Here is a 57,671-nt window from a genome sequence, read left to right on the forward strand (position 1 = left end):
CGTTGCTTTGGGAGGACCTGTGCAGTCGTTCGGCCGGTGCATGGGGGTGTTGTCAGGGACGTCGTCGATGATCAGTGCGTTGCCGGGCAGTCCCGCCGTGGAGCAGTTGGGAGGGTAGGAGATACCATCGGCCTGCTCACCGTATGTGTCATTGAACCGCAACAGCTCGTACGCGCAGTGACCTGCCGAGCAGATCTTCCACGACACCGGCTGGTTCCACCAGCAGTACAGGTCCGCACGTTGGCATGCGCCCAGTCCGGGCTGGTTCTGGTCGTTAGGGCTGATCTTGCTGGGGTCACATTCGTTGGCTGTGGTGCAGAACAGATCCACTGGCGGTTTGACCTTCGTCCGGTCCTCCGTTGTCGACCACCAGGCTGGCCGGAAGCCGGCGATCATCGTGCCGGGACTCTCCGCAGCGAACAGAGGACGGCCTGCCCATCCCAGCACCTTCTCCTGGTACGGCCAATCCTGTGGGTGCGCAGCGTGAGAGTAATCGTCTCCGCCGCTGACGCCCTCGAGGAAGGGAGTGCGGTTGGACTTCCATAAGGGGTTCGCCGGATTGTTGGTCCATCCCACTCCCCACTTGCCCTTGTTCTGACTGGCCTGCCCCTTGGGGTAATACCCGGAGTTGTAGGCCCACAGCGCGAAGAACCAGTTCTCCGCCCACTGAGGGTCACCATCGTTGACGGTGAGGCCTTCCGTGCGGGTCTGGTTCCACTTGTCGATCAGGATGTTGACACCGGCAGCGATGTTGGCCGTGTAGTCCAGCGCGATGGCATCCTTCTGCAACTGGGACATGGTGCCGACTTTCGTCATCCCATCGGTGACCTGAGTGACACCGTAACCGCAGTCGGACCTGGTGTAGTCGATGGCCCAGGGATCGGTCTGCTGGCCATCGGGCGTGTAGGCAACCCCGTAGTAGTTACCGATCAATGGATTCCCGGTGGCACCAGGCATGACAACTCGGGAGGCCTGCCACATGTTCGACTCTTGTGCGGTGATGCCGAGCATCACTTGGGAGGGTACACGGCCACCACCGCTGAGCTGCTTGAGCGGGAAGAGCGTCTGCGGCTGGTAAGGGGCCATGCCCAGGCCCTTCCAGTTGTTCGGGCGGGAGATGTGCTTGTTCAGGTTGCCAGTGATCGCTTGGTTGACAGCCCACTCGACCTGCCGTGGCTTGGGCTGGTACGCGTGCTTGACCGTACTATTGCGCGGGACAGCGCAGGTGGCGTTCTGATCGATGGTCCCGTCAGCCGCAGCCGTCAGGAGAGGGGAGCTTTCTCCGCCCTCAACTCGCGGGCCGACAGTCCGCGTGCCCGGAGTGACCTCAAACTCCGTAGCTTGCCGAGTCTCTGGCACGCTCAATCTGATCTTCGCAGGCCGAGGTGCGTCAATCTCACCGCCCGAGCCACGAGAATCCTTTACATCTACCCAGGATGTCTCAGTGACGAGGGCCTCGCCTCTGGTCGTGGCGCGGGTGTCTTTGGGCGTGCCTTCCAGCCAGCGAACCGGCTTCGGAAGATTCTGCAACGGTGATGTGTCACCGGTGATGAACACCTGACCGTCAGAACTGCGGGTCAGATCTATTTCATGTAGTACGCCGTCGGCCAGGACAGGGAGTTCGGTCTTCACAGAGCCGGGTCGAGCAATCTCGGCAGCGCGGACCCGCTTGACCAAGCCTCGCGGCGGGGAACCGGTCCCGTCCAGTTTCCGTTCCATGAATACCACTCCACCCTCAGCATCTGGGCTGAGCAGGAACGGGGTCTGGCTCGTGGTGGCAATGGTCTCCCGCTCGCCCAAACTATTGATCTTTACAATACGAGCGGAGTCTGCAGCAATGAAGTAATCACCCACCGGGACCGCCGAGGTTACCTGCCCGGTGAGTTCAATGGGCTTGCGCAGTCGTCCACGGTCAGCATCAACAGCGATCAGCCGTGATGCGTTTTTGGCCTCGCTCGCGAACTGCGTGAATACTGCTGTCTCACCTGTGCCACACCCTGGGCTGAAGTAAGCGAGCGATGATCGAGTTTTAAGCTTGTCCACCTGTCCGGACTGGAGATCCACCACAGCGGTGAATGCTCCGCGCACCATGAGGTCCGGCTTATTGGTAAACGTTCGTGGGGCGTAGGCGACGACAACGCGCTTGCCTGAACCTGTCACACACGCGTTGCCGATCCACATGTCCGCGTCGAATCCCGGCTCGGAGAGGGTTGCCGCAGTTCGCCACATGTATCCCTGGTCCTTATCAGCAACCAGAATGTGAAAACCTGAAGCGTCACTGGATGTAGTCCATGCTCTATCTTTGGACTCCTTCCACCCTGAGCCGAGCACCTGTTGCCGTTGAGCCGATTCAACTTCGGCGGGAGCTGGTGACTTCTCTTGGCTGGGTGTCGGCTGCGGACCTTTACTCGATAAGCCTTCCGGCTGCGCGGGGGGCTCTATTTTGGCTTCTGCCGTTCCTTGCACAAGGCCGAGCGCAAAGATTAGGACACTGAGTGCGGAAATCGGCCTGCGCACCCCCGTCTGGAATTTCAACGAATTCTCCCTATTTAATTCGATTGCAGAATAACTTGAATTTCGAGATGCAAATCAGAAAAGCATACGCATCAGCGAAGTCGATAATTGATCACCACTCCAAGCAGATATATAATCCCCTCTGATCACCTAGTGGGGTCGATTGCATGAGTAAGTACTTATGATCTATTTTTAAATTAATCGGCGACAGAGTGATCATCTCTCCCGTTCCACTAGTTGACAAGAGGAAGGTCGAAAAGATTCGACCCTGTGGCCTCTGGTCAGAGAAATAAAAAGCTAACGTAACCTCCTCACCTGCCATGACTACAATTAGTCAAGCGATGATCACTGTCTAATGTGATGCATGTCACACATGATGTCCGACTGTAAACGGGAATCCAGGGCGCTGCTGAGGAAGAAGGCCGGAGATGCGCTAAGCTAGAGATCACGAGGCCGACCTTGGAGATGAACACTCGTCCAGCAGGTCGGGCCAGTACTGCAGGCGTTTGAGCTGACTCCCGACCAGAGCGGAGAGCTAGCCGGTGCTGTAGAAAGTGAAGTTGGGCAGCTTGTGCTCAGAGTGGACCAAGCTGCCATCGACCGAGTTGAGATCAGGCCTGTACGGCGGCTGACCAGCCCAATCAGCCACAGCGATCCTCTCTTCGCCGTAACACATTCCGACATGGTCGGAGTGATGTGACGATCGGTTGAATCCGGCCGAAAGTACCACCACCGTATTCCCACACGCTGCAGATCTGGATTACGCCGGACGATGGAAGCGGCCAGTTCATCGTCGGAAACGCGCTGCCCAAGTCGTTTTGCCAGTCTGAAGCAGGGAGTCCTGCTGGAAGGATCTGGACCAGGCGCATCTGAGGTCTCCGGCGGCCGATGTTCCACAACAGCCAACACGCCGTTCGAAGCTCGGCCGTCTCGGCCTGGCTGAGTACAAGCAGAGATCAACTACGCTGACAACGGTCGAATACCCGCTAATTTCCACATTCAGGGTGAACGCTGCACGGTGAGTGCAATGTGATCAGCATGGAGGATGTCGTGCTCCCGCTCGCGTACGTCGATCAGGCTTCTACCGCCGCGTGGCTGTCGCAGCCGACCCGGATGTGGAACCATGCGATCACGGTGGCGGCCGCGGCCGCGACGGCCTTCGCCGGGTGGCAGAACCGCTGGATCAGCGATGACGGCCTGATCGCGGTGCGGACCGTCCGGCAGCTACTCGCGGGCAACGGGCCGGTCTTCAACATCGGTGAGCGCGTCGAGGCCAACACCAGCACCGCTTGGACCTATCTGGTCGCGCTGGTCTCCTGGCTGGGCCGGGCGGACGCGGCCCAGGTCTCGGTGGTGCTCGGCCTGATGTGCACGGTCGGCGCCGTGGCGTCCGCCGTGGCCGGCGCCATGCTCCTGCACGGCCGCTCGCACTGGTTCCTGCCAGCTGGGGTGCTGATCGTCCTCGCGCTGCCGCCGTTCTGGGAGTTCGCCACCTCCGGCCTGGAGACCGGGCTGGCGTTCCTGTGGATCGGCGCGTCCTGGTGGCTGCTGGTCAGGGCGGCCCGGGGAGGCCCGGCGCTCCCCCTAGTGCTCGTCCTCGGTCTGGCGCCTCTCGTCCGGCCGGAGCTGGCTCTGGTCTACCCCGTCTTCCTGGGCGTGCTGCTCGTGCTGCGGCGTCCGGGATGGCGCACCGCCGCCCGCTGGTGCGCGGTCTCCATGGCCCTGCCGGTCGCCTATCAGGTCTTCCGGATGGGTTACTACGGGCTCGTCGTTCCCAACACGGCCCTGGCCAAGGAGGCCGGCGCGAGCCGGTGGGCGCGCGGTCTGCTCTACGCCGGGGACACCGTGCTGACCTACCAGCTCGCTGGCCCCCTGCTGGCGGTCGTCCCGCTGGCGCTGTGGGCCCTGCGCCGACGCCGCGACCTCGTCGTGGCGGCGGCCCCGCTCACGGCCGGGGCGCTGATGCTGCTGTACGTCCTGCGGGTCGGCGGCGACTTCATGCACGGCCGGATGATGCTGCCGGTCCTGCTGCTGATCCTGCTCCCCGCCATGGTCCTGCCGCTGCACGCCGTGACCGCCCTGGCCTGTGCGACCGTGGCGTCGTGGGCCGTGCTCTGCGCCATGGCGCTCCGCGTGCCGTACGGGCAGGCCGTCGGGCCGGACGGGATCGCCGACGAGCGCGGTTTCTACGTAGCCTGGACCCGGGACGCCCACCCGATCGGCGCCGAACCCTACGTCCGCGCCGCCGCCGACCCGCTGAGCACGCAGAACGCCGCCGGCCTGCACGTGCCGGACACGGGGTTCGGTCCCGTCCCGCTCCGCGCCGACCGTCCCGCGCGCCTGGCCGTGACGGGCGACGTGCTGGGCACGCTGGGGGCGTCGTTCCCGCTGGACGTCCTCGTCGTCGACCGGCTCGGCCTGGCCAACACCCTCGGCAGCCACATGACCGCGGCGTGCGGGCGGCGGGTCGGGCACGAGAAGCCGCTGCCCGCCGAGTACGTCTTCGCCGACTACGCCGACCCTGGGACCCGGCTGCCGGACGAGCGGTTCCAGGCCGAGGTGGACAGGATCAGGGGCGAATTGGCAGGCGGCCGGTTCCGGGACCTGCTGGACGCCACCCGGACCCCACTTACCCCGGACCGGTTCTGGGACAACCTGGTGGGTGCCCCCGCACGTACCTCCTTCCGGTTCCCCACCGCGGCCGCTTCCTGCCCTCCCTGACCGTCCACCCGGACTCGTGATCTCCGTACCCTGCCGGAGACCCGGCATGTGGCCGTGCGGGCAGGTAAAGCGAGCCTTTCGCGGATCGCCTACGGCACGGACAGCATGGCTTCTCCTGCGACGGACACGACCATCCCCTGTGGGGAGCGTTCAGCGACCACGTCCGCCGTCGGCCGCGACGTGGTCTCGTAGGCGACACGGCATTGGTGTACGACGGAGGGGCGGTGTCCGGTTCTTACCGATCGGTGGCAGAGAAATCGAGGATGGGCCTGAGCGGTATCGGTGATGAGGTGCCGGTCGGGGGATCCGTCAGCGGTTCGGATCGTGTCCCTCGATCAGCCGGTGCTCACGGGATCAGTGCGCAGGCAAGGGCGGTGCCTCGTAGCCGGGACGGGAGTACAGAGTGCTCAGCAGGTGCCCGCCCATCGGCATGGCGGGCTCGTCGAAGATCAGGACCGGCTCACCGAGTGATTCGGCGAGCTGGATGCCGACGTGGGTGTCGGCCACCCTCTGCAGGTAGGCGGTCAGCTGACGGGAGTACAGCCGAAACGCCCGGCCCGGCCCGCCGACGTCGGTGCTCAGCCGGGCGAGGGAGATCGTGCGGGCCGCGGGGTCGATGGCCTGGCTGTAGGCCAGGCAGGCGTAGGCGACCACCCGGGCAGGCATGACACCGGGGTTCAGGCGCAGCTGACCGTCCTCAGGGGCCGACAGCAGCATCAAAGAGGCGAACGGCCGGTCGATGATGTCCTCCAGGTGCGCCTGAAGGTTGTCGGCCCAGCTGCGATCCGGGCTGTACATGCGCACCAGGCAGGAGATGTCCTCATTGATGACCTTCGCGCTGGGGGTCTTCCATCCGGCTTGGTCGGCCAGCGCGCCGAGACGCCGGTGCAAGGTGTCGGTGGAGAAGACGGTGAGCATGTGGTTGAAGGCCACGTGCCAGGTGGGCACGCGGCACGGGCGCGAAGACAGCAGCCACCAGTGCAGCAGCCAGAGACTAGCGGGATCCTCCAGGTAGGGGTCGACGCCGGTGTCAGGGTTCAGCAGCCAGTGCGCGCGCTCGGTGAGCGTGACGCTGGAGGCCTGGCCGGGCACGGGATCGGCTTCGGTGGTGAGAGTGAAGGCCCTCATCCAAAACCGGATGGACGCGACGCGGTTCCTGCTGCCGACGGCGAGCCGGACGGTGCTGTCGGCGCGGGCGAAGACCTCGGGACCGTCGGCGAGCGCGACATAGGTGCGGCCGAGCCAGCCGTAGCGGGAAGGGTTGGAGCCATGGCGGCCCCAGGTCGGCGAGCAGGCGGATGCCAGGGAGCCCACAGCGGGCCTGGTGGGCTCGGTGGGTTCGGCGGGTTCGGTGGCGAAGAGCAGGAGTTGCTCGGCGCTGGGGGAAGGCGGTACGGATGGGCGCCGCGGCGCTGGATGAGGCGTGGCGGATGTCCTTCGGATATCGGATTGGAAAAGGCGGGCTGATGCCGGTGGGTGCCTCCCAGGGCCGGAGCGTTCTCATGTGTTGAGACCGAGTAGCTGGAGTCCGTCCGCGGGATGGCTGCGGTAGTGATCAGTGGCGGCGGCGATGTTGGTCCAGCCGATCAGACGGGCCAGGCCGATGGCCAGGTTGCGCAGGCTCGCCATGACCCGTGGGGCGGCGCCGGTCCGGACGCGTGAGGCGTCCTCGCGGTAGGTGACGTCGCGGATGTGGTGCAGGGCCTCGATGCTCCAGTGGCCGCGGATCAGCGTGGCGAGGTGGGCGTGGGTGGCCCGGCCGGGCGGCAGGCTGGTGATCGCGTAGACGGTGACGATGGTGGTGGTGCCGGTGCGGTGGTCGGTGCGGCGGCGTTTGACCTGGATGGCCTGGTTGGCGTGGGGGAAGGGCAGATCGGGCCGGACGGTGCAGATCTTCATGCGGCGGATCTCGCGGCGGCCGTGGCCGCGCTCGTCGGTGCGGTCGTTCAGGATGGCCGCTCGCCAGGGCAGGGCCTTGAGCCGGCGGTGCAGGGTGGGCTGGTTGCCCTTGACGATGAGCAGGTAGTGGCCGCCGGCGGCGAGGATCTGGCGGGCGTGCTCGGTCTGGGTGTGCAGGGCGTCGGCGGTGACCACCACGTTCGCCAGGTCCAGGCTGGACAGCAGCGGCGTGAACGCGCCGATCTCGTTGCTTTTGGCCGCGACCTGGCGTTGGGCGACGACGGTCTGGGTGTCGTGGCGGGCGGCGGCCAGCAGGTGCACGGTGCCGTCGGTGGTGCGGCTGCCGCGCAGGGTCTTGCCGTCGATGGCCAGTCCGGTCAGTGGAGGTCGGCCGGTGGGCGGGCCTGGGGCGGGTGGGCTGTCGGTGGCCAGGGCGGCCAGGTAGGTGCCGATGGCGGTATCGAGGGTGTCGCCGTCCAGGCGGGCGAGCAGCCTGCGCAGGGTGCTGGTGGCCAGGCGGAGGGTGCCGGTCAGTCCGGCGTGTGACAGGAGGTCCGGGTCGTATCCGCTGATGGATCGGTTGATCGCCGCGATGGAGGTGGCTCCGCCCAGGACGGCGAGCAGCATCAGGGCCAGGAGCGGGCCGAGTCGGTAGCGGCGTCCGCGGCGGCTGCGCGGGTCGGGCAGGGTGTCCAGGACCTCGGCCAGGATGGGCAGGTCGGTCCATGGATCGGCTGTTGCGGCGTGCTCGCAGTGGCGGGCGAGCACGTCGATCGGGGATGATGGCACGCGAACGCGGCCCCTGTTCTTGATCGACTGGCTAGACACCGACGATCATCAGGGGTCGCGTTTGTCATCTACGTATCGGGGTGCCCTCCACTGCTGGCCCGGTGCAGGGCTGCGACCGTCTCACCAGCCGAGAACGCCTCCGCCTTGGGGTGCCTCCACACGACACAACCTGATTTTACCTTTTAAGAGCATTTACGGCTTTTATTAATGCTTGGGGTATTACTCCAGTTGAACGCGTAGGGTCCGCCTACGCGATCACCATGGGTCGAGGCTCAGCCCGGTCGCGGTCAGGCGCCCGTCGAGCAGATATGGCCTGGACTGGATCTTCTTCAGTTTGCGTTTCACGATCCGGACCAGACCGTCGAGATCGGTGACGACAAAGTTGGCCATCGCCCGGCGCAGCAGCGACCACACCCCTTCGGCCGGGTTCAGCTCCGGCGCGTACGTCGGCAGCCGCACCACCCGCAACCACGCGGCGTTGGCCGCGGCGAAGTCACTCAACTCCTAGACCCCAATGCCGTTTAGATAGGTCATCGTGCTGGTTGTGGGCCTGTCAGCGTAAGGAGCTGGACGGTGGGAGGTCCCGTGTGACGGATGCCCTTATCGCTGGGACGTCGTTCGCGGTAGCTGCTGCGCCGGGTGCGTTTGACGGAGCGGGGGTAGGTTCGGTGGCGGCGTTCGGGATTGCGGTTGCGGGGCCGTCCAACGTGATGAACGGTCCTGAACCACAGGTCGTGGTCGGGTTCAGGGGGAAAGGCCGCCCGGTCGGTGACCGAGCGGCGCACGATCCGGAGCGTGGCCAGGAACTTGATCCGGTCTGGGTCGACCCCGGCCGCGGTGGCTGCGGTGCAGATCAGGGTGGCCAGCGCCCAGTGGGTGAGGAGATAGGCCCAGATCTCCTGGCGGACCAGGTCCGGGGTCCGCGATCGCAGGACCCTGCCGGGACCGCGTAGGTGGATCTTCAGTTGAGCGAATCCGGTTTCGGCCTCCCAGCGCTCCTGGTAGCAGGCGGCGAGCTGCTGCGCGCTCGCCTCGCCCGGATCGAGGATGGTGGTGATGAGCCGGATGTGCTCACCCCTGCGGTCGGGCACTGTGTAGTCGACCACCCGGACGATCGCCGCAAGGTCCGGATCCGGTTCACGGCCACGGCGGGCGTCATCTCGCAGCCGGTCCTTCTGCGATCGGTGCAATTTGGCGGGCTTGGTGATGACGGCGAGCCAGGAGCCGTCGTCCAGATCTTCCAGCCGGTACGGGTGCAGGCCGGCTTGGACACGCCACAGCAGTTGAGCGCCGGTCGAGGAGGCGTATTGCCAGGCGCGGAAGCTGTAGAAGCCGCGGTCGGCGGTCAGCAGCATCTCGGGCGTGAGCCGCCCGTACAACGAGTAGGCGAGGGTCTGCTCACTGTCCCAGCAGCCCGAGGTGTCCGCCGCGACGATCGCGTGCGAGGCGTACTCGCTGATCGCCACCACTCTGGCCTGCGGGTATACGGTCTCGTATCCGCCCGCGCTGTCGTTGGGGAACTCCGCCAGGTTCGCCGCCGTGTCCGGCAGATCGAGGATGAACCCGTCGATCGCCATCAACCGCCACCGCCCCAGCCACGCTCCTGAGGTCGTCTCCGTCGCGGCCGGACGGGCGAGGCGCTCGAACACCTCCCGGACGACCTCAGCCCCCAACCGCTGCCGGGCCTGGGTGACCGCGCCCCGCGTCGGCGGCTCCCATCGCACTCCCGGCACCGCCGTGAGCAGGCCGGTCAGTTTCTCCGCGACTTCCTCATTGTCGTCGTCCGCGAACAGGCACAACGCCATCAGCAGGTAGAGCGTCACATGCGCGGGGAGCTTCCGGACCCACTCCTCGCGGCATCCGTGCAGCTCGATCGCCTCGTCCAGGAGCTGCCGTGGTACCAGCGACGTCAACGCCCCCAGCCCCACCAGATCCGTCAGCCGGCCCGGCCCAGCACCCTTGATCCACTCCGTCACCCGACGGACGCTGCCAGCATAAATGCCTATCTAAATGGCATTGGCTCCTAGACCAGGTGCAGGTTCAGGTTGTCCCAGCACCACACCAGCGGAGCCCCGAGATGCTCATGCACCGCGACGATCAGATCCCGGTACTGCCGCCAGGAAAAGCTCTTGGCCTCGCCCCGGCGGCCCCGGCAGACATGCAGCGCGTAGAACAGATGCGAACGCCGGCCGGGACGCAAACAGACCACCCCGGCCACGTTGACCCGTCCCGCGCCCCGGCCCCGTACCCGCACCACCGGCCGCATCCCGCGCGGCGCCCAGGTCCTTCCCTTTCGGCGGCCTCAGCCCCTGGCCTGTCTCGTCTTCGAAGCAGACGTAGGCGCCCAGGTCCGCCGCGGTGCTTTTACCTGCGGCCACACCTCGTCCTTCCACGCCGCGATGGCCTCCTCGTCGCGCTCGACGGCCCGGCGCAGCGGCACCTGCACCGACCAGTTGTGCCGTTTGAGCAGCCTGGCCACGCCCTGGACGGTGTAACCGACATGGAAGAGCCGACCGATCACCGTCTTGACGCGGCCCAGCGTCCAGCGCTGGTCATCGGCGAACCCATGCGCCAGCGGCCCCCGCTTCAGCTCCGCCTCCAGCGTCGCCCACGACCGCGCCGACAACCGCTCCCGCGAGACCGGCCCGGCCGAACGCAGGGCCTGCGCTCCGCCCTGCCGCCAACGGCGGCGCCATCGCCGTACCGTCCGCTCGGTGACCCGCAGGTCCCGGGCGATAACCGCGACCGGCTCCTCCCGCGCGAACCGCTCGGCCGTCTCCAACCGCAGCCGCTCGCGTCGCTCCTGCTCGGCGGGCGTGTACCCACCCCGTTGCGCGTACCTCATACTCCCGCTCTACCGCGAAGGCCGCACAACACCACAGCTCAGACGGACCCTACGAGTTCAATTGGAGTAGTCCTGTGCACGTCAGGGCGCTCCGCCCAGGGCGTACCATGGGTGCTTCGGAAGGGGAGCGTGACTGTCCTTTCGGATTGGAGAGAAGGCCGGCGGACAGGAGTGCCATTCCGCGGTCTCTTCGGAGACCATCCGCCGGTCTTCGCCTTGTCACCGGGCTTCGGTGCCTCTCCCGCTCACAGCACGGCTCGGACGTCCCGTGGCCGGTGAGCCGGACGCCGCGGCGATCGCCCGGCTCGCCGATCGGTCCGGTCTCGGGCTGGAGCACATCCGTTGAAGCCGGCCGGTTATGTGCCCGCCTGCCATCAGGCGAGGGCTCGGGCTACCGGCGGGACCGTCCTGCTGCACCTGCGCATTCATACCTGCACACGTCCAAGGTGGAAGTCCCCGCGGGCTGGACGGTATCCGGTCCGATCAAGGCGTTCAGGCCCGGCGGCGGGGATCGGGAAGGATGCCGTCCGCCCGTAGCGGGCGGGCTGCCTCGCATGGGCGATCAGGCGTCTGCTGGTCGAAGCGACAGCCAGCGGGGAGGTTCCGGCTGGCGGGAGGAGCTCAGAAAGACGGCCGAAGCGGCGTCCGCGGAGAATCCCCGCCATGCGGCGGTGATGCGGCGCCTGCTCGTGGGCGTTCGGCTGGTCGTGAGGCGCGGGAAGCAGGCGCGCCATGGGCACCTCGCCGGCGCCGGTCGAATGCGTTCTGCAGCCGCCGGACCGGCGGATGGTGATGTTCGCGTCGTCGACGGCGGCTGATCGCGTGGGTGATCGGACGCCCTGGCCGTAGAAGGGACGGCGGTGAGCACGACCCGAGGGGTGGTGATCGTGGGCGCTTGCTGCGGCGGGGAAAGAAAGAGCGGGCCGGGCATCGTGTGCCCGGCCCGCTCGTCAGGGCGCCGTTCGCGGTGAGCGGACTGCGATGTCGGTCAGAGCGATCCGGCCGCGTCCAGCGGTCGGCAGCAGATGATGGGGATGCCGGTGACCGTGGCCCGGTTGTCCTGCAGGACGGGGGATGCGCGATGCGTCTTGTAGATCTCGGTGGATGCTTCATCCAGCAGGATCGTCACGCACTGGGTGGCATTTCGTCGCGCCGGGGGGACCACATCGGTGACGGTGCCGGTCAACCCGTCGAGGAAGCGCGACTTGATGCCGACGATTCGGACTGGCCTGAGACGGGCCGAAAGATCTCACGTCGCGGACGTGGCCGGGCAACAAGTGCTCGCCTGTGATGAGAGCCAGAGCGTGCAAGGGGTCAACGATGAAGAGCTCGAGCCGCTCGGCTCTGCTCAGCGGTGCGTCGCGGCGCCTTGGTTGCGTCCACGGAAGTGGTGTAAGAGTTTCCCCAGCACACAGGCGTGCCGCCGGACATGAAGACGGCCATCGCGTGATCCTTCGGGTTGCGAAACCAAGATCGAAGGAAGAAAGCGATGGCCGTGAACAACAGTGTGGACCCGATGGCGTGGCTGGCGGAGCAGATTCAGACCAGCGACCCGGATCTGTTGCGCTCCATGGTGAAGACCATGGCCGAGGCGTTGATGTCGGCTGAGGCCGACAGCCTGTGCGGCGCCGCCTACGGCGAGCGCAGCGATCAGCGCGCCAACCGCCGCAACGGCTACCGGAAGCGGGACTGGGACACCCGCGCCGGCACCGTCGAGCTCGCCATCCCCAAGCTGCGTTCGGGCACCTACTTCCCGGACTGGCTGCTGCAGCGCCGCCGCCGGGCCGAACAGGCCCTCATCAGCGTGGTGGCCACCAGCTACCTGCTGGGCGTCTCCACCCGCCGCGTCGACAAGCTGATCGAGCAGCTCGGGGTGCAGCACATCTCGAAAAGCCAGGTCTCGGAGATGGCCAAGATGCTCGACGGGCAGGTGGAGGCCTTCCGCACCCGCCCGCTGGACGGCGGCCCGTATGCGTTCCTGTGGCTGGACGCGCTGACGCAGAAGGTCCGTGAGGACGGGCGGACGGTGAACGTGCACGTGCTGGTCGCCACGGCCGTGAACGCCGACGGCCGCCGGGAGATCCTGGGGCTGGAGGTGACCTCGGCCGAGGACGGCGCGGGCTGGCTGGGCTTCCTGCGGGGCCTGGTGGCGCGGGGCCTGTCGGGGGTGCAGCTGGTGGTCTCCGATGCCCACCGGGGCTTGGTGGAGGCGGTCGGCGCGGTGCTGGCGGGCGCGGCCTGGCAGCGCTGTCGAACGCACTACCTGCGGAATTTGCTGACCACCGTGCCCAAGTCGGCGCAGCCGTGGGTGGCGACCCTGGTGCGCACGATCTTCGACCAGCCGACCGCCGAGGCCGTGCGCTCCCAGCATGCCTGGGTCATCGACGCCCTGGAGGCGAAGTATCCGGCCGCGGCGGCGCATCTGGACGCGGCCCGGGAGGAGTTGCTGGCCTTTGCTGCGTTCCCTCGGGAGGTCTGGCGGCAGGTGTGGTCGAACAATCCGCAGGAGCGGTTGAACAAGGAGATCCGCCGCCGCACCGACGTGGTCGGTATCTTCCCCGACCGGAGTTCGGTCGTGCGCCTGGTGGGTGCGGTGCTGGCCGAGCAGACCGACGAGTGGACCGAGGCCCGCCGCTACATGGGGCTGGACGTGCTGGCCAAGGTCCGGCTGCGGCTGATCTGCGGCGACACACCGGGGCAGAACCCGCTGCCGCAGACACTTACCGCTTAACCTGCAGAAACGGGATCACGCGAAGGCCGACTCATACACCACTTCGCTGGACGTGACCGGCGCCTTCTGCCTGCAGGCCAAGGGCGATATCGAGCAGTCGTCGGCCCTGGGCTCTGCTGATCCCCAGTTCCACAGCGACGTCGGGGCCCTTCAGTTCACGCTTTTCGGCGGCCGCGGCCTTCACCATCTCCTGGACCTGGCGGACCCGCTTGTGGTGCTGCTCGTCCCGGATGCTGCAGGCGCGCGGCCGGCTGTCGCGGGCGCCACGTGGCCGGCCCGCGCCCGCACCGGCGCCCGGCCTCCGGTAGCCGGTGACCGTGGCGCGCGTCCAGTGCGGGATGCCGTACACCTCGGCGCTCGCCGGCGGCGCGTAGTCCTCGGCCACGTTCTTCAGCCATCGCTTGGGCGTGATTTCCCACAACGCGGCGGCTTCCTGCGCCTCCAGCAGATCGTCCGGGTCGTCCTCGGCGGGCAGCTCGGGGATGGGTTCGCCTGCCGCGTGCGCAGCGGCCTGGTCGCGGTCCCAGAGTCTTTTCCGGGTCGCGCTGATGGGAGCCGGGAGGGTGGGGTCGCTGTAGAGACCCTTCTTGCGGGCGGTGACAACGCTGGTGATGCCGTGCAGCTTGGCCAAGTCGGCGGCGTCGACCGCGGTACGGTCCGCGCGGATCATGCGACTACCCCTCCCCTTAACGCCGGCGACGTCGGTAGATGTCCTCGCTGTGCGGTGAGTGACGATGGAGCCGACGGTTGCCACCCGCTCACGCGGATCCGTCGGCTCCTTGATGTTCTTGCGCGCTTCCCCGATGGGCTAGGGCGACATCGTGGGAGCAGAGGGTCGACCGCCGGAGCAGCCGGACGTTCCGTCAGTGCGATGAGGCGTCGCATAGGGTCCGCGTGGGACCCAGCATCCGCGGTAACGATCTGGTTCGTTGGCGGCGGGTAGCGATCAGCAAAGTGGCTTGTAAAGGTAGATTTGCCTGTGGATCACGCCGTAGCAGGATCGTGGGGTGACGGCGCGTGGGGCGCACGGGCTATCGGACAAGCCGTGCCGCGCAAGGACCGTTCGGGCGAGGGATGCCGTGTCTACTGCTGTAGTGGGAGCGTCGGTCGGGGACCGTATCAAGGCCGCTCGTCGGCAACGAGGGCTATCGCAGGCGGAGCTTGCCCACCCGGAGGTGTCGGACAGCTATGTCTCATTGATCGAGAGCGGTAAGCGCATCCCCACGCCCGGCGTGCTGGAACTGCTGGCCGATAAGCTCGGGTGCTCCGTCCTGTACTTACGGCACGGTGTGACGCCCGAGCAGACGACGACGTTCGAAGAAGGTCTTCGGGAGGCGCGTACGGCGCTGGAGACCGGCGCCCATGCTCAAGCGCGGGCGCGGTATGCCGAGCTGGTCCATGACAGCGGCTTGACCGGTCTGCCGGAGCTGCACCGGGAGGCCGAGCTCGGGCTGGCCGCGGCGATGCAGGCCTGCGGTGAGCTGGATGAGGCGATCACGCTGCTGGAGCGGATCCGTCGACGTGAGGAGCCCCTGCCCGCCGACGCGGCGATGACCGTCATCGGCCGGTTGTCGTCGTGCTACCGGCAGCGGGGTGATCTGGCGTCGGCGGTGGCGATCGCCGAACCGGTGGTGCTGGGTTCGCCGGTGCCCCGGTGGGATGCCGGGATCATCCAGTTGGGCGTCGAACTGCTGGCCGCCTATGTCGAGCGCGGTGACCTGCTGCGGGCGCAGCAGTTCTGCCGGCAGCTGGTGACGGCCGCCGAACGGCTCGCCGCTCCCCCGGCGCTGGCGGCCGCCTGGCGCGCCGCGGCGGTCGTGGCCGCCGAGAGCGGACAGACCGAACAGGCGCTGACGGCAGTCGAACGGGCGATCGCCGCGCAGCTGGGCAGCGGCGCGGCGGGCGCCAGCGAGGACCGGGTCCGCAGCCGGTATGCCGCGATCGCGCTGAGTGTGGCGCCGGAGCGCGGCGGCGCGTGGCGGCCGGTGCTGTCGCGGGCGCTGGAGGAACTGCGCGGACTTTCCGGTGCTGGGCGGGAAACGGTGCGGTGCGCGGTGGATCTCGCGCGGGCGGAGCTGGCGGCGGGCGCGGTGCGGCAGGCGCAGGAGCACCTGACGGTGGTCGACGACCGTCTGGAGGAGCTGCCGCACGATGTGCGGGCGGAGCGGCATCTGCTGGCCGGGCAGATCATGGCGCAGCTGGGGCGGCCGCGGGACGCCCTTGCTGAGCTGTCGGCGGCGGGTGCATGGCTGGCCACGGCGCCGCCCACCCGGCGGATCGCGCGGGCATGGCTGGCGATCGCGCGCATCCGCGAGGATCTGGATGATGCCAAGGGCAGCGCCGAGGCGTATCAGCAGGCGTTGACGCACGCGGGGCTGTGACGTGCGCTGCGGCCGAGTCGCTCCGCCGGCCGCGCGCAGGTGCCGCCTTATCGGCGCGGCACCATGCGCCGTACCGCCGCGCCGCGGTCGCCTGCGGCAGGGGTCATTGGTAGCAGCAGGCTCCCCCGGCGGCCGGCGCTGAGACCGGGGCGCGGTCGGCCGGTCGCGGGTCGGCCGCTGCCGTACCGGGAGCGGCGAACGCGAGCAGGGCCACCGTGGCCGTGGTGACGAGGGCGGTGCGTCGATTGCGTCTGGTCACGGGTTTCTCCGAATCACGGTCATGATCTTCGGGAGGAATTGTCCCGTGGACCGTCGTGTGACACAACGTCCGCATGGGGACAAGTCTCTGCGAGCGACGGTGATCATCAACGGTGGTGGCCGATACGCCCATGAAATGATCGATGAGTGGGTCGTCGGCAGAGCAAGGAGCGCGACGTGATCGGTGACAGCACGGCGGGGTGGAGACTGCGGACGCTGCGGAAGCAGGCCGGCATGACCTGGTCGCAGTTGGCCGGACCGGAGTTCACCGAGGACGACATCGCGGCGTATGAGGCGGGTGAGGAGACCATGTCGCCGCTGGTGCTGGGAATCTTGGCCGAGCGGCTGGGCTGTTCACCGGTGCACCTGCAGCACGGCGTCGCCGATCAGGACATGGCCGTGCTGCGGTCCCGGGCCGACCGTGCGGACAAGGCCTTGCGCGACGGCCGGCTCGAGGTCGCCGTCCAGGAGTTCACACGGTTGCGGTCTGAGCCCGGTCTGCCGTTGGTGCCTCAGCTGCGCTGGCAGGTGGAGTACGGCTACGCCCTGGCGCTGGAGGCCACGGGTGATCGCCGGGCTGCGATCGACCGGCTGACGACGCTGCTGGAGCAGGTGGGCTCGGAACAGGTCGAGATGGCGGATCAGGAGATTCGGCACCGCGAGCAGCGCATCTCGATCGCGGTGGCGTTGTGCCGGTGCCATCGGGAGGTGGGCGACCTCGGCGCGGCCGTACGGGTGGGTGAGGCGGCGCTGGAGCGGGAGGAGCCGCTGGGGTGGACCGACCGGCTGGTCGAGCTGGGCGCCACGCTGCTGGCCGCTTACATGGAGCGTGGGCAGTACGCGCGCATGGCGCAGTTCAACGAGCAGTTGCTGGAGGTCGCCGACTGGATCGGCTCGACGCGGGCGCAGCTGGCGGCGGCCTGGAACGGCGCGGCCGTGGCGATGGTCCTCGGTGACCGGGACAACGCCGAGCTGCTGAGCAAGCGGGCGCTGCGCCTGCAGGAGGAGCGGGGAGGACGGCTCGCCTCCGGTCGGCTGCGGATGTTCCTGGCCGAGCACATGCTCCTGCACATGCCCGATGATCTGGACCGGATCGAGGAGATGCTCGCGGCCGCGCATGCCGACCTGATCGCGGCGCCGGCCCATCCGGGTGACGTGGCCTCGTGCGAGCTCGCCTTAGCGCGCGTCGACCTGGTGCGCGGGCGGGCTGTGCAGGCCCGGGAGCGGGCGCAGCAGATCGTCCGGCACAAGGATCTGGTCGGGCCGGTGGCGGTGGAGGCGCACGAGCTGCTGGCGGCGATCGACCAGACGACCGGGGACCTGCCTGGGGCGGCGGCCGCGCAGGCGCGGGCGGCGGAGATCCTGCAGGCGATGGTGGCGCTGCCGCGGGCGTCGCGGGCATGGCGGGCGGCAGCGGATCTGCACGGGCAGGTGGGCGCGGCGGATCAGGAGCATCGGGCGTTGGTGCAAGCGCTGCAGTGCGCGCATATGTGAATGTCTGAGCGGAAACTCGTGGCGGGCCGCTGCACCGGACGGCAGCGGCCCGCCGGTTCATCGCAGCTTGACCGTGGTCGGCAGTGCGGAAAAGCCCCGGAGGTTCGTCGTGCACGCCAGGCGGATTCCTTCCGGGTCGATGTCGTAGGCGTCGACGGCAGTGATGAGCTCTTCCAGCGCGATGCGCAGCTGCATGCGGGCCAGGGCCGCGCCGAGGCAGAAGTGCGGTCCGCCGCCGAACGGGATGGCGGAGCCGGTGTCGCGGTTCAGGTCGTAGCGGTCCGGGTCGGGGAAGACCCGGGGGTCGCGGTTGGCCGAGGCGCCCAGCAGCAGGATGCGCGATCCGGCGGGAACCAGGGTGCCGTGCAGGAGGGTGTCGCGGGTGAGTTCGCGTGCCAGGGCCTGGGCGGGTCCGTCGTAGCGCAGGGTCTCGTTGACCCAGCCGTCGATGTTGCCTTCCCAGGCCAGCGCCTGCTGCTCGGGGTGCCGCCACGCCTGGTACCACGCGTTGCTGGCGAGTTTGGTGACGGTCTCGGTGCCGGCGGCGTTGATCAGCAGCAGTGAGGTGATGATCTCCTGGTCGGTGAGCCGGTCGCCGTCGAGGTCGGCGGTGGCCATGGTGCTGATGAGGTCGTCGCGCGGGTGGGCCCGCCGTTCCATGATCAGGTGGCCGTAGTAGGTGGTCAGGTCCTGCAGCGATTCCCAGAAACTCATCGGCAGCTGGGTGTCGCCGTCCTGGCGCTGGCCGACGTCGATCACCATGTCGCGCACCATGGTGCGGTCGGCCGCCGGGATGCCGAGGATCTCGGCGATGACGTCCATCGGGATGAGGGTGAAGGTCTCGGCGAAGTCGAAGCTCCCGTCGCTGCCCTCCCAGGCGCGGTGCAGGTGCTGGCGGATGATGGCGCGGATCGCCGGTTCGAGCGCGGCCACGCGGGCGCGGGTGAATCCGCGGCCGACCAGGGCGCGCAGGCGCGTGTGCTGCGGCGGGTCGAGGGCGATGAAGCCGACGAGCTCGGCGGCGCTGAGTCCTTGCTGTGCCACGACGTCCCACATCTCCAGGCTGACGCCGCGGCTGCTGGAGTACAGGGCGTGGTCGCGTAGCGCCAGGCGCACGTCGGCGTGGCGCGACAGGGCGTAGAAGTCGTGGTGGTCGTTGCGGTACAGCGGTGCGTTCTCTCGCAGCCACGCGTAGGTGGGATACGGATCCTCCTGGAGCGCGTGGGTGAAGGGATCGTATTCCACGGTTGTTCTGTCTCCTTCAGGGCGCGGCCGCGGGCGCGGCTGCTGGTCGGGGTGCGGGTGCGGGTCAGACGACGGTGGTTGCCAGCTGTAGGCGGTTTCGCGCTGGCTCAGCAGGGTGGTGATGCGCTCTTCGACGTGCACGGGCAGCGGCCAGCGCGCCTCCGGGACGAGGGTGAGGTGGTGCTGGTAGACGGCGGACAGGGCCTCGGGGTGCTGCTTGAGATAGGCGGTGTCGACGCGGGAGGCGAACCGTCGCAGAGGGCTGCGGTCGGCCGCGTAGTAGTGCCGCACGAAGGCGACGACCTCGAGGTCGGTGTCGTCTTCGCTGGAGGGCCGGTGCTCGTGCGTGGATGCGGCCGTCGGCCGGATGGCCTCGGGGTCGTGGCCGGCCGCGCGCAGCAGACAGCAGATCAGGGCGCGCGCTTGCGGTGACAAGGCCACGCCGCCGGGCGTGCAGGAGCGCCGGTAGGCGAAGGGCAGCAGGTAAGGGCGCTCGATGACGTCCGCGAGGGTCTGCGGCTCAGCGCTCAGCCGGTCAGGCCACACTGCTTGGATGGCAGTGATCAGCGTGTCGGCGTCCTGTGCGCGTAGCGCGTTCAGGTCGAGGTGCGGGCCGTCGTGATCGCAGGATGCTGCCTCGTGGCCGAGCGGGAGTTTCTGCTCCAGTGAGGGCGCCGGGTGCGCAGGAGCATCACGGTCGATGCCACCGGTCGCCGATACAAGATCATGGTGGTTCTGCGGGACATCGGCTTTCCCAGGCGTGTACTGCCGTGGCAGCAGGGGTGCCGCGGAGTGAGGCGAGAGCTGCACGAAGGGAATCCAGGGGGGTGTTCCTTTGCGCACTCCGACAGCCATGGGTGATTCCTCCCGTATGTACGTGCCCAAGACGAGTAAGCATTTGATGTCGGAAAGTTTCGAATGCGCACTTCCGACACCCTGTCTCCTGGTGGCTGCTCCGGCAGGATGCTGCCGCTGACCAGGAAGTTCCTGGGCAACGACAGCACGCCCCCGCGTTGCCGAAGCAGCACCTCGCACCGTACAGAGCCCAGGTCAAAATGGGGTTAGCGCGAGGTAAGCGCATGGTCAGGTGAAAAATCCGTTCACCGACCGTATTGACGTTTCGCTCCGTCCGTGCCCTTTAGCTACAGTGCTCCAGTACGGGGTGATCCACTACTCGACAGCACCCGACCGGACCGGCGTCAGGAGCAGCGTGCGTTTTGCGATCCTGGGACAGACGGCGGTCGCCGACGCCGAGAACCTGAATCTGACGCTGTTGCAGCGGCGGGCGATCGCCGCTTTGGTCGCGGCCGAACTGATAGGGCGCAGAAGAGGGCTGCCGCCCGAGCACAGAGGGCTATCGGCAGAACGGCTGATGCAGGCCATCTGGCAGGATTACGCCGACCACGCCAATTCACTGAAAACGCTGTTGTCGGGCCTGCGCGCGCGTCTGGGGGAACGCCTACCGAAAGGCAGTGATGGCCGGTACCGCATCGTCTTGGACCCTGCCGACACGGTGGATGCGCTGGACTTTCGCGCTCTGCTGGAAAACGCCGAAACCGCCATGGGCGCCGGAGAACCGCTCAGCGCCGTCACGATCCTGCAAGAGGCCGTCGACCTGTGGAGCGGTCCGCCGCTGGCGGATGTGCCGGAGCAGGTCGACCAGCTGCGCGCGTGGAGTGAGGAGCTGCTGCGCGACCGCGGCACCGCGGTCGCGCTGCTGCTGCAGACACGGCTGGAGCTGGGTGGCGATCACCACCATGGGCTCGTGGCCGACGTGGAGCAGGCGCTGGCCGACGACCCGAGCTCCGAACCCCTGCACGCGCTGCTGATGCGGGCGCTGGCGCGGGCCGGCCAGTATGCGCGCGCGCTGCAGTACTTCGCGACGGCGGAGGCACGGCTGCGCGAGGAGACCGGCTACGGGCCCGGGCCGCACCTGCGCCAGGTGCGCGATGAGATCGCCGCCGAAGCCGAAACCGCAGCCGCACCGGCCCCTGCACCGCCGGTCATGACGCCGGCGCTGAAGCAGCTGCCGCCGGCGCTATGGGACTTCACCGGACGGCAATCGGAGATCACCGAGCTTGTGCAGTGGCTCACTCCTCAGCACGGGCGCCGCGGCGTGCCGATCGTGAACATCAGCGGCCCACCCGGCGTCGGCAAGAGCACCCTGGCGATCCAGGTGGCGCACGAGCTGAGCTCAGACTATGAGGATCAAATCTGGGTGCCGATGGGGGCGATGTCGGGGAAGCCGCGCGCCCTCGCCGACGTCCTGGCCGAGCTGCTGGGCACGCTCGGAGTCACCTCCCGCAACGTCCCCCCGAGCCTGCACGAGCGCAGCATGCTGGTGCGCTCGATACTGGCCGGACGCCGGGTGCTGCTGGTCATCGACGATGTCGCCGAGCTGCATCAGGTACAGGCCCTGCTGCCGGGCACGGCGGGTTCGGCGGTGATCCTCACCAGCCGCAAGCGCATGGTCGACAGCGGGGTGCGTTCATTGCTGCTGCATCCGATGGGTATCGAGGAGGCACGCGCGCTGCTCGAAGAGATCATCGGCCGCCAGCGGGTGGCCGCCGAACCGGAGGGCGCGAAGGAGTTGATCCGCGCGTGCAGCGGCCTGCCGTTGGCTCTGCAGATCTCCGGGGCCCGGCTCGTGATCCAGGACTCATGGCGCATCGCCGACCTGGCGGCACGGCTCCATGAGCTGTCGGAGTTCTCGGTCGGCGGCAAGACGATCATTGCGAGCCTGGCCGAGAGCTATACGGCGCTGCCGGAGCCCGCCCAGCGAGCCTTTCGCGTCCTGTCCCTGGCCGGGTCGGATTGGCCGACCTGGCTGGCGACGATGCTGCTCACCACCGGCGATGCCGGCCCGCTGCTGGAGACGCTGGTGCTGCACAACCTGCTGACCACCGCGGGCGTGGACGCGATAGGCCAACCGCGCTACCGCTTCCACGACGTGCTAAGGGAATACGCCGCGCTCCAGCTGACCGAACACCCTTCCGATCACGACCTCGCCCTTCAGCAACTGCTGCTCGGATGGCTGGAGTTGGTCAGCGTAGCGGCCGCCGCGACGCCGGGCGAATTCCATTTCCCCTCAGCGCGAGCCATCACCCCCCGGACGTTCGCACCGGCCGTGGTCTGCGACTTGATCACAACCGATCCGGACGGCTGGTACGACGCCGAATGCGGCAACATCGTCACCGTGACCCGGCTGGCCTGCCAGTACGAGCGCTATCGGCTGGCCTACGGCCTGGCCTCGCGCCTGTCGGCCTACCTGATCCGCGAAGAGCGCCTGCAGGAGGCCGAAGACCTCTGGCGAGAGATCGTGCAGATCAGCGCGGACGCCGGCGATGCCAACGTCACCGCGCAGGCACGGCTCCGGCTGGCCTGGTTGATCATGCAGCAGCCCGGCCAGTCGGAGCGCGCCGTCCCGCTGGCCGACACGTGCATCACCGTCTTCACCGACCAATCCGACCACCAGGGTCTGAGCCGAGCCCTGGCGATGCGCGCCGAAGCGCATTACCACATGGCCGCAGAAGCGCACGACGACGCGGAGGACACCGGTACGCCACCCGCACACCGCTCCGATCACCGGATCGCCAACCATCTTGCCCAGGCGGTCAACGACGCCCAGCAGGCACGCGAGCTCAGCCGGACCCTCGCCACCCGGCAGACGGAACTGGTCAGCACCTGGATCCTCGCCATGGTGGCCAGCCTGCAAGCAGACGGGACCGCCGCGGTCGAATACGCCGATGAGGCGATGAAGCTCGGCATCGCGCACAGCGCCGAGCACAGTGACCGCAGCTACGAGATGCACGCCCTGTACGCGGTGGCGACGGCCGCCTTGACCTGCGCCCGATATCAGGCCGCGTACGAGGCGTGCGAAAGCGGGCGCGCGCTGGCACAGGCGATCCGGCACCGGACAGCCGAGGCGCGGTTCGTGGAAAAGCGCGGCGACGTTCTGACGGCGATGATCCGGTGCGCCAGGGAGAAGGGCGACGAGCGGGCAGCGGAGGAGCATCGCAAGGCCGCCTTGGCCGCCTACCGTGAGGCCTCACATGTATACAGCGGTGATCTGGTCGACGCGCACCGCCATCGCTGCATGAAAAAAATGATCAAAGCCGACGCGTTAAGGCCTGTCCTGTGAATCTTTCTCTCAGGCCAGGCCGGCGGTGATGGCGATGAGGCCGAGCAGTTGGCCGGTCGTGTTGCCGATGACGTGAACCCACAGGGACACGCGCAGGTCGCGCCCGCGCCAGGTGCACCAGACGGCCGGCAGGAAGAGCAGGACCCGTGAGAAGAACTGCCACGGCGTCCAGAAGTGATACAGGGAGAACAGGGCGGTGTTCACGGCGGGCGCCCAGCGGCCGGCCGGCAGCCGCGGCAGGAGGAATCCACGGAAGTAGAGTTCCTCGGTCACCGGGCCGAGCAGGCCCGACAGGATCAGCGACACGGCGAGAGTCGTCACGACCTTCGATTCCGTATGGCCGGTGAAGGCGCCTGTCGTGCCGGAGACCTCTGACGCCCACGGGAGCCAGGCGAACACGCGCTCCTGCAGGACGCGGTCGACGGGCTGGGCGACGCTGCCGGCCACGAAGGTCCACAGCACCAGTCCGGTGACCATGCCGACGAGCGGCCACCGGCGTATGGGCCTGTCCGGGTAGGCCACGACGCCGCGAAGCGACCGGCGCCCGCCGGGACGCGCGCCGAGCCAGAAGAGCGTGCCGAGCTGCACCGGAACCAGGCCCAGGCACATCGCCAGCACCCAGGCCAGGAACGGCGGGTATCCGATGGCGCGGACGAGCGGTCCGGTGAAGAGGAGGTACGCCAGAACGATGGGTACGCCGGGCAGGAGGTGCAGCGCCAGCGATGTCGCCCAGGAGTGGCGTCCGCCCTCGATCGCCGACCGCAGGCGGCCCGCGGTCGGGGGAGCGGGACGTCGGCTGAACGATGAAGGACCGGGCACGCGGGCCACCTCCGTTGCATTGATTGTTTCCGCAATCCGCAACGATAGGGTTGTCCGGTTGCTTGCCGCAGAATGCTGTTGCAAGAGGCCGATCCGGTGCAACGCGAGGGATGGATTCGTTGCACGCGGTTCTTCTATTGCAACGGAGAGGGGATCTGGTGCCGGGTCGCAGGCTCACCGCCCGGGAACGACAGGTGATCTCGGACGGGCTGGCCGCCGGCGACTCGTACGCCACCGTCGCACGCCGGCTGGGCAGACCCACGTCGACGGTCAGCCGGGAGGTGGGCCGCGCCGGCGGCACCGCCGCCTACCTGGCCGCGTCGCGTTCGCCCGGCTCCCTCACGCCACCGGCACGACGCGGGCCGGTCGGCGCGGCAACGGAGCGGGACGGCCTTGTGGCCGACGCGATCCGGACGTTGTCCGCGCTGTTCCACGACAGCGGCCTGCCTCGAACGGCGTCCGCGGTGCTCGCGTCGCTCATCATCGCGGAGGCCCCGGTCTCCGCCGCGCAGCTCTCCTGCCGGCTCGGGGTCACCCACGGCACCGTCTCACGGGCCGTGGGATACCTCGAGAAGCTCTCCGTCCTGCACCGCGAATCCGTCGGCCGTCAGGACCGGTACTCCCTCGAATCGCGTGTCTGGTCCCGCGTCCTCGAACTGGACGCGCAGCGGAACACGCGGTGGCTGGCCGCCGCACGCTACTGCCTCGGCATCGCGGAGATCGGTCCGGTCGGCCGCGAGCGGCTCACCGCCATGACCGACTTCTTCCAGCGGCTGGGCGCCGACATGAACGCGGCGGCCGCGAACGCCGACGACCCGGTCAGAGACGACCTCGCCGTCCTCCTGGCGGCTCTCGTGCGCCACCGCGCCCCGCTGCCGGACTCGCGCCTGCTCGCTTCCCTGGCCTGGCCCGCCCGGCGCCTTGAGGCCGTGCTCGCCTGGCTCGAAGAGAACCCGGACGCGCTGTTCCCCCTCACCGTGCGGGTGACCGGGGCGGGGCTCGTCGCGGACGCCCACGCGGAGGCCCTGCCCGGCCGGTGAGGGACACGTCGTCCGCCGGGTCACCGCACCGCGTACGCCGCACCGCTCCCCGCGGCGGCCCGGCCGTGCCGACCCGGTCAGGCGCCCTCCCGGTGTAGGGAGTCGAGGCGGGCCAGTTCGTCGCGGGACAACCGCAGCGCGCCGGCGGCGACGTTGTCGGCCATGTGGTCCGGGTTGCCGGTGCCGGGATGACCAGCATGTTCGGTTGAATCACGAGAGCCAGTCCAAGGTCGCGACCAGCAGGATCTGGCAGCGGTAGATGACCGCGCGCTTGGCGTACCGGCAGGCCGGCGCGCGGTACCGCTTCAGGCGCGCGATCGCGCGCTCGACCACGTTGCGCCGCTTGTAGACCTCCGGATCGAAGGCGTACGGCCGGCCGCCCCGCGAACCCCGGCTCCGGCGATGGGCCAACTGGTCGGCCTTCTCCGGGATCGTGGCGGCGATCCGCCTGCAGCGCAGGTAGCAGCGGGTGGCACGAGCGCTGTAGGCCTTGTCGGCGATCACCCGAAACCACCAGCCCGCCGACCGCGGGTAGCCGACGGACGGACGGACCTGGTCGAGCAAGGGGATAAGCCGCGGGTTGTCCCCGGCCTGACCGGGCGTGAGGATCACCGCCAGGACCCGGCAGCAGGCATCCACCGCCAGGTGCAGCTTGCTGCTCAGGCCGCCCCGGGAGCGGCCCAGCGCTTCGCCGTCGACGGCCGCCACCGTCGCACCGGAGGCGCCGATGGATGCGGTGCCCCCTTTTTCCGGGCACCGGCGGCATGCTGGTGCGCCCGGGTGACGGTGGAGTCGACCGCCACCTCGTACACCGCATCGTCCAGGCCGTCCCCACCGGCCTGCACCGTGGTTTTGACGTGCTCGAAGATCCGCTCCCAGGTGCCGTCGGCACTCCACCGGCGCAGCCGCTCGTGCAGCGTCTTCCACGGCCCGTACCGATCCGGGACGTCCCGCCAGGGCGCTCCGGTCCGGGGCCTGCCACACGATCCCATTGATCACCTGCCGGTGGTCGCGCCACTGCCCGCCCTGACGGCCGCCTTGCGGCAGCAGCGGCTTGATCTGCTCCCACTGCTGATCGGTGAGCTCCCCTCGGTGCACCATGCCTACGACATCGGTGACCCGGCTGACCTCCTGAGAGAAAGATTCACAGGACAGGTCTTAGCGCAGTAATCGACAAAGGCACGACCTCCTGCGAGGTCACCGCTTGCGTCCGACGGCGGCCAGCGCCCGCAGCGGATGCGGCTCGTTGAGCAAGGAGCGGCCTCTCCAGTCAGCGGTATCGACCACTCCGGGCTCCAGCAGTTCCAGCTCGCCGAAGAACTTCTCGAATTCCTCTTGCGAACGGAAATGCATGGGCGTGCCGATGCTGTTGAAAAGCTGCCGGACATGGGCACCCAGGACCGGGTCCAGTCCATCGCTCGTGACGTGATGCGCAACGAGATGACTCCCGGGCGCGACATGCCGCATGACACGATTGACGACTCCGCGCGGGTCATCCGCATCAGAGACATAGTGAAGGAAGGAGAACATAATTACACAGACGGGCTTACTGAAGTCGATGTGGCGCTCCAGGCGCGGATCGGCTAAAGCGCGGGCCGGGGTGAGCGGATTGACGTCAAGGAAAATAATCGATTCGTCTTCGGCCAGCTCAAGAGCGGCTGTCGTGTACGTCGTGGGCGTGTTATCGACGTAGGCGATCCAGACCCCGGGAAGTCCCGCTTCGGCCGCGGCTTCTTTCGCCGCCCGGTGGAGGCTGAGCTCGTTCAGCTGATTGGCACTGAAACCGAAGTCGATGAACTGGACGATCCCTTTTTCCTGGACGAGGTGGTGGATCGCCCGCGTGAGGAACTCTTGGCTCTCACGCGCCAGGGTCGTCAGGTGCTCGCGCACCGATGGGCCGAGGGAGAGGACCGCTTCGGCCGCCTTGGCGTCAGCCTCGCTATGTTGACTCGTGCCGAGCACGTAGGCGTTCAGTCCTGCCGCGGATGCTCCACCAGAGGCGGAATGGGAGGCCGCGTCCGAACTCATTCCTCACCAGTTTCCATCAGCCAACAGGTCCCGCAACGATCCGCCGGCCGGCCGAACAGCGCGCGTTTGCATGTCGTGCGCAGTTTCCGCTTTTCACCTGACGACGGCAACGTTACAACTTCAGCAGCACGGCAGACAACAACGACCTTCGATCCATCGTCACGCGAGGGCCGAAGATATCGGAGTGAACGCTGAGCACTAGTGCTTACCGCGTTGATCATACTAGATTGCGTGATCAAGGGAACAGCGCGGGCAGACCGGCGCACCCGAGAGCCAGGGGGGAGGCGACATCCGAAGCGATGAGCACCCTGTTACCCAGGCCGGCACGCTCTGCGGTGCCTGAGGAGCCACAGCACGCAGGACCGCAATGACGCTCAACCAGTCGTGACCCGGATCGGCGCGGCCGCTCACCTGCGTCGCCGGTACCCGTCAAAGGGACGACCATCGCTGGTCCTCTCGGTGCACTCCCCACGACGCCGATCGTCAGCAAGGTGGGCCATGACCGCCCAGGGCGCCGGAACACGGCCACACGAAACATGAGCTGTGATCAGGTTAGGAAAACGAAAGTCGAAGGACGAAAAACATGGCTATGGAGTCTGCTCCGCCTGGCGTTGATCCCACCGTCCCGTCCGCTGCCCGGGTATACGATCTGGCGCTCGGTGGAAAAAACTACTTCAAGGTGGACAAAGAATTCGCTGATAAGGCATCGCACGGCATGCCGGAGCTACCCGATCTCGCCAAGATCAATCGCGCCTGCCTGATCCGGGCGGTCACCCATTTTGCGCAGGATCTCGGTATCCGGAGGTATCTCGACCTCGGTTCCGGTCTGCCGACGCAGGAAAACGTTCACGAGGTCGCACGGCGCGTCCATCCCGATGCGCGCACGGTCTATGTCGACGTCGATCCGACGACCCGGATCCATGCGCTGTCCATCCTCGATGGTGATCCCTACACCGCCTTCATACAGGCGGACGCCACCAAGCCCGAAACCATCCTGGAACACCCCGATACCCAGGCCCTGCTGAGCGCCGGCGAGCCGATCGCCGTGCTGCTCTTCGCCATCGTGCATTTCATGCCGGACAGTGCTCAACCGCGCGCGGCCATCCAGCGGTTCTTGGATTCGGTCCCTGCGGGGAGCGTGCTGGCGATTTCGAGCGCGACGATCGATGGCATCCACCCCGAACTCGAGCGGCGCCTCAGTGAGATGTATCGGGATGTTCCGAGTCCGCTGGTTCTGCGAACAGAGGAAGAGATCATGGACCTGTTCTGCGGGCTTCCCATCGCGGGCGGAGAACTCGCCGAGGTCGGTGCGTGGGGTGTGCCACAGGAGGAAGTCGCTGAGGCGCCTTGGCTGCGAGCGGTGTTCGGGTACGCGATCAAGAAGTAGGCCCGGCAAGGAACTGATGGTGGGCTTGTGAACCTGACGGCGGCCGCGTGTGCGGCGGGCGGCCGCCAGTGCCGGGAACTCGCCGCGGTCACGGACGGCGGCCGCTCTCGCCCCATGATCGGCCGCCCGGCGAACCGGCAGCCGTCGGTGAAGCCAACGCCCTGTCCTTGAGGCGGTGCATCACCACGGGGACGTCCGCACCAGCCGTGACGACCAGGCCGTCGCCTCATGTGCACGGCGTGAACGACAGCGGTAAGGGTCCGCCTCGGGAGGCTTCACTCCGCGAAGTCTCCCTCCTCGTAGGCGCGGCGTAGCCAATCGGTCAGGGAAGCCAGCATCCGGAGACTCCGGGCGAGTTGCGGATCCTCAGGTAGCTGCCGCAGCTCGGGCACCGTGTACGTGCGGGCCAAAGCGGCCATGGCCATCTGAGGGTGACCGTCTGCCAGCCGCCAGGCTGCTGCCGACAGGTGCTCGATGCGTCGCAGCACACGGTCACGTGACCAGCCCTCCACCCGGAGCACCACTGGGCTTGAGGGATACGCGGTATGGCAGAGGGCCTCATATCCGTGCCAGTGCAGGGCCTGGACGGCGTGCTCCAAGCCCCCGGGCGAGTCCATGCGAAGATCGACTCCCGCTGGGGTGATCTGTAAGGAGGTCAGCGTCGCCGAGGTGGCGCGCTCGCAGATGTGGCCGATTCGAGGCGCCTCGACGGCGATGGCGGGTGGGTGCTGAACGGCCACAAGCGTGATCTCCCTGTCGGAAATGCCGACGTAGGCGGTACGGACTCCGGGAGCGGTCAGCCCTCACGTCAGCGATGAAGCCAGCGGGCGGCTTACCTTAGAACCTTCTATCTGACATTTTCTCGTCGCGACTTACGCGCGATGATTGTCAGGAAAACTTACGCGGATCACCCGAGATAACGCAACCGCCTTGTCAAGTTGATGTCACCGCTCTGGTCGTTCGGGTGGCGGCCGAACCGCGATGACACCGGATGGGCGGCGTAGATGGCATTAGCACCGCTGACGCTTGCGGCCCGCGTCCCACCTCGACAGGTTCGATATGAGGCCGTTGACCAGGCAGAGCACCAGCGCAATGTATGCGCTTAGGCCACCGCTCCAAGCAGCTCGGAACACGGCAAAGAGCAACAACATCACAAGTTGATGACGAAGTCAGCCTCAACAGGGGTTGTCAGATGAGGCATTCCTAGACTCAACATTTACGTCAACAAGATGAGTAAAGAAACTTGATATCAGGCAGGGTGATGATGATTCCCATTTCTCCCATCAGCCGCATGGTGCATGAGCAGGACGGCAGGACTGCCCCGAGCTTCAGCGTCCCGGCCGATGTTCCGCTGCGCCTGCGCGCCCTCGACCGGGAGCCGCCGGCGAGCATGGGACGGTCCTGCCGCCTTCCCCGCGGAACGCCGCTGCTGCGAATTGAAGCGGCCGTCGGCCCGCATCGGGTGGCGGTCCTGACTGAGCGAATGCCTTCCCCGCCTCGGCCGGAGACGACCGCGTTCGCCCCCGGCGCACCGGCCCGTCGTGATGGTGGAGCGCGCGGCATGAGCGTCGAGGAGGCGGCACGGCTGGAGACGATCGACCTGCTCGACCCTGCCCAACGCCCGTCGCGGCCCTACGCGCTGTATCAGCGGCTGCGCGAGCGCGGCCCGGTCGTGTGGCTGCCGGGCACCGGTGCGTGGGCGATCACCCGGCACGCGGCCGTGCGCCAGGCGCTGAGCGATCATGAGGACTTCGTTCCTCTGCCTGCGGCCGCCGACGGTCAGCGGGCGGGCGCCATGGACGTCCCGGCCCGGGTGGAAGCCGTCCTGGGCCGTGAGCTCGCCCCGTACCTGATCCGGCCGTACCTGCGGGTGATCCGGCACCGGATCGAAGAACGGCTCTTGGCGCTGGCGGGCCGACGACAGATCGACGCGATCGGCCAGCTGGTCTGGCCGGTCGTCGCCGCCGTCGCCGCTGATCTCGCGCATGACGAGGTCCCGGCGCTCCCCGCGGGAGCGGTCGACGCCGATGGGCCGGTCCGGGATCGGGTCGCGGGTCAGTGGTCGCTCGATGCCGCGGGTGAGGTCCTGGTCGACGGGCTGGGCAATGTGCTGGCCACGCTGGCGGTGCATCCGGCCCTGTGGCAGGAGCTGCGGGCCGATCCCGGCCTGGTGCCCAAAGCGGTGGCCGAGTGCCTGCGGCTGGAGCCGCCGGTGCATTGGGTCTCGCGCTGGAGCACACGTCGGGTGCGGCTGGGTGACAGTGCGATCACCTTGCCGATGCACGCCCGGGTCCTGGTCGTGGTGGCCAGCGCTTATCGCGACGAGCGGCACTGGCCGGATCCGCAGGCGCTCCGGCCGGAGCGCCTGTCGGCGGAGCGCCTGCCGACACTGGCCGGTCCTCCTGGGCGGTTCACGCTGCTGGGCCTGTACGCCGAGGCGTTGATCGGCGTGTTGCTGGAGCACCTGGCGCACCTCGAGCCGGCCGGTTCCGGGCGCCTGCGGATCTGTCAGGCGCATCAGGGCCACCACGAGCTGCCCCTTGCCTTCTTCCCCGCCCCCCGATCGGAGCTGCTGTCATGACCTTCTCCTCCCCGCAGGATGCGACGCTCGTCCCCTACCGCCCCGTCGCACCGGGCACTCCGGCGCGCCCCGAGGCCGCTTCCGGTACCTACCGCCGCCCCTACGGCCAGACGGTGCCCGCAGGATCCGCCGCCCCCTCCCGTGCCGCTTCGCACGCCGGAACAGCGGCGCAGGCGTGGCCGCCGCCGCACTCCCCGGCTCCGCTGCCTGACCGGCGTCCGCGGCGCGGCCGTCACCGCGGTCTCGCGCGCCCGGAACCGCCCTCATCGTCGTCTCCCCCGCTGTCGTCTTCCCTGCCGGTGGCTGCTCCGCCGCGGTCCGCGCCGCAGGCGCGCAGCTGGCCCCGTCCGGAGGAGCCGCCCACCGGCACGCCCTACCGGCTGCCGCAGCGCGCGACCTCACCGTGGTTCGACGACGAGCTGCCCGGGGAGAGGACCGGTGACATCGCCGTCTGGCGGCCGGGCCCGCCGCGCGGCTCGCTGGCCGGAATCGATGACACGCCCACCGTGGTGGGCGCCTCCCTGCTGCCCGCCGAGCTCCTCACCGCGGGGGCGGCGGTACCGCTGACGGCTGAGGCCTATGAGGCACTGCTGGACATGCGCGCGGCCGCGCAGCGCTTCCGGGCCGCCGTGGAACGCAGCGGGCACCTGAACGGCGCCGTGGCCTGGGGTGACGTCGACGTGCGGAGGGTGTCGTAAATGGTCATCGTCATGCACCCGACCGGGACCGCCGCCGACATCGTCGCCGTCGTCGAGGTCGCCGAGGCCGCCGGTTGCGAGGCCCATGTCAGCCGCGGCGACAGCCGGACCATCATCGGCCTGGCCGGGCAGGTGGACCAGCTCGAGGCGGCGGTGCTGCGGCGCCTGCGCGGGGTGGCCGACGTGGTCCGCATCTCGGTGCCCTACCGGCTGGTCAGCCGCGATCACCACGTGCAGCGCACCACGGTGCACGTCGGCGGCGTGCCGATCGGCCCGGGCACGGTGACCCTGATCGCCGGCCCGTGCGCGGTGGAAACCCCCGAGCAGACCCTGCGGGCGGCGCGGATGGCCAAGGCCGCCGGGGCGGCGCTGCTGCGCGGCGGCGCCTACAAGCCGCGCACCTCCCCCTACGCCTTCCAGGGGCTGGGGGAGGCGGGCCTGCGCATCCTGGCCGAGGTGCGCGCCGAGACCGGGCTGCCCGTGGTGACCGAGGTCGTGGATGCGGCCGACGTCGAGCTGGTCGCCAAGTATGCGGACATGCTGCAGGTCGGTACCCGCAATGCGCAGAACTTCGCGCTGCTGCAGGCCGTGGGCGGCATCGGCAAGCCGGTCATGCTCAAGCGGGGCATGAACGCCACCGTCGACGAATGGCTGATGGCGGCCGAGTACATCGCCCAGCGCGGCAACCTGGACATCGTGCTGTGCGAGCGCGGGATCCGCACCTTCGAGACCGCGACCCGCAACACCCTGGACATCTCCGCAGTGCCGGTCGCCCAGCGGCTGTCGCACCTGCCGGTCATCGTGGACCCGTCCCATTCGGGTGGCCGCCGCGACCTGGTCCTGCCGCTGGCCCGCGCGGCCATCGCGGTCGGCGCCGACGGCCTCATCGTCGACGTCCATCCCCGCCCGGAGCAGGCCCTGTGTGACGGTCCGCAGGCCCTGGTGGACGGGGACCTGCGGGAGCTGGCCCGGGTGATGACGGTGCTGCCGGCCCTGGGCGGGCGCACGCGTGCGCATCCGCCGGCGCCGGTGACGCTGTCAGGGGCGGCGCATGCCCGGCTGGTCGTCGGTGCGGCCGCGGCGCCGACGTAACGCCTCTTCGCGGCGCCGCTCGCTGGTGTGTCGAGAGGCCTTCCGCATCGGCGTCACCCGTGACGCGGTCGGCTTGACGCTGCCGCGCCGGAAGGTGCAGACCTGCTTCGGGTATGACCGCGGTGGTGATCGTCCATACTGGGGATGGAGTTCTCGACGTACGGCCTACGTGTAGAACTGCCAGCGGTGTCCGCCCCTCCCGGAGGGACGGACACCGCGCCTTTCAACGAATGACTTCGCCGATGTCGCGTCCGCGCCCCTTCAGCTGCGTAACCAGCGCCGTAGCGGCGGCCCTGCGAGCTGCGGCCATGCTGGCGCCCGTGGCGGTGCCCACCACCGAGCGACACGCCCGGCCCCAGCCGACGACCGTCATCACGGTGACCGAGAAGATCGCCTGCGGGGATGTGGGAACGGTGACGTACTCCCACACCACTGGGCTGATCCGGCCCCGCTCGCTCCAACGATCGAGGAGCTGCAGCGGACAGGAATCGGAGAAGGGCGATGGAGCCGGCGTCCGAGACAGGCCGGTCCCGAAAGTTGCGGGGACCGGTACGGGTGAATCGTCCGCCCGCCGCTGCAAGAGGACATCGGCCACCTGCATCCAGACGGCGAGCGCTGAAGCCCTCCGCCCGGCACGAATACCGCAGCGGCGAGGCCCGACCGTGGACGGTGCTGGTGCCACGCCGCCGGTACCGGAGCTGGTGGTGTCCGCCGCGAGGGAGGAAGAGTGGTCCACCTGGGCTCCTTGTCCTCGAAAAAGATCACCGCTGGTCGCCGGCGCCCGCCATGAGGAGGAAGAGTGTACGGCGAAACCGGGCACTCCACCTCAGCGCGATGGAGGTGATTACCGCGGTTGCCCATCATGCCGGGGCTGCTGGGCCAGCAGCAGATCGGCCGCGGCCACCACGTCAGCAGCCGCGTCATACAGCTCCCGAAGGGTGCGACGCTGAGCGGCGGTGGCGAACGAGGAAACCGCAGCCGGGGCAGGCGCACCGAAGCCATTCGCCGCAGGAAGACCCCTCGGTGGTGCGGGCCGGATCGCCGGGACGGCGGCCGCCCTGCCCGGGGCATGCGGGCGGGCAGGCGGTGTGGTGCTCGTCGGCCGGATGAACAGCCCCAGGACGCCGGCCAGGAGCATCAGCGCGATCACCACCGCGAGGATCGAGATGTACCCGGGCATCACCCCGCCCAGCAGCGGCCGGTCGACGATGGCCACGGCCAAGGCCACGCCGAGAGCGCCGCCGAGCTGGCGGGCGGTCATGCTCGCGCCGACCGCGCCGGCGTAGCGGTCGACGCCCGCAGTCAGCGCCCCGGCGGCCGACACGCCTGTGCTCAGCGCACCGAACCCCAGGCCCAGCGCCGCGGCCACACCCACCCAGGTGGTCGTGGCGAAGGTACCCGGGTGCATCGCGGCGATTCCGGTGATGCTCGCCGCGGCGGTCAGCAGCGCACCGCCGTAGATGACCGGACGGGCGCCGTAGCGGCGGATCAGCCGCCCGGCGGCCAGGCTGGCCAGCAGCACGCCGGTGGAGATCGGCACCAGCATCAGGCTGAGGCGGGATACCGGAAGCGCCCAGATCTCCCGGAGCAGCAGGGGGATGGCCGCCAGCACGATGAAGCTGGTCATCCCGTACAGGAAGGAGATGGCTCCGGCCAAGGCGAAGCCGGGGCGGCGCCACAGGGTCATCTCGATCGCGGGCGCCGGGTGCCGCAGCGAGCGGCCGATCGCTGCGGCCAAGCCCATCAGGCCACCGGCCGCCAGCGCGAGGGTGGGCCCAGAGCGCCATCCCCAGGCGTGTCCCTTGGCGATCGCCAGGACCAGCATGGCCATCCCGGCCAGTAGCACGATGCTGCCGAGCAGGTCGGGCAGGCGTCCGCGCGATGGGGCGCGCTGCGGCAGGACGAGACAGGCGGCGATCAGTACCGCGCCGATCATCGCCGAGGGGGCGAACAGGCCCCGCCAGCCGAAGGCCGCGACCAGGTGGCCGCCCGTACTGTGCAGGAGGATCCCGCCGACGCCGGCGGCGGCCGACCAGGCGCCCACCGCGCTCGCGCGGCGCGCCGGGGTGATCTCGGCCAGCAGCAGGGCCAGTGAGGCGGGGACGACCATGGCGGCCGCGATCCCCTGGACGGCGCGCGCGGCCAGCAGCACCGGCAGCGTCGGAGAGGCGACGGCCGCCAGCGCGCCCAGGGTGAACACGATCAGCCCGAGCAGCAGCATGCGGCTGCGGCCGATCGCATCAGCCAGGCGGCCGGTGGTGGCCAGCAGCGCGGCGTACGGCACCGTGGCGGCGGCCGTCACCCACTGCAGGTCGCCCAGCGGCAGGCCGGTGCCGATCGCCGCGCTGCTCAGGGCGGGGAGGGCGAGGGTGGCGGCGATGCTGTCGGCCATGACCACGCCCATGGCGCCGCAGGTGACCGCGGTCAGTATGCCGGTGCGCCGCCGTCGTGCTGGGCGCATCGACGCAGGCGGCATGCCCGAGGCTGCCGTCCTTGGGGAAGTGACGGGCCGGTGCGAGGTGGGAGAGGTCGTGGCGGCCATCCAGGGCTCCTGATCGAGACGGCGGCGGACGGTGATGCGGGAGTTGACAGCGCGAGTCAGGCACTGGCCGGAGCCGGAGCGTCCGGCCGGGTGGAGCGGATCAGCCGCAGCGCTTCCTGCTCGGCCGCCACGCGGGCAACGGCCGGGCTGAGCGCGCCTTGCTGCGCGTGGTGGCAGCGCCACAGCACCTCGACGGTCCGGCGGGCCAGCAGCAGGTGCTCGGCGATGAGCAGGGCCAGCGTCGTCTCCGCTTCTCGCACGGCGTCCAGAGCGGTGATGATCGCCGGGTCGGTGCTGGTGCGCGGCACTCCGTCGATCTCGTCGACGAGGCCCGTCCACGGCAGGCGGGCATCGACAGCCTCACAGACGTGGGCCACCAGTTCGCTTTCCGTGCCGGGGTGAGCGGCCTGCAGGTGCGCTTCGGTCATGGTGATCGCACCTTGGATGGTGTGCGGGTGGGTGCGGCGGGCATCAGCGCAGGCCAGGTCGAGCAGGTGGGCGCGTTCGGTGAGCGCGGCCCGGCTCCACCCCTGGACGATCATCAGGCGGTGAGGTCCTTGGGCGAGCTGCCAGCCGACGCGGTGCAGGGCGCGGCGGACCTGCTGCTGGGTGTGGTGCGAAGGGGTCATGATCTGGGCGATGGCGCCGGGGCCGGGCACCGGTTCGATGTGGATGTCAGCGGTCGCGCCCACCGCGCGGGTGCTGATCCGTCGTATCGCGGTGACCTGGTCGCGCAGGGCCGCGCGGGCTGTTCGCTGGCCTGTCGTCATGGGCATTCCATCACAAAACGGTCTTAGTGACTAGTAGTCAAATTTCTTGTCAGGTGCGGTCGGCAGTGTAGGGCGGATTCGCCAGAACGTCACCACTGCCGCAAATCGGTGCACGGCTCCCAGCCTGAGCGCCCGGATCGCGCCGACGGCCACAACCTCACACTCGCGGAGTATGCGTAGGTTTCCGGATAGGCCCACCTGCGGCGATCGGCTGCAGTGACACCACGGTGCGCCAACGTCCAGGACACGGATTGATCACGATTGCCGCTGCGGCGGGGTTCCTGGACTGGCGCAAAAGAAGTGCACTGCCTACCATCCTTCCCGTATTGACATAGTTAGTCAGGAAAAATGACAAGGCTTTCCGTGTCCGGTTCGGCGAGGTCGGCCGCACGGTGACAAGCCGACCGAAGCAGACCGCGGCATAGAGCCGCCGCCCGTTTCCGCACCCCACCCGGCGGACGGCGGCTCCCTGCCGACCTGGGCGGTGCGGCATCGCAAGCCGTCCCCACTGACCTTGGAGCCGATCATGAGTGCCCCTGCCTACGCCCCCGCGCACGTCGCCCGGAACGTCGACTGCACCACCGTGCTCCTCGACGATGCTCCGCCGCAGTGGGATGAGCTGCCGCTGCCGGGGGCGCCGGGCTTCTACTCCAGCCGCCCCTGGCACCAGGCCAACCGCGCGCTAAGCGGCGCGGCCGAGAGCGTGGTCCTGGCGTGGACGGCCGCCCCCGGCGGGCACCGGCTCCAGGCGGTGGTGCCGGTCTCCCGCTACCCCGACGACCCCGCCACGCCCGCCAATGCGTTCCTGCATCCCGCCCGGCTGTTCTCCGCCGCCGGCCTGCCCGCCCAGCAGTGGGGCCCGATCACCCTGCTGGGCACGACGGCCGGATATGAAACCGCGCCGATCTGCGCGAGTGGTCAGCAGGCCGCCTGGGCGCGCGCCGCCGCCCAGGCGATCCCGGCCGAGGGGACCGCGGTCATGCTGCACCTGGACGAGCCGGCCGCCGTGGCGGTCCACGCGCGCTTCCCCGATGCGCCGCTGCTGCTGACCAGCGCCCGCAGCGTGCTCACGCTCACCGCCGACAGCGTCGAGGAGCACGACGCCCAGCTGCCTTCCCGCAAGCGATACGTAGCGCACAAGGAGACCGCGCGCCTGCAGGAAGCGGGATCTGCCATCACGGTGAAGGACCTGGCCGACTACGACATCAACCAGCTGATCGAGCTGCAACTGCTCACCCAGCGCCGCCACAACGCCCCCGACGATCCGGCTGCCTTCCAGACCGGTTTCCGCCGTATCCTGTCCTCGCCCTGCCTGCTTCAGGCCGCCCGCGTGTTCCTGGCCCATGACCGCCACGGCGAGCTCGTCGCCTACCACCTGGCGTTCATCCACGACGGCACCCTGCTGGTGCGCAACATCGGCTTGGACTACGAACGCGCAACCCACGGCGAGTACTTCGCGGTCATGGTGCACGCCCCGCTGCGCTACGCCTTCGAGCACGGCCTGCGCCAGATCGACTTCGGCCTGGAGGCGTTCAGCCAGAAACTGCGGCGCGGCGCCCGGCCCGTACTGCTGTGGTCGGCGCTGCTGCGCCCGCCCGCCGGCTGGACCCCGGCGCACACCATCGCCTGCAACCGGCGCCGCGCCGCCGAACTGCTCACCGCGATGGGCGCCCACCTGGAGCCCGATGAGGCCGAACGGCTGCGCACGATCGGCCGGACCGGCCTGATCACGCCGTGACGACCCTGACCGTCCGCCGCACCGGAACACCGGGCCAGAGCGGGTCCATGGCGCTGCAGCGGGCCGGGCTGGCCCGGCTGCGGATCGTGCTGTTCGCCATCGCCGGATTGAACGGCGCCCACACCGCGGTGCTGCCGTTCCTGCCGCACGTGGCCACCCACCTGGGGCTATCACCGCTACTGCTCGGGGTGTTCCTGCTGGCCGACCCCGCGGCCAAGGCCCTGTGCCAGCCGCTGGGCGGGGCCCTGACCGACCGGGCCGGCCCGGCCCGGATCCTGCCGCTCGGCCTGGTGATCGCCGTAGCCGGCATCGCCGTCGTCATGGTCGCCGACCAGGCGCACCTGGCGATCAGCGGACGGCTGATCTGGGGCGCAGGAACCGGGATCGCGGTCCCGGCCGCCTACCGCACCATCGCCGTGCTGGCCGACACCTACCAGGTGCCGCCCGCCCGCATGTACGCCAGCTTCGGCGCGGGCGCGATCACCTCCATGGCCGCCGGACCCCCGCTGGCCGGGCTCCTGGCACCCTTCACCGGCTACCAGGGCGTGCTGGCCATCACCGCCGCCATAGGCCTGGCCGGGACCGGCCTGGTGGTGGTCCGGCTGCGCCTGCCCGCCCCGCGCCGGGCGAGCGCGCCCGGCACCGGCCCGGCCGAGCGCCCGGCTCTGCGGCCCTGCGACCTGCGCGCGGTGATCGTGTTCGGCGTGTGCAGCCTGTGCTGCAACCTCGCCTGGTCCTCGGTCGAGTCGCTGGTGCCGCTGAGCCTCGGCGCGGGCGCCCACGATTCCACCGGCGCCTCGGCGCTGGTGCTGACCACCGGGCTGGTCAGCTTCATCGCCGTCACCCTGGCGCTGGGCCGCCTGCCTGATGGCGCCCGCTCTCCCCGGGCGGGCAGCGCCGCCGCGATCATCATGGGCGGTGCCGGCATCGCCCTGGTCAACGTCGATGCCCTCGGCATCGGCCTGCCCGCGATCGTGATCTTCATGGGTGCCCAGGCGTGGACCTACCTGACCGCCCGGGACGGCATGACCCACCACACCGGACGCAGCGGCAAGGCGTTCGGGGTGTTCGGGATGATCGCCGACGGCGGCAATCTCCTGGGCCCGCTGGTGGTGATGCTGGCCGCCGGACCGCTCGGCCCGCGCGCCGCGTTCGCTCTGCTGGGCGCCGTCTGCCTGGTCGCCGCGGCGACCCTGGCGATCGGCACCCGCATCCTGCCGCCCGTCCCGGCCCCCGCCTCCTTCCCCGAGGCAGGGGCCGGGGCGGGCGGCCGCCACCGCGCTCCGCGCCTCCAGTCGGTACCCGTCACCACGGGCGCGGCCCTCGGCCGGCCCTCCGCCACCCGTCCCGATCGCGCGGCCGCCGTATCCCCGCCGCCTCCCCCGGAGCTCGTCTACCTGCTGGACCGGGTCGACGCCGTGCTGCTGCTGGCCGACCGCTACCTGCATCCCGGCCCGCATCTTCCCGGCCACTCCCCCGGGCCCGCTCACCCTCGTCTTCACCCTTCGCGCCGGTCGGTTCGAACCGGCGCCCCTCGCATCCCGCACCGGAGCACGCGATGACCCTCACCACCCTCCCCGCCATCCCCATCCCCGCCCCTGTCACGGGGACGGCCGTTTCCACCGCGGCGGCGCTGATCCCGCCCCGCCGCCGCGGCAACGTCACCACCCGCTGGCACACCGGCGTCCCCACCGAGCTGGAGCACCTCCAGCCGCCGCACCTCATGCACACCCCCGCCTGGGCCCGGGCCTGGAGCACCGTGGCCACCGAGCAGATCCGCCTCTCGCGCTTCCTGCACCTGCACGCCCCGGCGTCGACCGGCTGGCCGCCTTCCACCTGCTCGAGCGATCCCCGTTCCGGGACTGGCTGGAGCACGACGCCGGACGCGAACCCACCTACCCGCTGCTGCGGGCGGCGGGCTTGACCAGGCCGCAGTCGTAGGACAGTACGACCACCTGAGCGCGGCTGCTCAGGCCGAGCTTGGTCATCAGCCGGTTGAGATGGGTCTTGATTGTGCCCTCACTCACTGACAGCCGTTCGGCGATCTCCTTGTTGGACAGCGCGTGCCCGACCAGGCGCAGCACCTCGGTCTCGCGGGTGGTTAGGCTGTCGAGGAAGGGGGCCGAGATGGGCGGGCTAACAAACGCCTCGATGAGGCGCTTGGTGATGCCCGGCGTCAGCAGCACGTCACCAGCGGCGACGGTGTGGATGGCGGCGATGATGCGTTCGGGTGGGATGTCCTTGAGCAGGAAGCCGCTAGCGCCGAGCCGCAGCGCCTTGTAGACGTATTCGTCGAGGCCGAAGGTGGTCAGGACGAGCACCTTGGACGGGTTCTCGCAGGTGGCCAGGATGTGTTCCATGGCGGTCAGGCCGTCCATGCGCGGCATCATGATGTCCATGAGGGTCACGTCCGGCTTGAGCGTGGCCGCCATGTTCACCGCCTCCTCGCCGTCGGCGGCTTCGCCCACCACTTCCAGCCCCGAGGCGCGCAGCAGCGCCCCTAGGCCAGCCCGGATGAGCACCTGATCATCGACCACCAGGACCTTCGTCATCGCCTGCCTGCTCAGATCGGCGCGTCCGGGTCGGACGGCGAAAGCGGGAACATCACCAATACCTCGAAACCACCCTGCGCTAGCGAATGCGCGGTGATCATTCCCTGGTAGAGCCTGACACGTTCAGTCATGCTGATCAACCCGTCCCCGCCGGAACCGGAACCGGCGGACGGGACGGTGGGCGCGCCGGGGTTCCCGTGATCGTTGGTGATGTTCAGGGTCAGAGCCTTCCGTGTGTACGTCAGCCGGATGCGCACCCGGGCCGAACTCGCGTGCTTGAACATATTGGTCAGCGACCCCTGCACGATGCGGTACGTGCACAGGTCCAGGCCCGGGGGCAACCTCCTGGACCGGCCCTCCACGTCCACCTGGATCGTCTGCCCGGCCGTGTGCATGCGTTCCACCAGGATGTCCGGCTGGTCAGTCCCGGCATCACCGGGCAGTCACCCTCGTCGCCCCCGTCGTCCTCATGGGCCTCGCTGCGCAGGATCGACAACAGGCGCCACGTCTCGGTCAGCATCTCGTGGCTGGTGCCGGCGATGACGCCCAGGGTGGCAGGGTGGGACAGCGCCACGTAGCGGCCCAGTCCGACTTGTATGGAGAGGGCCGACATGCGGTGGGCGACCACGTCGTGCAGTTTCCTGGCGACGCGGACCCGCTCACGGGTGACCGCCCGACGCGCGGTGACCTCCTGGGGGCCAGGGCGGCCAGTTGCCTGCCTCGTTCCCGCAGCAACCGCACCATGCTCCCCGTGATGACCGCCCAGGCTGCCACGATCAGCGCCTGGCCAAGCGCCGATCACAGCGTGACGCCCGGCTGCAGCTTTGAGGCGTACGTCCGCTCCGTCACCACCAGCGCTGTTTCGGCCGTGGTGGCCTGCCAGGCGCGGCGTACGGCCACCGAGTACAGCGCCAGCAGAGGACCGATATCGTTGAGCCCGGGTGGCAGCCCAGCGCGTGATAGACCAGCGCCGTGCTCGCCGAGACGACCAGCACGGCGAACGGTGCCCGCCTGCGCACCGCCAGCGGCATGTTCACCAGCGCGGTTAGCGTCAGCGACAACGCGTCGGCCGGCAACCGGCCCTTGCCCGGTTCGCACCCTTCCCACACCCACGTCCCGGCGACCAGTGCCAGCGCGAGTACGCCGTCGGCCGCGGGCGAGTCCAGCAGCCGCGCCCAGCGGTCGATCCACAGCCGACCGAGCGTGACGCGGGGGCCGGACATCACGTCACGCTCGCCCGCGCGCGGCGTGTGATCGGGCAGCGGTCATGGTCCGGCTCCCGGCGGGAAGGGGAACTTCGGCTCGATGATGCCCGGCTGCGGCAACCGTGGCAGCAGGCCGGTGCCGAAGGGGACCTGTTTGTAGCCGATGTACGCGGTTGGATCGACGTATCCGCGGTTGATGTGGTTGAAGAACGCGCTCGGTGAGTTCGTGGTCACCTCGTACATGCGCATGGTCCTGAGCGCCACGAAGTCCGGCATGTCCCGGCCGCCGACCGCGACGAAGTGCTGCTGGATGTCCGGGTGCCGGGCCGCGGCCTTCTCGATCGCCTTGCCGACGTTCATCCGTCCGAGGAAGCCCTTCTTCGGCTTGAGCGCGGCGTCCATCTCCGGCTGGCTCAGATACCTGCGCATGTCGTCGGGGTTCTTGGCGAAGCGGTCGCGCAGCCCGTTCACCACGCGTTCCAGCGTGTCGAGGGGGTCCTCGCAGCCGACCGAGGTGAAGATTTCGTCCTCGTCGCACATGTCGCCTGCCACGCGGAGCCTGCCCGGCGGCTCGGCGCCGCCGCCCTCGGTCTGCGTGTCCGATCGGGGTTCGAGCACGCGGGCCTTGGACGGTTGCACGTCCGGCAGGTCGCCGACGTCCGGCACGGTCACCGGTAGCGACTCCGGCGGCGCCATGGCGGCCGGGGTGGGCGGCCGCACGACGTCGCCCGCTTCGCGCACCGCCCGGCCGCGCATGTCCCACAACGACCTGGTGGTGTCGCGGATCACGTCCGACTTTCCCGAGATGACCGGGGACGGGCGGCGGAGGGTGCCGGGAATGCGCTGCTTCGGATCGGCGTACTCGGGCTGGCGTAGGCCCTTCTGGATCGTGCGTGCTCGCTCCTTGGCCTCCTGCTCGGCGCGCTCCTTGGCCGCCTTGGTCCTGGCGCGGGCCTTGGCCAGGGCGTGGGCCCGCGCGGCCGCCGCCTGCTCGGCCCGGCTCGGCCCGCTGGGGCCTGAGCCGCCGCCTCCGGAGGAGCCTCCGCCGAGGCCGAACCAGACCTCGATCGGCGGCAGCCTGAAGAACAGGGAGCCGCCGCCGAAGTAGTAGAACTTGTACAGCCAGGTGAGCGCGTTGCGGGGCGTGCAGTAACGCAGGGCGTTCATGAGCTGCTGCAGGCAGTCGGCGCTCAGTTTGGTCCGTACGCTGCAGTGACCTGAGGGGTCGGTGGCGTCCAGGGGCGTGCCGCCGGCGTAGGCGTAGCGGTTGGCCTCGCCGGAGTCGGGCACGGCGTCGAGCGTCAGCGCGTCGCGGCTGTCGAACGCGCCGGCCTGCGGGTCGTACCAGCGTGCACCCATGGTGACGTGTCCGGTGCCTGGGTCCGTCCAGTCGCCCTGGTAGCCGATCGGCGAGCCCGATCCCTGGGTCGCAATGGTGCGGCCGAACGGGTCGTAGGCGGATGAGTCGTTCAGCCCGGTCAGCGTCGTGCCGGGGGCGAAGCCGCCGACCTGGTCGCCGTGCTTGTCGGCCAGGGCGATCCGGGCGGAGCCGCCCTGGCCGTAGGCGAGCAGGTCACCCGCCGGGTCGCGGGCGTAGCGGAAGGTGCCGTCGGACACCGGATCGGAGCCGGTCCCCGCGTACGACCACCGCGCGCCGTCGCGTGTGGCCGGCCGGTCGAGCCCGTCGTAGGTGTAACCGATCGGGCCGGCGCCCACCATGCGGTCGAAGGCGTCGAAGGCGTAGGAGCGCTGGCCCTGCGGCCCCGACGCGGAGGTCAGGGTTCCTCTCGGGGTGTAGGCGTAGGTGCTCTGGCCGTCGCTGAGCCGCCGGTTGCGCTCGTCGAAGGTGGCGGTGGCCCCGCTCGCGTCGGTGCGGTTGCCCGCGGCGTCCCACGCGTAGCGGACGGTGGCGCCGTCACGGGTCCACGACGTGAGGCGCCCGGCCTGGTCGTAGCCGTAGGTGTCGCTGCCCGCGCCCGCCAGCCCGGTCGTCTGCTCGCCTGTGGTGCGGTCCTCCTTGTCGTAGGTGTAGGTCGCCGAGGCGACGGTCTTGCCCGAGACGTCGGTGAGCGTGTCGGAGGCCGGCCTGCCGAACTCGTCGTAGCCGAGGCGGCGGGTGGCCTGCGTCCCGTAGGCCACGGTCTGGGGCCGCCCGGCGGCGTCGTAGGAGTAGGTCCTGGTCACGCCGGTGATGCCGTCGCGGGCGCTGTTCAGCCGTCCGTCGAGGTAGTCGAAGGTGGCGGTGCCCGCGGCGTCGGTCCTGGCGATGAGCAGGCCGTCGGCGTCGTACGTCAGGTCGGCTGATCCGGACGGGCCCTGGGCTGACAGCAGCAGTCCGCGGTCGCCATAGGTGTAGACGTCGGCATCAGCGCCCGAGGCCGCCCTGGTCAGGTGACCGCTGAGGTCGTAGGCCAGGACGCGGTCAGGGGTGGCCGTGGTCCCGCTGCCACTCTCCTTGACGAGCCGGTGCGCGTCGTCGAAGACGCGCTGCCTGACGACGCCGCCGGGTGCGGTCTCCTTCACCGGGTCACCCGCCGCGTTGTACGTGATCGTCCATGTGCGGTCGGCGGCAGCGGGATGGGCGGCCGTGGCCGGTTCGATGACCGACTCCGGCAGACTCAGGGTGTTGGTCGTATAGACGGTCGCGTTGCCACGGCCGTCGGTGAAGCGGGTCCTGTTGCCCGCCGCGTCGTATCCGTACGTCGTGGTGATCGACGTGCTGTCGGTAACCGGCTCGACCTGCTTGACGATCCGCCCCGCCGCGTCGTGCGAGAACGTGGTGACGCGCCCGAGCGCGTCGGTCATCTCGGTGAGGTTGCCTGCCGCGTCGTAGGTATAGGAGCGTTTACGCAGCTCGGAACCCGCTGGATCCAGGTCGTGCTGGCCGGTCAGGCGCCCCAGCAGGTCGTAGACGTGCCGGACGGTGCGCCCCAGGCCGTCGCTCTCGCGGACGAGCCGTCCCCGGTGGTCGTAGCCGAATCGGGTCACGACGCCCGCGGGGTCCGTCGTGCGCACCAGCTCGTCGGCGCCGTCGTAGGCGTGCGTCGTGGTCGCGCCGCTGGGCGCGGCCGACGAGAGCAGGTTGCTCGCGTCGTCGTAGGCATACCGCGTGGTGTAGGTCGCCGCCGCGGGACGACGCTCGATCTGGGTCTTGGTGGCGATGCGACCCAGGTCGTCGTAGGTGGCTTCGGTACGCGCCCCGGCCGGGTCGGTCGCCGACAGCATCTCGCCGGTGGCGGTGTAGGTGTAGCGCCACACTGCCCGCTCGCCGTCACCGGTGGGCGTGTCCATGGTCCGTACCCGGCCCAGCCGGTCGTAGTCGTAGCGGGTCACCTTGCCCAGGGGGTCGACCGCCTCCTGGATCTGGCCGGCCGGGTTGTATCGCAGGGTGACCGACGGGACGATCGGTGTGGTGGAGCCGGGCGGCGTGTACGACGGCGACGTCATGGTTACCGGCTGTCCGAGCCGGTCGTAGCCGACCCGGTTGACCGCCCCCAGGGGGTCTTTGACCTCTGTGGTGTCACCGAAGGCGTTGTAGCCGGTCACTGTCCGCGGTCTGACCGTGGACGGTGGCCCGCCCAGGCTCTCGGTCTGCACCGGCGGCTCGGTCGTGACGGTCAGCCTGCCGAGCACGTCGTAGGCCATGGTGGTGGTGTAGGCGTCCTTGTCCGCCCCGGCGACGTTGCCGCGCGGCTCGGTGACGGCCGTCGTTAGGTCGCGCTGGTCGTAGGCGTAGGAGGTGGTCAGCGTGGTGGTCCCGTCGGTGACGCTCTTCTTCGTCAATCGTCCGGCGGGGTCGTAGGCGTAGATCGTGGTCTCGGGGGTGGTGGGCATGGTCCAGTCGACGTTGGAGGCCGTGCCCGAGTAGGCGACTCGGGTGAGGTTGCCGCCGAGGTCGTACTGGTAGGCGGTGCGGCGTGTCAGGCCCCCGGGGTCGAGGGTGGCCGCGGTCGTCCTGCCCATGGCGTCCACGGTGTACTCGGTGACGGTGGTGCCGTTATCGGTGGTCTCTTTGAGGAGGTTGCCCGCGCCGTCGTACTCGAATGCGGACAGGACGAAGTCGCGGGTCGCGCCGCCGGAGGTGCGCATGTCCTTGAGCGTGGTGCTCTTGACGAGGTCGTCGCCGTAGTAGGCGGTCTCGATGCGGCGGCCCATCGCGTCGGTCTCCCTGACGAGGCGGCCGGCGTAGTCGTAGGCGTAGGAGTTCAGGACGAGCGTGCCTCCGCCGTCCGGGCCTCCGAGGTCGCCGTCCACGTCGGCCAGGCGCACCTCGGCGAGCACGTTGCGGGCGGTGTAGGCGTAGTCGAAGCGGGCGCCTGTCGCGTCCACCACGGCCGTGGTGTTGCCGAACACGTCGTGGACGTAGGCAGTCTCGTTGCCGAGCGAGTCGGTGGCGCGTTCGAGCAGGTTGTGATCGTCGTAGTCGTATCCGATCGTTCGGGTCTCGCCGCCGGAGGCGATGTCGGCGGTCTGCCAGCGGAGGAGGTTGCCGTCCACGTCGAAGCTGTTGTCCACGCGTTTTTGGGTGGTGGCGCCGGTGACGGCGTTGACCGCCGCCGGGTAGGTGACGCTGGTGAGGTTGGACCAGTCGTCGTAGCCGTAGGTGGTGGTCGCGCCGGCGGGCACGCTGTCGGAGACCTCGGTCCTGGAGACGACGCGGCCGATCGCGTCGGTGGTGAATGTCGTCCTCAGCCCGGACGGCGTGGTGACCTGGGCCACGTCGCCGGCTGCGGTGTAGGCGTAGCTGGTGACGGCGCCGCGCGGGTCGGTCTCGGTGAGCACCAGCCCGCTGGGCATGGTGCCGCCGCCGATCGCGCCCTCGGTGCCGTTGGTGTAGACGAACGCGAGCTGCCCTCCGCCGCTGGGGTTGGTCTGTGTGAGCAGGTTGCCGGCCGCGCTGTAGGCGAAGGACGTGCGGTAGCGGTTGTCGGCCGGGCCGGACGAGCGGCCGTCGCGGACTTCGGTCGGGCGGTCGTTGCGCGGGTCCGAGGGGGAAGTGACCGCCGGATAGGTGTAGTACGTGGTGTGGCAGGCGTCTTTGGCGCGGCAGGTCGTTCGCGTGAGCGGGTTGCCGCGTTTGTCGTAGGTGAAGCGGGTCGTGTCGCCGTTCTCATTCGTGATCGCGGACGGGAAGCCCTGGTCGTTGTAGCCGAAGGTGCGGATGGCCATTCCGTCGAGCGCCTGCCTGATGAAGTCGGGGGCGTCGCCGGACCCGCCGGGAAGCGTGGTGCAGAATGACGGGTCGCCGGGGTCGGGGGCGGCGCAGGTGAACGTCGGCGTCGGCGTGGGGGTCGGAGTGACGGGGACGTCGTCGTCGCGGGTGCCCAGACCCAGCGGGATGCCCTGGCGCACGATGCGGGCGGCCAGGGCGTCGTACTCGTACAGGTAGGACTGGCCGGCGGGGTCGCGCACTTCGACGGCGCGGCGGATGTCGCTGTCGCCGCCGTACACGACGGGCAGGCCGATCGTCCAGGTGCCGCCGTGCGCGTCGGTGTACTCGGTGACGCGGTCCTGCGCCGCGTCGTAGTCGGCCTCGGCGGCGACCTTGCCGCTGGGCAGCGTCACCTTGGCGAGTTGGTCGGCGGCTCTCGTCCCCTCCCGGTAGTGCGCGGCGACCGAGTCGGGCCCGAGCGGGTGCAGGTAGACGGCGACCTCGTCGATGGTGCCCGCGTAGTGGCGGCGCGCGGCCGTACCCCAGGCGGGCCAGGAGGCGGGCGTGCTGACGTGCGCGGCCCCTGCCTGGTTGTACGTCATCGCTAGATGCTGCGGGGTACGCCCGGTCAGCGTGCCGGCGACTTTGCCGTCCAGGTAGAGCGTCTGCGTCGAGCCGGTGGCAGATAGGACCGCGTGGTGCCATTTACCGTCGTTGACGAGGGCGGTGCTGGTGATCGGGGAGATCGCGCCGTCCGCGAACTGGCCGCGCAGCCTGCCGTCGGTGCCGACGTACAGGACGGGCACGCCGGTCCCCGGCGTGGTGCCCAGCGGTTTGTCCTGGTAGCCGAGCAGCGGGCCGCCGGCGCCGGTCGAGAGGTTCTTGAACCACAGTTCGACCGCCAGCTCGTGGCTGCGCTTGACCGCGCCCGACGGCAGCGACACCGACGATGATGTGCCGTTGAAACCGGCCGCCGTGTCGTGCGTCCCCGCGATGGCACCCGCCGCCTGGAAGGCGACGTTCTGGTAGGTCGCGGTGTCCTTGCCCAGGTTGACGGCGATTTGGCTGGCGGCGCTGCTGCCCTCCTCCTCGCCGAACCGGTAGTAGGACTCCGGCTTGCTGTCCAGCACGCCGCTGCGGTAATGGGAGCCCGGGGCGTACTCATAGGAGGTGCAGCGCGCGCCCGGAGCGCACGCCTGGGTGAGCAAGTCGCCGCTGTAGGTGTAGGTCCAGGTCAGCCGCTTGCCCGCCACCGGGTCGGTGCTGACGGAGGCGACGTGGGCGCCGGACCAGGTGAAGGTCAGCGAGCGTTCGCCCGGCCTGCTGGTGGCCTTGGCGAGCTTTCCGTCGGCGGTGTTGTAGGTGAGTACGAGGGCGTGCCCGTTCACGTCGGTGATCTTAGATAGGCGACTGTTCGCGAACTCGTACGTGGTGCCGGACTTGTCGGTCAGCTTCCAGGAGGAGCTGTCGAACCTGAGGGTTGCGTATCTGCCGGGCGGCGGCGCGTATGTGCCGTCCGGGTTCTTGCCGTAACGCACCTGCCGTCCGTCCGGGTAGCCGATCACCACGGAGCCCGACGCCTCCGGGGTCAGCCGCATGTCGTAGACCGTCGCCCACCCGGCGCCGAAGGCTCCGTCGCGCCGGGGGTCGAGGCTGTTGTACGTGCGCTCCACCGCCAGCTCGGGTCCCGCGGTGGCGACGGGCGCGTCCACGGCCCGCGAGCCGAGGTTGCCGCTCTGCGGGTCGAAGTCCCGGTCGCCGTCGGCCCCTGCCAGGCGCGAGGTGATCTCCGGTTGTGGTACGGCCGTGATGATGGCCTGGCGCGGCGAGGGTACCTCGCTGCCGGTGTCCTTGACGAACACCCGCCACACATACGTCTTCTGCCATGACAGCTTGCCCGCCGGGACCGACCAGGCGCGGGTGGGCACGTACCCGGAGTCGAAGCAGTCTGTGACGCCACCGGACTCGGTGCTCTTGCACACCTCGAACTTGTACGACAACGCCGATCCCGCCGACGGATCCAGGTCCACGGCGGTTGCCCAGAGCTGCGGGGTCAGCGTCTGCGCCTGGTAGCCGTTGGACGGGTACAGCTCCTGCAGCACCGGTGGGATGTCGATCACGGTGAGGATCAGCCGGACCGGTGGCACCATCTCGTCGATGAACACCGGCCCGCCCGCGCGCGCCATGGTGAAGTCGATGGAGTAGGTGCCCGGCTTCAACGCCTTGATCGTCGCGTCCAGCGTGACCTTGCCGTTGCGCACCACGCTCTGTGTCAGGTTCGCCGAGCGCTGCTGTGTGACCAACTTGCCCTTCTTGTCGTAGACGCGGTAGGCGAGATAGTACGAGCCCGCCGTCCACGTCTGCGCGCCCTTGTTCGTCACCGTGATTTTGATCTTTCCGCTCTGCGCCTGCGTGACCGGCGGATCCGGTACCGGCTTGGTGATCCGGTAAGCGGCGTCGTACGGGCTGTGCGTCACGATCAGGCGCGGCGGGTTCTTCGTGTCGTGTCCTGTGAACTTCTTCGTGCCGTCGCTGCCCGATGAGGCGTCCCTGACCGACAGTCCGTAGTTGGCCTGGCGGCCGTCCACCCACCGCTGGATCAGGTCCCTGCCCGCCTTGCCCAGGTTGAAGGAGACGGCGTCGGTGGGACACTTCGACGTGGTCGAGCCCAGGGCGATGTAGCCGTGGGAGAAGGATCTGCGTGCCAGCGACGAGCCCACGGCTGGCCCCGGGTACGACAGTCCGCTCTGCCCGCTCCACGCCTCGGTGACCGGGTGCACGGTGACCGGCCGCGACCGGCAGGTCGAGGAGTCGTAGTTGACCATCCACAGGTACGCGCCGAACACCCGGTGATACCTAAGTTCGTCGTCGAGCTGCGGGAACGCGAGATAAGCGGCCGACCTGCGGCCGACGGTGAGCTCCTGGCCGCCGCCGGTGGAGTGCCCGTCGCCCACCGACAGGCTCGTGTCGGCGGCCGAGATCTCCACGCTCGGGTCCACCAGCACCGGGTACACCCGGCCCGGCGCGGCCAGCCAGCTCCGGTCGGCGCTCACCCGCAGCACTGGGCGGCCGCCCTCGGTACGCAAGCTGTAGGTCACCCCCGCGGAGGTGGCGGGCCGCGCCGCCGAGTCGGTCATGGAGCCCGCGGGCACGACCGCCCTCTCGCGGCCCGTCCCATCGGTGAAGACCACCCGGCCATCCGCCGTCGTCGCCGCGGTCAGCCCCTTCAGTTCCAGAGGGAAGTCGAAGACGGTGGAGGTGCCGGGCGAGCGGAGCACGATCGTCTCCTTGACGCCGCCAGGCAGCACGTCCACCCGTACGTCGGCGTGCGGCCAGACGCCCGGATAGGTGACGCCGCGCGTGCCCGCCTTGGCCCGTGCGGCGACGCCGTCCCGCACGCCGTACGCGATCTCGTGCCCGGGATCCAGCCCCAGGCGCACCATCCCGGACGGCGCCGCCCGGGACGCCAGGCGGACGTCGACGGAGTCGGCCGTGTTCCGCCATCCCTCGCCGGTGGACGCAAGGCGGGTGTTGATGGGCGCCCAACTGCCGTCCGCCTGGCGGTAGTTGAGCGGAGTGGTGGAGAACTCACTGGTCAGCGTGCCATCCGGGTTGGCGTACGAGCGGGAGTACGCGCTCCGTTCACCCGGCAGCTCCCGGCCGGTTTCCGGGGGAACCGGGTTCATCACGGGGGTCGGGGCGGTCGTCACGGTCGCCGTGGTGGCCGGGGCCTTGGCCGTGCCGTCCAACCTGGTCAGCGGATAGCGGGCCCGCAAGGTCTGCGGACTGCTCGTGTTGCGGGCCGTGCCCAGCAGGTGGGGCTGGCCCGCGGCTGATCCCCACACCTGTGCTGGGGCCATCGGCGCCCGCGTCGGTCCGGTGACGACGATCGTCCCAGAACCGGCCGCCAGCAGCGTGACCAGCACGAGCAGGATCGGCCGGGCGGCTGCGACGAGCAGCCCAGGCCCGGCGGGAGCCGGGTACCGCAAGGTGACCATGATCTCTCCAGCCTCCGGCGAGTCCAGGCGGTCCGCCCGGTCCCGCAGACTTCACCTGACCGCTACTCGGGTGGTGCTGGGAGCGTTTCCGGCACGAACGTCACCTCGTCCTGAAGCACCGCGTCCCGCTCCGCTGCGGCCGCCAGCGATGTCGGCACGTAGTACACCCGCGTCTGGTTGTCGTCGGTGCGGAACGCGAACGCCCACGAGGAACCGTTGATGCTCATGTACGGGAACGCGGTCGGGTCAGTGGCGCTCACGTCCGGTTCAAACGTCTTGCGCGCCCATTCGCGCCACGTGCCGGAGCCCTGCGCGGTCTCGCCGGTGCTGTAGACGGCCCCCTCCGCGCCACGGGCCACGATCTCGGTCTTGCCGCTCAGCGGGCTGATCAGGGCCGACGGCATCCCCACCGCGGTGAGACCGGGCACCTGGTCCCAGGCGTCGGGGAATGCCCCTGCGTCGTCCTGCTGCTTGGTGATGATCGTCCCGTCCGCGCCGCGCGAGAACAGCCGGACCTTGCTGCCGGGGTAGACCACCACTGCCGGGGTCGTGGTGAACCCGGGCTCGCTGATGCTCGTGCAGCCGGTGACGGCCCCGTTCGCGTACACCATCGTCCGCAGCACCCCGTTCGCGTCGAGCACGAACAGCCTGATCCCGCCGCTGACCGTGGCCACCGAAGGCGCGGCGTCCGCGAGCCCGGCCACACCGAGGCTGATCCACGAGGTGTACGGCCCGCCCGCCGCCGTCTGCGGTAACGCCCACAACACCCCTTGCGTATCCACCGCGAACGCTACGGGACGGCCGTCCTCCAGCTTCCCGATCGTGGAATGCGAGGCCATCGGCAGGCTGTCCGGGAGCCACGCCGCCCACGCGGGCGGGTTCTTCGTGGCCTGCGCGAGCGACCAGACCGGGCCTGCGGCGTTGTGGCCGGTGATCGTCAGTCTGCCGTCGCCCTGCTCACCGAGCCCTGGCCGCCCGGTGTACGCTTCAGCGCTGGACACCACCGTCCACTGCACGGAGTTGAAGTTGTCGGGATCAGGCTGATGGCCGTGGAGAAGGCGGCCGATGTTGTCGGTGTAGGCGTACTCGATCGTGCCGAGCTGCGCGCCCTCTACCGGGGACGCCTGCAGCACAGCCGTCGCCGCGTACGACTCGACGGGCACGGGCGCCGAGGCCGCCGGGACCAGCTTCGATAACACCGTCGCGGTGCCGGAGGTGGCCTGCGAGCCCGGTCCTTCGCCGGCCGCGCCGACCACGGCCTCGGCCTTGCCGTCGCCGTTGACGTCGGCGAGCGCGGCCGAGGAGCCGAAGTTGTCGCCACCCTCATTGGTGTCACCGGCATCGATCTGGGTGAGGCGCCGACCGGTGGTCAGGCTGACCGTGGAGTTCGCGGGCCGTGCGTGGCCGCGGAATAGGAAGGCCACCCCCGCTCCCGAGGGACCGTACGCCTTACCCGGCGCGCCGATGACCAGGTCCGCGTAGCCGTCGTGGTCGGCGTCGCCGGTCGTCAGCGTGGCACCGAACCGGTCGTTGGAGGCCGCCTGCTCGGCCGCGCCGCCCTCCTGCAACCAGAATGCCGCGCCCAGCTTGGTCGCGGCCCCGGGGAGGATCACGACCGAGCCGCTCTTGACGTCGGCACCCTGTACCTCGCCCGGGATACCGACGGCCACGTCGGTGTAGCCGTCCTTGTCGAAGTTACCTACGGCCAGCGTGGCACCGAAGTTGTCGCCGGCTTCGTTGCCACCACCGTTGCCCTCCTGCGTCAGCCCGAACCCGGCCGCCTTGCCCACCGCCGCGCCAGGAATGACGTAGATGCTGCCGCTGCCGGCCGGGTCGGCGCCCGGCGCCTCCGCGGGGGCGCCGATCACGAGATCGGCATGCGCGCTGCCGGTCACATTGCCGGCCGCGAGCGCGGCGCCAAACCGGTCGCCGGCCTCCGTCGCGCCACCGGCGTTCTCCTGTTTGGCATCCCAGCCCTTGACGATGCCACTGGCAGAGCCCTTGTACACATAGATCGAACCGCCCTTGGTCGTCTCCTGGTGCGGAATCTCACCGGGGACGCCGATGGCCAGGTCGGCGTAACCGTCGCCGTTCAGGTCGGCGGCGGCCAGCGCCGTGCCGAAATTGTCGCCCGCCTCGTCTCCACCGCCGCCCGTGGTCTGGTCGTACGCCTTGCCACCGGACAGGCCGCTCGGCCCGCCGGAGAAGACGGCGATTGCCCCAGACCCCGCAGCCGTGCCGATCGCTTCTCCGGGCGCGCCGACGGCGAGGTCGGCGTAGCCGTCCTTGTTGAAGTCGCCCACCGCCAGCGCAGCGCCGAACCGGTCGCCAGCCTCGATGCCACCGCCCGCATTGGTCTCGGTGAGCCGGGTGCCCGGGGTGCTCAAGCCGTTGGCCGACCCCTTGAACACCGTCACACTGCCTCCCGCGACGCCGCCCACGGTGTCGGTGGGCGCGCCGACGGCCACGTCGGCGTAACCGTCTTTGTTGAAGTCACCGCTCACCGAGGTCGTGCCGAACCTGGCTCCGGCGGTGATGGTCGGGGGAGTCACCGTCCGGTGCGCGTAGAGGTCAGCGGCAATGCAGGGGGTCGCGGCGTACGCGCTGGCGGGCGCGAGGCCCGTCACGGTTCCAAACGGAATCATCGTGATGACGCATAACCAGCCGAACCGGCGAGAACGAGCCATTGAGCCGCCTTTTTCTAGCAGGACAGAATCTCGTCGAAAAATAACGAGATGAGCTGCTTCAGGCATCTACCGCCAGATGGAAGATTGATCCATCAATCGGTGTAGCCAGCGTCGGCCTTGTCAACCAACGCGGTACTCCGGCTATTCGGTGCTTCGGCTATTCGTCGCCCGCGTGGAGCACCTCCTCACGACCGACGGTGGCGCCGAGGACGAACGCGAATGACACCAAGGTCACGGAGGCTCAGCCCCAGCAGCGCCCTCACCGAGACCGCGTGGAGCGTGCGCTGTCTGCGGGATAATGACGGGATAACGCGACGGGTGGGGCGGCCTCCCGGGGCCATCCCACCCACCTTGCTCCCGACCATCGGCGTAGCCGATTGGAGGTGGGCTACAACCGGGCGAGGCGTCCAGGCCGCTCAACGGTTGGTGTGCTCCTTAGATTCAGACGATCAATGCAACGCTGCTGGTGGATGGGTGGATCGTGGCTCGGATGGGTCGGCCGGGAATGTCGGACGCGATGAAAGAGGACTTGTGGCGGCGGTGGCGTGCCGGTGACTCCATCAGCGTGATCTCCCGAGCACTGAGCAAGCCCCCGGGATCAGTTTTCACGGTGCTGAAGCACCATGGCGGCATCGCGCCGGCCGAGCGGGTGCGCCGGGCCGACCGGTTGAGCGCCGAGGACCGGGAATCGATCTCTCGCCGCCTCGAGGCTGGAGCCTCACTACGTTCGATCGCCGTGTCGATCGGCCGGCCGGCATCCACGGTGAGCCGGGAGGTCGCCCGCAATGGCGGCCGAGTGAAGTACCGGGCGGTCGCCGCCGAGCAACGTGCTCAGGAACAGGCACGTCGTCCGAAGCCGTCCGTCCTGCAGGACAACCCGGTGCTGCGCCGGCTGGTGATCGAACTGCTCGACAACGAGTGGTCCCCGGAGCAGATCGTGGGACATCTGCGGCTGATGCACGCCGGCAACCCGCTCATGCGGATCAGCCACGAAAGCATCTACCGCGCGATCTACACGACCCGGTGGAAAGTGATCCCGCGGGAGCTGTGCACCAAGCTGCGCACGCGCCGTCCCATCCGCAAGAACAAGAAGAACACGGTCAAGGGCCAGTGGCGTTCCCAGATCACCGGGGCACGGCCGATCGAGGAACGACCTGACGCGGCCGATGCTCGAACCGAGCTCGGCCACCTCGAAGGCGATCTCATCGTCGGAGCCAAGAACAGCCAGGTCGCGACGCTGGTCGACCGCAAGTCCCGCTACCTGACCATGGTCGCGCTGCCCAGCCGCCACACCACGACGGTCATCCCCGCCCTGCAGCAGGCGTTCTCACGGATGGATACTCGTCTGCTCAGCACTTTGACCTGGGACCGCGGTATGGAACTGGCCGGTCACCGGCTGCTGACCGACGCGACCGGCGTCGACGTCTTCTTCGCGGCACCGCGCAGCCCATGGCAGCGGGGCACGAACGAGAACACGAACAAGCTGATCCGGCAGTATCTACCGAAGGGCACCGATCTGGGCTTGTACAGCCAAGCCGACCTCGACGCCTTGGCCGCCCGGTTGAACAACCGCCCCCGTAGGTGCCTCGGCTACCGAACCCCGGCCCAATGTGTTGCCTTGACTCTTTGAATCTAAGGTCCATGCCCGCCGCCCATGCCTGCTCGGCGCCGCAGGCGACGGCGACCGCGACCGCGTCCAGGTAGAGGCGGATGGCGACCTCCCCGCCGTACATGCTCGGCCGCTGCAGCGCACCGTTGGCCTGAGCGAGCAGGTAGGCGCGCACGCTCTCCACCGTGGGCTCGCCGGCGCTCACGGATCCAGACCAAGACAGCCCGGCTCTGCGATCGTCCCGGAACGGCATGGCCCTTTCGTCAGGCACGCTCGCCACCGCTGCCAAGGTCCGCTGGACCATGCGGGCTCTTGGCCGCGCGGCCCAGCGCCTCGGCGGCGGCGAGCTGATCACGCGCGTGCTCGACGTCCGCACGCAGATCCTTCACCCGGTCGCGGGCGGCGGCATGGGCGGCGCGCTCGGCCGCCAGGTCGGCCTGTTGCCCGGCGGCCTGCTCGCGTACCCGGTCCAGCTCGGCCCGCAGCCGGTCGGTCTGCGCGTCGTGGTCGCGGCGCTGCCGTTCGGCCGCGGCGCGCAGCTCGGCCAGCTCCGCGCACAGGCGCTCGGCCTCGGTCTCGGCGCGCCCGGCGCGGCCGACGGCCGCGGCGAGCTGGTCGGTCAGCCGGTCGGCGCGGGCGCTCTGCTCGGCGGCATCGTGGAGGGCCTCGGCCAGCAGGCGCTCGTGGGCGCGGAGCTCGGAGCGGGCCTGCTCGGCGGCGTCCTGGGCGGCGCGCAACCGCTCGGCCAGCTCGTCGTGGGCGGCGATCGCCGCGTCCCGGGCCGTCTCGGCGCGGGCGCGGGCGGCCCGCTGGTCGGCCAGGTCCCGTAGGGCGTCGCGTTCGGCGGCGGCCGCGGCTTCGGCGCGCGCGTGGGCGGCGTCGGCGTCGTGGTCGGCCGCCGCGCGGGCGTCGCGGTCGGCGCGGGCCGCGGCGAGTGCCCGGGCGGCGCGCTGCTCGGCGTCGGCGGCGCGCTGCTCGGCGTCCGCGGTCGCGGCGCGGGCCTCTTCGGCGGCGTCCTCGGCGGCGGCCGCCTGGCGCAGCGCGCCGTCGGCGAGCGCCTGGAGCCGGTCGGTCAGCTCCGTCAGGGCGGCGCTCCAGCGCTGGCCGGCCTCCAGCAGCGGGCGGGCCAGGTCCTCGGCGCGGGCCACGGCCTCGCCGAGCGCCGGGGTGGCGTGGGCGGTGCGGGCGCGGTGGGCGGCGGTCCGGCAGGCGGTCGAGCAGTACTTGGCCGGGCGGCCGCCCCGGGGCCGGCCGTCGGCGTCGAGCGCGGGCGGCGGCAGCGGGTTGGCGCAGCCGGGTCCGGCGCACCGGCGCGTCTCGGCCTGCGGGGAGGGCGGGACCACGTCCGGCGTGTCGGCGGGCGGGGCGGCGGGGTCGGTCACGCGGTCCACCCTAGCAGCGATCGTTCCGTTTCATGAGAAACAGGTTTCTTATCGAGACGGAATGAATCTTGCCGCCATGGCTGACTCCGGATAGCATCGCCTTATGCGGAGTCAGGAAGACGATCGAAACGCCCTCATCGCATCATCGGATGATGGGCGGAGCGGTTCTCTGGCGACGCCGGAGGACCTGGAGGCGGTGCGCGCCTACCTGGCCCGCGCACTGGAGGACAACACCCGCCGCGCCTACGCCGACGACCTGCGCGCCTGGATCCGCTTCTGCGACGCACGGCACTACGACCGCTACCCGCTCACCCCGGTGAGCGTCGTCCGCTACGTCGAGCACCTGGCCGCCACCGGCAAGGCCTACAAGACGATCGAGCGGCGCGTCACCGGCCTGCGCGGCGCCCTCAAGGCCGCCGGCCACCCCGTGGACGAAGCGGTGGCGGCCGCCGCCCGCACCGCGCTGAGCGTCGCCCGCAAGGACATCATGCGCGAGCCCGGCCGCCGCGGCCGCGGCAAGGCCACCGCCTTCACCATCGCCGAGCTGCGCGCCATGTCCGCGGCCTGCCCCGCCACCCTGGCCGGCGCCCGGGACCGCGCCCTGGTCCTGCTCGGCTTCGCCATCGCCGCCCGCCGCAGCGAGCTGGCCGCCCTGCACCTGGGCGACGTCCGCCAGGTCCCCGAGGGCCTGGAGGTGCACGTGCGCTGGTCCAAGACCGGCACCGAGCGCTTCCCCAAGGTCCCCTACGGCCAGCACCTGGCCACCTGCCCGGTGCGCGCCTGGAGCGCCTGGACCACCCGGCTGGCCGACCGCGGCCGCACCGAGGGTGCGGCCTTCCCCCGCATCGACCGCCACGGCAACCTCGGTGACCAGCTAAGCGCCGAAGGCGTCGGCGACATCGTCACCGCCCTGGCCGCCGCCGCCGATCTGGGCCACCGCACCGCCCACGGGCTGCGCGCCGGCATGGCCACCGAGGCCCGCCGCGCCAAGCACGACGCCGTCGCCATCGCCGAACAGGGCGGCTGGACCCGCAACAGCCGCGAGATGCTCGGCTACATGCAGATCATCGACAGCTGGGAGGACAACCCCCTGCACGGCATCGGCCTGTGACGGTCCCGCCGGGCGCAGTCACCGCTGCCGCCGCGCCCCGCCTCACACCATCCGGCCCTGCACCAGGCCCCGCGGGCCCGCAACGACACGAAGGAGTGCGCATGAGCGACGAGACCACCGTCCTGGAGCAGGCCTCCCGGGCCGCCCACGCGCGCATGGAGCGCTACCCCGCCGCCATCCCCGCCATCGACATCGCCTCCGCCGCCGGAAACGCCCCTGAGCACCGCCACGGAGGCCGGGCAGGGGCCACGAGATCGGCCGC

Annotated in this window: 40 protein-coding genes and 1 pseudogene (2 of these 41 cut by a window edge); 16 read left to right on the top strand and 25 right to left on the bottom strand. The window is 69.6% G+C overall.

The window, feature by feature from the left end; translation table 11 throughout:
- A protein-coding gene (locus tag HS048_RS35075) for a GDSL-type esterase/lipase family protein (protein WP_196470150.1) crosses the window boundary here: on the bottom strand, nucleotides 1-2,535 show its 5' portion. 1,416 nt of this gene lie to the left of the window's left edge; the window shows 2,535 of its 3,951 coding nt (coding positions 1-2,535); it begins with the start codon at nucleotides 2,533-2,535; its stop codon lies off the left edge, out of view.
- A 1,017-nt stretch (nucleotides 2,536-3,552) separates the two neighbouring features.
- Between HS048_RS35075 and HS048_RS35080 the strand changes: the two genes are divergently transcribed.
- Complete coding sequence (locus HS048_RS35080) at nucleotides 3,553-5,235, top strand: hypothetical protein (RefSeq protein WP_196470151.1); 1,683 nt, start codon at nucleotides 3,553-3,555, stop codon at nucleotides 5,233-5,235.
- A 354-nt stretch (nucleotides 5,236-5,589) separates the two neighbouring features.
- Here HS048_RS35080 and HS048_RS35085 read toward each other — a convergent pair whose 3' ends face one another.
- The 7 genes from HS048_RS35085 to HS048_RS35115 all read right to left on the bottom strand — a co-directional run bounded on the left by HS048_RS35085 (nucleotide 5,590) and on the right by HS048_RS35115 (nucleotide 11,954).
- Complete coding sequence (locus HS048_RS35085) at nucleotides 5,590-6,549, bottom strand: DUF4007 family protein (RefSeq protein ID WP_196470153.1); 960 nt, start codon at nucleotides 6,547-6,549, stop codon at nucleotides 5,590-5,592.
- 186 nt (nucleotides 6,550-6,735) lie between these two features.
- Nucleotides 6,736-7,923, bottom strand: a complete 1,188-nt coding sequence (locus HS048_RS35090; protein ID WP_196470154.1) for an ISAs1 family transposase — start codon at nucleotides 7,921-7,923, stop codon at nucleotides 6,736-6,738.
- Between the two features lie 255 nt (nucleotides 7,924-8,178).
- Entirely contained in the window at nucleotides 8,179-8,424 is a 246-nt protein-coding gene (locus HS048_RS35095) for a transposase (RefSeq protein ID WP_196470133.1), read from the bottom strand.
- 29 nt (nucleotides 8,425-8,453) lie between these two features.
- Nucleotides 8,454-9,899, bottom strand: a complete 1,446-nt coding sequence (locus HS048_RS35100) for an IS4 family transposase (protein ID WP_196470155.1) — start codon at nucleotides 9,897-9,899, stop codon at nucleotides 8,454-8,456.
- A gap of 47 nt (nucleotides 9,900-9,946) precedes the next feature.
- Complete coding sequence (locus tag HS048_RS35105; RefSeq protein WP_196470135.1) at nucleotides 9,947-10,180, bottom strand: hypothetical protein; 234 nt, start codon at nucleotides 10,178-10,180, stop codon at nucleotides 9,947-9,949.
- A 45-nt stretch (nucleotides 10,181-10,225) separates the two neighbouring features.
- Complete coding sequence (locus HS048_RS35110) at nucleotides 10,226-10,768, bottom strand: winged helix-turn-helix domain-containing protein (RefSeq protein ID WP_196470136.1); 543 nt, start codon at nucleotides 10,766-10,768, stop codon at nucleotides 10,226-10,228.
- 988 nt (nucleotides 10,769-11,756) lie between these two features.
- Nucleotides 11,757-11,954: a hypothetical protein gene (locus tag HS048_RS35115; protein ID WP_196470156.1), complete on the bottom strand. Its 198-nt coding sequence runs from the start codon at nucleotides 11,952-11,954 to the stop codon at nucleotides 11,757-11,759.
- 303 nt (nucleotides 11,955-12,257) lie between these two features.
- Between HS048_RS35115 and HS048_RS35120 the strand changes: the two genes are divergently transcribed.
- The gene (locus HS048_RS35120) at nucleotides 12,258-13,499 is read left to right on the top strand and encodes an IS256 family transposase (protein ID WP_196465821.1); all 1,242 of its coding nucleotides are present in this window, start codon (nucleotides 12,258-12,260) and stop codon (nucleotides 13,497-13,499) included.
- 31 nt (nucleotides 13,500-13,530) lie between these two features.
- On the opposite strand, the gene HS048_RS35125 is transcribed toward HS048_RS35120, so the two are convergent.
- The gene (locus HS048_RS35125; protein ID WP_196470157.1) at nucleotides 13,531-14,169 is read right to left on the bottom strand and encodes a hypothetical protein; all 639 of its coding nucleotides are present in this window, start codon (nucleotides 14,167-14,169) and stop codon (nucleotides 13,531-13,533) included.
- A 424-nt stretch (nucleotides 14,170-14,593) separates the two neighbouring features.
- Here HS048_RS35125 and HS048_RS35130 point away from each other — a divergent pair, with 424 nt between their 5' ends.
- Nucleotides 14,594-15,880, top strand: coding sequence for a helix-turn-helix transcriptional regulator (locus HS048_RS35130; protein ID WP_196470158.1), 1,287 nt, complete (start codon nucleotides 14,594-14,596; stop codon nucleotides 15,878-15,880).
- Nucleotides 15,881-15,983: 103 nt separating this feature from the next.
- Here HS048_RS35130 and HS048_RS35135 read toward each other — a convergent pair whose 3' ends face one another.
- Nucleotides 15,984-16,139, bottom strand: coding sequence for a hypothetical protein (locus HS048_RS35135; RefSeq protein WP_189239700.1), 156 nt, complete (start codon nucleotides 16,137-16,139; stop codon nucleotides 15,984-15,986).
- A 176-nt stretch (nucleotides 16,140-16,315) separates the two neighbouring features.
- Between HS048_RS35135 and HS048_RS35140 the strand changes: the two genes are divergently transcribed.
- On the top strand, nucleotides 16,316-17,632 hold the full coding sequence (locus HS048_RS35140; RefSeq protein WP_196470159.1) for a helix-turn-helix transcriptional regulator: 1,317 nt from the start codon (nucleotides 16,316-16,318) through the stop codon (nucleotides 17,630-17,632).
- Nucleotides 17,633-17,689: 57 nt separating this feature from the next.
- Here the strand turns inward: HS048_RS35140 and HS048_RS39035 are convergent, their stop codons facing one another.
- Nucleotides 17,690-19,423, bottom strand: coding sequence for a cytochrome P450 (locus HS048_RS39035; protein ID WP_307832755.1), 1,734 nt, complete (start codon nucleotides 19,421-19,423; stop codon nucleotides 17,690-17,692).
- A gap of 664 nt (nucleotides 19,424-20,087) precedes the next feature.
- Here HS048_RS39035 and HS048_RS35150 point away from each other — a divergent pair.
- A complete protein-coding gene (locus HS048_RS35150; protein WP_196470160.1) occupies nucleotides 20,088-23,018 on the top strand; it encodes a BTAD domain-containing putative transcriptional regulator in 2,931 nt (976 codons plus the stop codon).
- Nucleotides 23,019-23,027: 9 nt separating this feature from the next.
- Here the strand turns inward: HS048_RS35150 and HS048_RS39040 are convergent, their stop codons facing one another.
- Nucleotides 23,028-23,837, bottom strand: coding sequence for a CPBP family intramembrane glutamic endopeptidase (locus tag HS048_RS39040; protein WP_196470161.1), 810 nt, complete (start codon nucleotides 23,835-23,837; stop codon nucleotides 23,028-23,030).
- Between the two features lie 158 nt (nucleotides 23,838-23,995).
- Here HS048_RS39040 and HS048_RS35160 point away from each other — a divergent pair, with 158 nt between their 5' ends.
- Nucleotides 23,996-24,877 carry a helix-turn-helix domain-containing protein gene (locus tag HS048_RS35160; RefSeq protein WP_196470162.1) on the top strand — a complete coding sequence of 294 codons (882 nt, stop codon included), beginning with the start codon at nucleotides 23,996-23,998 and terminating at the stop codon, nucleotides 24,875-24,877.
- 210 nt (nucleotides 24,878-25,087) lie between these two features.
- On the opposite strand, the pseudogene HS048_RS35165 reads toward HS048_RS35160, so the two are convergent.
- Both HS048_RS35165 and HS048_RS35170 read right to left on the bottom strand, forming a co-directional pair.
- Nucleotides 25,088-25,975: pseudogene (locus HS048_RS35165) on the bottom strand (IS5 family transposase).
- Between the two features lie 99 nt (nucleotides 25,976-26,074).
- Entirely contained in the window at nucleotides 26,075-26,905 is an 831-nt protein-coding gene (locus HS048_RS35170; RefSeq protein WP_196470163.1) for an SAM-dependent methyltransferase, read from the bottom strand.
- A 583-nt stretch (nucleotides 26,906-27,488) separates the two neighbouring features.
- On the opposite strand from HS048_RS35170, the gene HS048_RS35175 reads away from it, so the two are divergent.
- Entirely contained in the window at nucleotides 27,489-28,292 is an 804-nt protein-coding gene (locus tag HS048_RS35175; RefSeq protein WP_196470164.1) for an SAM-dependent methyltransferase, read from the top strand.
- Between the two features lie 275 nt (nucleotides 28,293-28,567).
- On the opposite strand, the gene HS048_RS35180 is transcribed toward HS048_RS35175, so the two are convergent.
- A complete protein-coding gene (locus tag HS048_RS35180) occupies nucleotides 28,568-29,032 on the bottom strand; it encodes a hypothetical protein (RefSeq protein WP_196470165.1) in 465 nt (154 codons plus the stop codon).
- Between the two features lie 821 nt (nucleotides 29,033-29,853).
- Between HS048_RS35180 and HS048_RS35185 the strand changes: the two genes are divergently transcribed.
- From HS048_RS35185 to aroF, 3 genes are all read left to right on the top strand, one after another.
- Nucleotides 29,854-30,873, top strand: coding sequence for a cytochrome P450 (locus HS048_RS35185; protein WP_196470166.1), 1,020 nt, complete (start codon nucleotides 29,854-29,856; stop codon nucleotides 30,871-30,873).
- A gap of 299 nt (nucleotides 30,874-31,172) precedes the next feature.
- A complete protein-coding gene (locus HS048_RS35190) occupies nucleotides 31,173-31,571 on the top strand; it encodes a hypothetical protein (protein WP_196470167.1) in 399 nt (132 codons plus the stop codon).
- Nucleotides 31,572-32,663, top strand: coding sequence for a 3-deoxy-7-phosphoheptulonate synthase (gene aroF / locus HS048_RS35195; protein ID WP_196470168.1), 1,092 nt, complete (start codon nucleotides 31,572-31,574; stop codon nucleotides 32,661-32,663).
- A gap of 223 nt (nucleotides 32,664-32,886) precedes the next feature.
- Here the strand turns inward: aroF and HS048_RS35200 are convergent, their stop codons facing one another.
- From HS048_RS35200 to HS048_RS35210, 3 genes are all read right to left on the bottom strand, one after another.
- Complete coding sequence (locus tag HS048_RS35200) at nucleotides 32,887-33,399, bottom strand: hypothetical protein (protein ID WP_196470169.1); 513 nt, start codon at nucleotides 33,397-33,399, stop codon at nucleotides 32,887-32,889.
- A 108-nt stretch (nucleotides 33,400-33,507) separates the two neighbouring features.
- Nucleotides 33,508-35,124, bottom strand: coding sequence for an MFS transporter (locus HS048_RS35205; protein ID WP_196470170.1), 1,617 nt, complete (start codon nucleotides 35,122-35,124; stop codon nucleotides 33,508-33,510).
- A gap of 137 nt (nucleotides 35,125-35,261) precedes the next feature.
- Nucleotides 35,262-35,975 (bottom strand): hypothetical protein, encoded by a 714-nt coding sequence (locus HS048_RS35210; RefSeq protein WP_196470171.1) that lies wholly within the window; start codon nucleotides 35,973-35,975, stop codon nucleotides 35,262-35,264.
- Nucleotides 35,976-36,501: 526 nt separating this feature from the next.
- Between HS048_RS35210 and HS048_RS35215 the strand changes: the two genes are divergently transcribed.
- From HS048_RS35215 to HS048_RS35225, 3 genes are read left to right on the top strand one after another with little or no spacing between them, the layout of a single operon-like run.
- Entirely contained in the window at nucleotides 36,502-37,713 is a 1,212-nt protein-coding gene (locus HS048_RS35215) for a GNAT family N-acetyltransferase (protein WP_196470172.1), read from the top strand.
- Nucleotides 37,710-39,275 (top strand): MFS transporter, encoded by a 1,566-nt coding sequence (locus HS048_RS35220; RefSeq protein ID WP_196470173.1) that lies wholly within the window; start codon nucleotides 37,710-37,712, stop codon nucleotides 39,273-39,275. The genes HS048_RS35215 and HS048_RS35220 overlap by 4 nt, the downstream gene beginning before the upstream one ends.
- Nucleotides 39,272-39,637, top strand: a complete 366-nt coding sequence (locus HS048_RS35225) for a hypothetical protein (RefSeq protein ID WP_196470174.1) — start codon at nucleotides 39,272-39,274, stop codon at nucleotides 39,635-39,637. The genes HS048_RS35220 and HS048_RS35225 overlap by 4 nt, the downstream gene beginning before the upstream one ends.
- Here the strand turns inward: HS048_RS35225 and HS048_RS35230 are convergent.
- From HS048_RS35230 to HS048_RS35255, 6 genes are all read right to left on the bottom strand, one after another.
- Nucleotides 39,609-40,265, bottom strand: coding sequence for a response regulator transcription factor (locus tag HS048_RS35230; RefSeq protein ID WP_196470175.1), 657 nt, complete (start codon nucleotides 40,263-40,265; stop codon nucleotides 39,609-39,611). The two genes, HS048_RS35225 and HS048_RS35230, sit on opposite strands and share 29 nt — an antisense overlap.
- An 11-nt stretch (nucleotides 40,266-40,276) precedes the next feature.
- Nucleotides 40,277-40,669 carry a sensor histidine kinase gene (locus tag HS048_RS35235; protein WP_196470272.1) on the bottom strand — a complete coding sequence of 131 codons (393 nt, stop codon included), beginning with the start codon at nucleotides 40,667-40,669 and terminating at the stop codon, nucleotides 40,277-40,279.
- Nucleotides 40,555-41,067, bottom strand: coding sequence for a histidine kinase (locus HS048_RS39240; RefSeq protein ID WP_374058806.1), 513 nt, complete (start codon nucleotides 41,065-41,067; stop codon nucleotides 40,555-40,557). The genes HS048_RS35235 and HS048_RS39240 overlap by 115 nt, the downstream gene beginning before the upstream one ends.
- A gap of 43 nt (nucleotides 41,068-41,110) precedes the next feature.
- On the bottom strand, nucleotides 41,111-41,488 hold the full coding sequence (locus tag HS048_RS35245; RefSeq protein ID WP_196470177.1) for a hypothetical protein: 378 nt from the start codon (nucleotides 41,486-41,488) through the stop codon (nucleotides 41,111-41,113).
- Nucleotides 41,489-41,530: 42 nt separating this feature from the next.
- The gene (locus tag HS048_RS35250) at nucleotides 41,531-50,620 is read right to left on the bottom strand and encodes an RHS repeat-associated core domain-containing protein (RefSeq protein ID WP_196470178.1); all 9,090 of its coding nucleotides are present in this window, start codon (nucleotides 50,618-50,620) and stop codon (nucleotides 41,531-41,533) included.
- A 62-nt stretch (nucleotides 50,621-50,682) separates the two neighbouring features.
- On the bottom strand, nucleotides 50,683-53,307 hold the full coding sequence (locus HS048_RS35255; protein WP_196470179.1) for an FG-GAP-like repeat-containing protein: 2,625 nt from the start codon (nucleotides 53,305-53,307) through the stop codon (nucleotides 50,683-50,685).
- A 517-nt stretch (nucleotides 53,308-53,824) separates the two neighbouring features.
- On the opposite strand from HS048_RS35255, the gene HS048_RS35260 reads away from it, so the two are divergent.
- Nucleotides 53,825-54,937, top strand: coding sequence for an IS30 family transposase (locus tag HS048_RS35260; protein ID WP_196470180.1), 1,113 nt, complete (start codon nucleotides 53,825-53,827; stop codon nucleotides 54,935-54,937).
- 242 nt (nucleotides 54,938-55,179) lie between these two features.
- On the opposite strand, the gene HS048_RS35265 is transcribed toward HS048_RS35260, so the two are convergent.
- On the bottom strand, nucleotides 55,180-56,298 hold the full coding sequence (locus HS048_RS35265; RefSeq protein WP_196470181.1) for a hypothetical protein: 1,119 nt from the start codon (nucleotides 56,296-56,298) through the stop codon (nucleotides 55,180-55,182).
- Between the two features lie 103 nt (nucleotides 56,299-56,401).
- Here HS048_RS35265 and HS048_RS35270 point away from each other — a divergent pair, with 103 nt between their 5' ends.
- Nucleotides 56,402-57,409: a tyrosine-type recombinase/integrase gene (locus HS048_RS35270; protein ID WP_196470182.1), complete on the top strand. Its 1,008-nt coding sequence runs from the start codon at nucleotides 56,402-56,404 to the stop codon at nucleotides 57,407-57,409.
- Nucleotides 57,410-57,510: 101 nt separating this feature from the next.
- Nucleotides 57,511-57,671, top strand: partial view of a hypothetical protein gene (locus tag HS048_RS35275; RefSeq protein WP_196470183.1) — the 5' portion only. The gene runs 187 nt beyond the window's last position; the window shows 161 of its 348 coding nt (coding positions 1-161); it begins with the start codon at nucleotides 57,511-57,513; its stop codon lies beyond the right edge, outside the window.

Origin of the sequence: Planomonospora sp. ID91781, from assembly GCF_015711595.1 — a bacterium.
GTDB lineage: Bacteria > Actinomycetota > Actinomycetes > Streptosporangiales > Streptosporangiaceae > Planomonospora > Planomonospora parontospora.

What these genes read in the sequence shown, in the direction of transcription:
- HS048_RS35080 (WP_196470151.1), top strand. Translation starts at nt 3,553, where the DNA reads ATGGAGGATGTCGTGCTCCCGCTCGCGTACGTCGATCAGGCTTCTACC.
- HS048_RS35110 (WP_196470136.1), bottom strand. Translation starts at nt 10,768, where the DNA reads ATGAGGTACGCGCAACGGGGTGGGTACACGCCCGCCGAGCAGGAGCGA.
- HS048_RS35120 (WP_196465821.1), top strand. Translation starts at nt 12,258, where the DNA reads ATGGCCGTGAACAACAGTGTGGACCCGATGGCGTGGCTGGCGGAGCAG.
- HS048_RS35125 (WP_196470157.1), bottom strand. Translation starts at nt 14,169, where the DNA reads ATGATCCGCGCGGACCGTACCGCGGTCGACGCCGCCGACTTGGCCAAG.
- HS048_RS35170 (WP_196470163.1), bottom strand. Translation starts at nt 26,905, where the DNA reads ATGAGTTCGGACGCGGCCTCCCATTCCGCCTCTGGTGGAGCATCCGCG.
- HS048_RS35175 (WP_196470164.1), top strand. Translation starts at nt 27,489, where the DNA reads ATGGCTATGGAGTCTGCTCCGCCTGGCGTTGATCCCACCGTCCCGTCC.
- HS048_RS35185 (WP_196470166.1), top strand. Translation starts at nt 29,854, where the DNA reads ATGAGCGTCGAGGAGGCGGCACGGCTGGAGACGATCGACCTGCTCGAC.
- aroF (WP_196470168.1), top strand. Translation starts at nt 31,572, where the DNA reads ATGGTCATCGTCATGCACCCGACCGGGACCGCCGCCGACATCGTCGCC.
- HS048_RS35205 (WP_196470170.1), bottom strand. Translation starts at nt 35,124, where the DNA reads ATGCGCCCAGCACGACGGCGGCGCACCGGCATACTGACCGCGGTCACC.
- HS048_RS35210 (WP_196470171.1), bottom strand. Translation starts at nt 35,975, where the DNA reads ATGACGACAGGCCAGCGAACAGCCCGCGCGGCCCTGCGCGACCAGGTC.
- HS048_RS35215 (WP_196470172.1), top strand. Translation starts at nt 36,502, where the DNA reads ATGAGTGCCCCTGCCTACGCCCCCGCGCACGTCGCCCGGAACGTCGAC.
- HS048_RS35225 (WP_196470174.1), top strand. Translation starts at nt 39,272, where the DNA reads ATGACCCTCACCACCCTCCCCGCCATCCCCATCCCCGCCCCTGTCACG.
- HS048_RS35230 (WP_196470175.1), bottom strand. Translation starts at nt 40,265, where the DNA reads ATGACGAAGGTCCTGGTGGTCGATGATCAGGTGCTCATCCGGGCTGGC.
- HS048_RS35245 (WP_196470177.1), bottom strand. Translation starts at nt 41,488, where the DNA reads ATGTCCGGCCCCCGCGTCACGCTCGGTCGGCTGTGGATCGACCGCTGG.
- HS048_RS35250 (WP_196470178.1), bottom strand. Translation starts at nt 50,620, where the DNA reads ATGGTCACCTTGCGGTACCCGGCTCCCGCCGGGCCTGGGCTGCTCGTC.
- HS048_RS35255 (WP_196470179.1), bottom strand. Translation starts at nt 53,307, where the DNA reads ATGGCTCGTTCTCGCCGGTTCGGCTGGTTATGCGTCATCACGATGATT.
- HS048_RS35260 (WP_196470180.1), top strand. Translation starts at nt 53,825, where the DNA reads ATGAAAGAGGACTTGTGGCGGCGGTGGCGTGCCGGTGACTCCATCAGC.
- HS048_RS35270 (WP_196470182.1), top strand. Translation starts at nt 56,402, where the DNA reads ATGCGGAGTCAGGAAGACGATCGAAACGCCCTCATCGCATCATCGGAT.